Annotated in this window: 50 protein-coding genes, 2 tRNA genes, 1 pseudogene and 1 riboswitch (2 of these 54 only partly in view); of the genes and pseudogenes, 36 read left to right on the top strand and 17 right to left on the bottom strand. The window is 59.2% G+C overall.

Features of this window, described 5'->3' with window-relative positions; translation table 11 throughout:
* Positions 1-843 carry the 5' end (the start) of an acetate--CoA ligase gene (gene acs, locus ACTG1K_RS20160; protein WP_101531275.1) on the bottom strand. The gene continues 1,104 nt to the left of window position 1, outside the view, so the window shows 843 of its 1,947 coding nt (coding positions 1-843); its start codon is at positions 841-843; its stop codon lies off the left edge, out of view.
* Positions 844-1,013: 170 nt separating this feature from the next.
* Here acs and ACTG1K_RS20155 point away from each other — a divergent pair, with 170 nt between their 5' ends.
* On the top strand, positions 1,014-1,292 hold the full coding sequence (locus ACTG1K_RS20155; protein WP_101531274.1) for a hypothetical protein: 279 nt from the start codon (positions 1,014-1,016) through the stop codon (positions 1,290-1,292).
* A gap of 57 nt (positions 1,293-1,349) precedes the next feature.
* On the opposite strand, the gene ACTG1K_RS20150 is transcribed toward ACTG1K_RS20155, so the two are convergent.
* The 5 genes and pseudogenes from ACTG1K_RS20150 to torC all read right to left on the bottom strand — a co-directional run bounded on the left by ACTG1K_RS20150 (position 1,350) and on the right by torC (position 8,778).
* Complete coding sequence (locus ACTG1K_RS20150; protein ID WP_440006513.1) at positions 1,350-3,794, bottom strand: sensor domain-containing protein; 2,445 nt, start codon at positions 3,792-3,794, stop codon at positions 1,350-1,352.
* Positions 3,795-3,947: 153 nt separating this feature from the next.
* Positions 3,948-4,316, bottom strand: coding sequence for a hypothetical protein (locus ACTG1K_RS20145; protein WP_005349490.1), 369 nt, complete (start codon positions 4,314-4,316; stop codon positions 3,948-3,950).
* Positions 4,317-4,323: 7 nt separating this feature from the next.
* Positions 4,324-4,992, bottom strand: coding sequence for a molecular chaperone TorD (gene torD / locus ACTG1K_RS20140; protein WP_440006511.1), 669 nt, complete (start codon positions 4,990-4,992; stop codon positions 4,324-4,326).
* Between the two features lie 100 nt (positions 4,993-5,092).
* Positions 5,093-7,584, bottom strand: a pseudogene (gene torA / locus ACTG1K_RS20135) (trimethylamine-N-oxide reductase TorA).
* A 27-nt stretch (positions 7,585-7,611) separates the two neighbouring features.
* Positions 7,612-8,778 carry a pentaheme c-type cytochrome TorC gene (gene torC / locus ACTG1K_RS20130; protein ID WP_081990720.1) on the bottom strand — a complete coding sequence of 389 codons (1,167 nt, stop codon included), beginning with the start codon at positions 8,776-8,778 and terminating at the stop codon, positions 7,612-7,614.
* 145 nt (positions 8,779-8,923) lie between these two features.
* Between torC and torR the strand changes: the two genes are divergently transcribed.
* Positions 8,924-9,637, top strand: coding sequence for a two-component system response regulator TorR (gene torR, locus ACTG1K_RS20125; RefSeq protein ID WP_440006508.1), 714 nt, complete (start codon positions 8,924-8,926; stop codon positions 9,635-9,637).
* Positions 9,638-9,673: 36 nt separating this feature from the next.
* On the opposite strand, the gene ACTG1K_RS20120 is transcribed toward torR, so the two are convergent.
* Both ACTG1K_RS20120 and torT read right to left on the bottom strand, forming a co-directional pair.
* Positions 9,674-10,078 carry a GFA family protein gene (locus ACTG1K_RS20120; RefSeq protein ID WP_005338893.1) on the bottom strand — a complete coding sequence of 135 codons (405 nt, stop codon included), beginning with the start codon at positions 10,076-10,078 and terminating at the stop codon, positions 9,674-9,676.
* A gap of 37 nt (positions 10,079-10,115) precedes the next feature.
* A complete protein-coding gene (gene torT, locus ACTG1K_RS20115) occupies positions 10,116-11,162 on the bottom strand; it encodes a TMAO reductase system periplasmic protein TorT (protein WP_429150540.1) in 1,047 nt (348 codons plus the stop codon).
* 70 nt (positions 11,163-11,232) lie between these two features.
* On the opposite strand from torT, the gene torS reads away from it, so the two are divergent.
* Positions 11,233-14,070 (top strand): TMAO reductase system sensor histidine kinase/response regulator TorS, encoded by a 2,838-nt coding sequence (gene torS / locus ACTG1K_RS20110; protein WP_440006506.1) that lies wholly within the window; start codon positions 11,233-11,235, stop codon positions 14,068-14,070.
* A gap of 50 nt (positions 14,071-14,120) precedes the next feature.
* On the opposite strand, the gene ACTG1K_RS20105 is transcribed toward torS, so the two are convergent.
* The gene (locus ACTG1K_RS20105) at positions 14,121-14,405 is read right to left on the bottom strand and encodes a hypothetical protein (RefSeq protein WP_429150536.1); all 285 of its coding nucleotides are present in this window, start codon (positions 14,403-14,405) and stop codon (positions 14,121-14,123) included.
* Between the two features lie 324 nt (positions 14,406-14,729).
* Here ACTG1K_RS20105 and glyA point away from each other — a divergent pair, with 324 nt between their 5' ends.
* The 4 genes from glyA to ACTG1K_RS20085 all read left to right on the top strand — a co-directional run bounded on the left by glyA (position 14,730) and on the right by ACTG1K_RS20085 (position 18,499).
* Positions 14,730-15,983 (top strand): serine hydroxymethyltransferase, encoded by a 1,254-nt coding sequence (gene glyA, locus ACTG1K_RS20100; protein ID WP_005338884.1) that lies wholly within the window; start codon positions 14,730-14,732, stop codon positions 15,981-15,983.
* A gap of 150 nt (positions 15,984-16,133) precedes the next feature.
* Positions 16,134-16,583 (top strand): transcriptional regulator NrdR, encoded by a 450-nt coding sequence (nrdR, locus tag ACTG1K_RS20095; RefSeq protein WP_005338880.1) that lies wholly within the window; start codon positions 16,134-16,136, stop codon positions 16,581-16,583.
* Positions 16,584-16,680: 97 nt separating this feature from the next.
* Positions 16,681-17,790: a bifunctional diaminohydroxyphosphoribosylaminopyrimidine deaminase/5-amino-6-(5-phosphoribosylamino)uracil reductase RibD gene (gene ribD, locus ACTG1K_RS20090; RefSeq protein ID WP_100654432.1), complete on the top strand. Its 1,110-nt coding sequence runs from the start codon at positions 16,681-16,683 to the stop codon at positions 17,788-17,790.
* Positions 17,791-17,845: 55 nt separating this feature from the next.
* Positions 17,846-18,499 (top strand): riboflavin synthase, encoded by a 654-nt coding sequence (locus ACTG1K_RS20085; RefSeq protein ID WP_069554374.1) that lies wholly within the window; start codon positions 17,846-17,848, stop codon positions 18,497-18,499.
* A gap of 66 nt (positions 18,500-18,565) precedes the next feature.
* Here ACTG1K_RS20085 and ACTG1K_RS20080 read toward each other — a convergent pair whose 3' ends face one another.
* The gene (locus tag ACTG1K_RS20080; protein ID WP_440004735.1) at positions 18,566-19,513 is read right to left on the bottom strand and encodes an IS481 family transposase; all 948 of its coding nucleotides are present in this window, start codon (positions 19,511-19,513) and stop codon (positions 18,566-18,568) included.
* Between the two features lie 167 nt (positions 19,514-19,680).
* On the opposite strand from ACTG1K_RS20080, the gene ribBA reads away from it, so the two are divergent.
* The 9 genes from ribBA (at position 19,681) to ACTG1K_RS20035 (ending at position 29,258) form a co-directional block, all read left to right on the top strand.
* Positions 19,681-20,790: a bifunctional 3,4-dihydroxy-2-butanone-4-phosphate synthase/GTP cyclohydrolase II gene (gene ribBA / locus ACTG1K_RS20075; RefSeq protein ID WP_005338875.1), complete on the top strand. Its 1,110-nt coding sequence runs from the start codon at positions 19,681-19,683 to the stop codon at positions 20,788-20,790.
* A gap of 203 nt (positions 20,791-20,993) precedes the next feature.
* On the top strand, positions 20,994-21,464 hold the full coding sequence (gene ribH / locus ACTG1K_RS20070) for a 6,7-dimethyl-8-ribityllumazine synthase (RefSeq protein ID WP_005338866.1): 471 nt from the start codon (positions 20,994-20,996) through the stop codon (positions 21,462-21,464).
* A 14-nt stretch (positions 21,465-21,478) separates the two neighbouring features.
* Entirely contained in the window at positions 21,479-21,892 is a 414-nt protein-coding gene (gene nusB, locus ACTG1K_RS20065; RefSeq protein WP_005343514.1) for a transcription antitermination factor NusB, read from the top strand.
* A 57-nt stretch (positions 21,893-21,949) separates the two neighbouring features.
* Entirely contained in the window at positions 21,950-22,909 is a 960-nt protein-coding gene (gene thiL, locus ACTG1K_RS20060; protein ID WP_026034998.1) for a thiamine-phosphate kinase, read from the top strand.
* Positions 22,906-23,400, top strand: coding sequence for a phosphatidylglycerophosphatase A family protein (locus ACTG1K_RS20055; RefSeq protein ID WP_047438136.1), 495 nt, complete (start codon positions 22,906-22,908; stop codon positions 23,398-23,400). The genes thiL and ACTG1K_RS20055 overlap by 4 nt, the downstream gene beginning before the upstream one ends.
* Before the next feature lie 487 nt (positions 23,401-23,887).
* Positions 23,888-25,612 carry a dipeptide ABC transporter ATP-binding protein gene (locus ACTG1K_RS20050; RefSeq protein WP_440006503.1) on the top strand — a complete coding sequence of 575 codons (1,725 nt, stop codon included), beginning with the start codon at positions 23,888-23,890 and terminating at the stop codon, positions 25,610-25,612.
* 70 nt (positions 25,613-25,682) lie between these two features.
* Complete coding sequence (locus ACTG1K_RS20045; RefSeq protein WP_440006501.1) at positions 25,683-27,239, top strand: ABC transporter substrate-binding protein; 1,557 nt, start codon at positions 25,683-25,685, stop codon at positions 27,237-27,239.
* Positions 27,240-27,337: 98 nt separating this feature from the next.
* A complete protein-coding gene (locus ACTG1K_RS20040) occupies positions 27,338-28,312 on the top strand; it encodes an ABC transporter permease (protein ID WP_005349514.1) in 975 nt (324 codons plus the stop codon).
* Positions 28,313-28,316: 4 nt separating this feature from the next.
* Entirely contained in the window at positions 28,317-29,258 is a 942-nt protein-coding gene (locus ACTG1K_RS20035) for an ABC transporter permease (RefSeq protein ID WP_019445927.1), read from the top strand.
* Positions 29,259-29,331: 73 nt separating this feature from the next.
* Here ACTG1K_RS20035 and dxs read toward each other — a convergent pair whose 3' ends face one another.
* Genes dxs through xseB form a run of 3 tightly spaced genes read right to left on the bottom strand, consistent with a single transcriptional unit; the run spans position 29,332 to position 32,364 of the window.
* Positions 29,332-31,200: a 1-deoxy-D-xylulose-5-phosphate synthase gene (gene dxs / locus ACTG1K_RS20030; RefSeq protein ID WP_425854791.1), complete on the bottom strand. Its 1,869-nt coding sequence runs from the start codon at positions 31,198-31,200 to the stop codon at positions 29,332-29,334.
* Between the two features lie 21 nt (positions 31,201-31,221).
* On the bottom strand, positions 31,222-32,112 hold the full coding sequence (ispA, locus tag ACTG1K_RS20025; protein ID WP_425854794.1) for a (2E,6E)-farnesyl diphosphate synthase: 891 nt from the start codon (positions 32,110-32,112) through the stop codon (positions 31,222-31,224).
* Positions 32,113-32,364 carry an exodeoxyribonuclease VII small subunit gene (xseB, locus tag ACTG1K_RS20020; protein WP_040068599.1) on the bottom strand — a complete coding sequence of 84 codons (252 nt, stop codon included), beginning with the start codon at positions 32,362-32,364 and terminating at the stop codon, positions 32,113-32,115.
* A gap of 211 nt (positions 32,365-32,575) precedes the next feature.
* On the opposite strand from xseB, the gene pomA reads away from it, so the two are divergent.
* From pomA to greA, 3 genes are all read left to right on the top strand, one after another.
* On the top strand, positions 32,576-33,334 hold the full coding sequence (gene pomA / locus ACTG1K_RS20015; RefSeq protein WP_236321226.1) for a flagellar motor protein PomA: 759 nt from the start codon (positions 32,576-32,578) through the stop codon (positions 33,332-33,334).
* Positions 33,335-33,342: 8 nt separating this feature from the next.
* On the top strand, positions 33,343-34,236 hold the full coding sequence (locus ACTG1K_RS20010; protein ID WP_103250974.1) for a flagellar motor protein MotB: 894 nt from the start codon (positions 33,343-33,345) through the stop codon (positions 34,234-34,236).
* Positions 34,237-34,392: 156 nt separating this feature from the next.
* A complete protein-coding gene (gene greA / locus ACTG1K_RS20005) occupies positions 34,393-34,869 on the top strand; it encodes a transcription elongation factor GreA (RefSeq protein ID WP_005343528.1) in 477 nt (158 codons plus the stop codon).
* A gap of 76 nt (positions 34,870-34,945) precedes the next feature.
* Here the strand turns inward: greA and ACTG1K_RS20000 are convergent, their stop codons facing one another.
* Positions 34,946-35,527: a PilZ domain-containing protein gene (locus ACTG1K_RS20000; protein WP_425854797.1), complete on the bottom strand. Its 582-nt coding sequence runs from the start codon at positions 35,525-35,527 to the stop codon at positions 34,946-34,948.
* A gap of 103 nt (positions 35,528-35,630) precedes the next feature.
* Positions 35,631-35,927, bottom strand: a complete 297-nt coding sequence (gene yhbY / locus ACTG1K_RS19995) for a ribosome assembly RNA-binding protein YhbY (RefSeq protein WP_005338829.1) — start codon at positions 35,925-35,927, stop codon at positions 35,631-35,633.
* A 97-nt stretch (positions 35,928-36,024) separates the two neighbouring features.
* Here yhbY and rlmE point away from each other — a divergent pair, with 97 nt between their 5' ends.
* The 15 genes from rlmE (at position 36,025) to pnp (ending at position 51,406) form a co-directional block, all read left to right on the top strand.
* The gene (rlmE, locus tag ACTG1K_RS19990; protein WP_005338828.1) at positions 36,025-36,654 is read left to right on the top strand and encodes a 23S rRNA (uridine(2552)-2'-O)-methyltransferase RlmE; all 630 of its coding nucleotides are present in this window, start codon (positions 36,025-36,027) and stop codon (positions 36,652-36,654) included.
* 45 nt (positions 36,655-36,699) lie between these two features.
* Positions 36,700-38,646 carry an ATP-dependent zinc metalloprotease FtsH gene (gene ftsH / locus ACTG1K_RS19985; RefSeq protein ID WP_005343537.1) on the top strand — a complete coding sequence of 649 codons (1,947 nt, stop codon included), beginning with the start codon at positions 36,700-36,702 and terminating at the stop codon, positions 38,644-38,646.
* Between the two features lie 59 nt (positions 38,647-38,705).
* A complete protein-coding gene (folP, locus tag ACTG1K_RS19980) occupies positions 38,706-39,551 on the top strand; it encodes a dihydropteroate synthase (RefSeq protein WP_279486011.1) in 846 nt (281 codons plus the stop codon).
* Positions 39,552-39,566: 15 nt separating this feature from the next.
* Positions 39,567-40,901 (top strand): phosphoglucosamine mutase, encoded by a 1,335-nt coding sequence (glmM, locus tag ACTG1K_RS19975; RefSeq protein WP_440006498.1) that lies wholly within the window; start codon positions 39,567-39,569, stop codon positions 40,899-40,901.
* A gap of 131 nt (positions 40,902-41,032) precedes the next feature.
* The gene (tpiA, locus tag ACTG1K_RS19970; RefSeq protein ID WP_440006496.1) at positions 41,033-41,797 is read left to right on the top strand and encodes a triose-phosphate isomerase; all 765 of its coding nucleotides are present in this window, start codon (positions 41,033-41,035) and stop codon (positions 41,795-41,797) included.
* A complete protein-coding gene (secG, locus tag ACTG1K_RS19965; protein WP_005338811.1) occupies positions 41,798-42,124 on the top strand; it encodes a preprotein translocase subunit SecG in 327 nt (108 codons plus the stop codon). It abuts the gene before it with no gap.
* Positions 42,125-42,131: 7 nt separating this feature from the next.
* Positions 42,132-42,216 (top strand) — tRNA-Leu (locus ACTG1K_RS19960).
* Positions 42,217-42,308: 92 nt separating this feature from the next.
* Positions 42,309-42,385 (top strand) — tRNA-Met (locus ACTG1K_RS19955).
* Positions 42,386-42,551: 166 nt separating this feature from the next.
* The gene (gene rimP / locus ACTG1K_RS19950) at positions 42,552-43,010 is read left to right on the top strand and encodes a ribosome maturation factor RimP (RefSeq protein WP_005338809.1); all 459 of its coding nucleotides are present in this window, start codon (positions 42,552-42,554) and stop codon (positions 43,008-43,010) included.
* Positions 43,011-43,024: 14 nt separating this feature from the next.
* Complete coding sequence (gene nusA / locus ACTG1K_RS19945) at positions 43,025-44,527, top strand: transcription termination factor NusA (RefSeq protein WP_440006494.1); 1,503 nt, start codon at positions 43,025-43,027, stop codon at positions 44,525-44,527.
* 20 nt (positions 44,528-44,547) lie between these two features.
* The gene (gene infB, locus ACTG1K_RS19940) at positions 44,548-47,241 is read left to right on the top strand and encodes a translation initiation factor IF-2 (RefSeq protein WP_005338806.1); all 2,694 of its coding nucleotides are present in this window, start codon (positions 44,548-44,550) and stop codon (positions 47,239-47,241) included.
* Between the two features lie 55 nt (positions 47,242-47,296).
* A complete protein-coding gene (gene rbfA / locus ACTG1K_RS19935; RefSeq protein WP_005338799.1) occupies positions 47,297-47,734 on the top strand; it encodes a 30S ribosome-binding factor RbfA in 438 nt (145 codons plus the stop codon).
* A gap of 1 nt (position 47,735) precedes the next feature.
* Positions 47,736-48,686, top strand: coding sequence for a tRNA pseudouridine(55) synthase TruB (gene truB, locus ACTG1K_RS19930; protein WP_005338798.1), 951 nt, complete (start codon positions 47,736-47,738; stop codon positions 48,684-48,686).
* A 144-nt stretch (positions 48,687-48,830) separates the two neighbouring features.
* The gene (gene rpsO, locus ACTG1K_RS19925) at positions 48,831-49,100 is read left to right on the top strand and encodes a 30S ribosomal protein S15 (RefSeq protein ID WP_005338797.1); all 270 of its coding nucleotides are present in this window, start codon (positions 48,831-48,833) and stop codon (positions 49,098-49,100) included.
* Between the two features lie 167 nt (positions 49,101-49,267).
* Positions 49,268-51,406: a polyribonucleotide nucleotidyltransferase gene (gene pnp, locus ACTG1K_RS19920; RefSeq protein WP_440006492.1), complete on the top strand. Its 2,139-nt coding sequence runs from the start codon at positions 49,268-49,270 to the stop codon at positions 51,404-51,406.
* A gap of 282 nt (positions 51,407-51,688) precedes the next feature.
* On the opposite strand, the gene ACTG1K_RS19915 is transcribed toward pnp, so the two are convergent.
* Positions 51,689-51,898, bottom strand: a complete 210-nt coding sequence (locus ACTG1K_RS19915) for a helix-turn-helix domain-containing protein (RefSeq protein ID WP_005335250.1) — start codon at positions 51,896-51,898, stop codon at positions 51,689-51,691.
* Positions 51,899-51,905: 7 nt separating this feature from the next.
* A complete protein-coding gene (locus ACTG1K_RS19910; RefSeq protein ID WP_076495674.1) occupies positions 51,906-52,454 on the bottom strand; it encodes a DUF2975 domain-containing protein in 549 nt (182 codons plus the stop codon).
* Between the two features lie 214 nt (positions 52,455-52,668).
* Between ACTG1K_RS19910 and ACTG1K_RS19905 the strand changes: the two genes are divergently transcribed.
* Together ACTG1K_RS19905 and ACTG1K_RS19900 are read left to right on the top strand one after the other, a co-directional pair.
* Entirely contained in the window at positions 52,669-56,124 is a 3,456-nt protein-coding gene (locus tag ACTG1K_RS19905; RefSeq protein ID WP_440006490.1) for a hybrid sensor histidine kinase/response regulator, read from the top strand.
* 234 nt (positions 56,125-56,358) lie between these two features.
* Positions 56,359-56,446: riboswitch (cyclic di-GMP riboswitch) on the top strand.
* Positions 56,447-56,549: 103 nt separating this feature from the next.
* A protein-coding gene (locus tag ACTG1K_RS19900) for a glycosyl hydrolase family 18 protein (RefSeq protein ID WP_440006488.1) crosses the window boundary here: on the top strand, positions 56,550-57,671 show its 5' end (the start). It continues 1,473 nt past the right edge of the window; the window shows 1,122 of its 2,595 coding nt (coding positions 1-1,122); its start codon is at positions 56,550-56,552; its stop codon lies off the right edge, out of view.

The raw sequence follows: 57,671 nt of genomic DNA, 5'->3' as shown, positions 1-57,671 counted from the left end.
CAGATAGCCGCCTGTGGTGTGCAGCACTCCCTTGGGTTTGCCAGTAGAGCCGGAGGTATAGAGGATAAAGAGCGGATCTTCGGCGTTCATCGCCTCGGGCGGGCAGTCGCTGCTGACGGTGGCGGTCGCTTCGTGCCACCAGATGTCGCGGTGGTTGTGCCAGGCGACATTGCCGCCGGTGCGCTTGAGCACGATCACCTTGTTGACCTGGGTTTCCGGGTTGGTGAGCGCTTCATCCACATTCTTCTTGAGCGGCACCGGACGGCCACCACGCAGCCCCTCGTCGGCGGTGATCACGATGCGCGAGCCCGAGTCGATGATGCGGCCGGCCAGCGCTTCTGGCGAGAAGCCGCCGAATACGATGCTGTGTACCGCGCCGATGCGGGTACAGGCCAGCATGGCGATGGCGGCTTCGGGCACCATGGGCATATAGAGGCAGACCACGTCGCCGCGGTGAACCCCTTGTGCTTTCAAGACGTTGGCAAACTTGCACACTTCGCTGTGCAACTCGCGGTAGGTGAGTTTGCGATCTTCGGCAGGGTTGTCCCCTTCCCAGATGATGGCGACCTTGTCACCTCGTTCGGCGAGATGGCGATCGAGACAGTTGGCCGAGACGTTGAGCTGGCCATCTTCAAACCATTTGATGGAGACATGGCCCGGATCGTAGGAGGTGTTCTTGACCTTGGTATAGGGTTTCATCCAGTCGAGAATTTTTCCCTGCTCTCCCCAGAAGGTATCGGGATCCTCGACGGAAGCCTGATACATGGCGGCATAGTCGCCCTTGTCGAGCAGTGCATTGCTGCTGATGTGGGGTTTGACCGGGTAGACCTTGCTCTCGCTCATCACTCACTCCTTTGAATAGATCTTTTAATGGTTTCTTAACAACTTATACCTTTGGTTGCGGGGGGCAATTAGACTTTTGGATAGGCGGCAACAGTTGGTTACAGGACAAAGAGTGACAATTAATCGGTGGTTGAGTAAAAGGGGGCCGTGTCGATTAATTGGAGGTCATGATGTTTTCTCTGTTGCTCTGTGCATCCCTCTGGCAGTTTGATGCGCCAGTGCCCGCTGGCGAACCTCCGAAAGAGTTTGCGATCACCCATCAGGAGGCTTCACCTGCGCTGCGGGATCGGGTGGCCGATCAGCTTGGTCATGCATGGCAGGCCAAGGAGCCCGGTACCAGACTCACCTTCAGCGATCCAGCTCCCCGTTATGCTGGCGAATCACCGTTGACGCGCATGCTCAATGATCGTGATGATGGTAGGGAATCCCGCTTGCAGATCGAGTGGTAATCCGGTCGGCAGCCAGGAGGCGGATGCCGACCGGCTGGTGATGATGATTGCCTGCCGCTATGAGACGTAGCGTTGATGCAGGCGATCTCCCATATGTTCGACATGCAGTGGTTTGCTGAACAGATAACCCTGTCCTTCGCCGCAGTTGAGTGACTGCAAGAAGGCGTGTTGTGCCTTGGTTTCAATCCCTTCGGCGGTGACCTCCATATCCAGACTGTCGGCCAGATTGATGATGGTGCGGCAGAGCTCCCGACTGTTCTTGTCTTCCGGTAATGCCTGCACAAACGCCCGGTCGATCTTGATGCGATCGATCGGCAGGGTCTTGAGCAGACTCAATGACGAGAAGCCGGTACCAAAGTCATCGATGGCAATCTGAACGCCGAGATTTTTCAGGCGGGTAAAGAGATCCAGACTCTGTTCGACCCGCTGGATGATGCTCTCAGTCACCTCGATCTCGAGCCGTTCTGGCGGAAACCCTGTCTCGGCCAGGATGGCGGCGACCCGTTCAACATAGCCTGGGGAGCGCATCTCCCGCACCGACACATTGACCGACAAGCGAGGCACCGGCAGTCCGGCGGCCAGCCAGTTTTGTCCCTGCTCGCAGGCGTTGCGCATCACCCACTCCCCAATTTTCTCGATCAGGCCGCACTCCTCCGCCACCGGAATAAAACGGGTCGGCGCTATCATTCCCTCATTCGGATGCTGCCAGCGCAGCAGGGCCTCCAGTCCACTCAGGTGGCCGTTGGCCAGATTGGTCATGGGTTGATAGAAAATGCAGAGCTGTTCGAGCTCCAGAGCCTTGAGCAGACCCTGCTCAATCTGCATCCGCTCGCGGGCTCGAGCCGCCATGCAGGGGGTATAGAACTGGAATCCATTGCGCCCCTGACTTTTCGCCTCGTACATGGCGCTGTCGGCGGCGCTGACCAGGGTTTCCGGGCTGTCTGCATGATCGGGATAGATGGCGATACCGATACTTGCCGAGATCGCCACCAGCTCATGGGCCAGCTCAACCGGTTCACGCAACACGGTCAGCAGGGTATTGGCGAGGGTTGCTAGCTCGTCAGGCTCCTCCAGATAGGGGATCAGCACCAGAAACTCGTCTCCCCCTAGGCGGGTCGCCAGATCGTTGTGCTGCAGGCAGCCGCGGATCCGCTCTGCCAGCCGCTTGAGTAGCTCATCGCCAACTCCGTGGCCCAGGCTGTCGTTGATCAGCTTGAAGCCATCCAGATCGATAAAGAGCAGCCCCAACCGTTTGCGATTGAGCTGCGCGGTTTTCAGCTCAAGGGCTAGCCGCTCCTGCAACAGATGACGATTGCCCAGCTCGGTCAGGGGATCGTGATAGGCAAGGTGATTCAGCTCGGCCTCCACCTTGCGAATGGCGCTGATGTCGGAGAGGGCGATCACATAGTGAGTGGTGTTGTTGAAGTTGTCATAGACAGCGCTGATCTGCTGCCAGGAGGAGAAGTAGCTGCCATCCTTGCGCAGACAAACCATCTCGCCATGCCAGGCGTTGTTGCCGGGGCGCAGGTGATACCAGGGATAGTCGAGGTCGGTGTAGCGCCTGGGATGCATGATGATATCCGGGGTGCGGCCTATCACCTCCTCGGCATTGTATTGGGTCAGCATGGTGAAGGCCGGGTTGACCGACAGAATATGGTGCTCGCTGTCGAGGATGATGATCCCCTCGGCCGTGGTATCGAATACCACGTTGGCCTGATGGAGCCGCTCCTCCTGACGGCGGCGGGCGGTGGCATTGTGAATGACTCCCATGACCCGGTGGCCGACCGATTCGGTGGCGGGGACATGGTCGGCATGAATATCGACCCAGTGGCGCTCGTTGAGAGTGGTGAGGTAGCTCAGGGTGAGATGGATGGGGTCATGACTTTGCAGGGCAGCCTTGAGCTGGCTGCCGGATTCCGGTTCAAAACAGTCGACGAACGCTTGCAGCCCGCCGTGGAACTGGTTGGCCTCGATGCCCAGCAGCGGCTCAATCTGGCCGTCGAACAGCAGTCTGTCTTCCGCAACGTGCCACTCCCACACCCCGATTTGGGCTGCTCGCATTGCCAGCTGCAGCCGTTGTTCGGTTTCGTACTGCTCGGTGATGTCACGCACGATGGCGAGGATGCCGTTCAGCTCCCCTTTCTCATCACGCATCGGGCTGTAGGTGGCCTGAAAGCGGCGTGAGCTGCTGTCGTACGCCGCGGTTTGGCCCGTGATGGCGATATCCACGTAGGGCATGCCGCTTCGCATCATCTGCTGAAACATGGGCTCCAGGGTCGGGGCCAGCTTGGGAACCACCTCTCTGAGGTGCTTGCCCTGATGCTCCTCGATGCTTTTGCCATTGATGTCGGCCAGCACCTGATTGACTTTACGGTAGCGAAATTCGCAGTCAAAGACGCCGATGCCCAGAGGGGCATTATCCATCAGCTGTTCCAGGACGGTGTGATCTGACAGCTGGGTCAACATTGCCTCGGTATCGGCGTTGAAAAGCTTCCCATCCATGATGACCTCGGCATTGATTGTTTTATCACTTGCATCAGTTGTCAGTATGGCACGAACTGTTTGGCCGGGAGTCAAGCGGAGTTATCTGGTTGTTTTGACGGCAAGAATAGGCAGAAAAACCTGATAAAAAGGATGGGAAAAGGGGGCGAGTGGTTATCCCTTCTGGCGACCAAACGCCTGAATGCCGCGCACCAGTACCAGCCAGCCGAGCAGATGGAACGGGAGGGCAAGCAGATAGAGCAGCAGGAAGTGCGACTCGCTGCCGCTGCTGTTGATGAAGTCGATCCAGGCGGCCAGCAGCGCCAGCATGCCGGCGATCTGGAAGCGGCGGCGCAACACCACCTCGACGCCGAGATTGGCAAGGTAGAGGGTGAGCAGGATGCCGGCAAATCCGGTGAGCTGGGCGGTGCCGTAGAGCTCGCGATCCGGGTTGAACAGCAGCGCGATCAGGGGAGTAATGCCCTGATCCAGCGGGATCAGGGCCAGCAGCCAGCATGCAATCAGAAGCAGGGCTGTCTTCATCGCGGCCTCAGTCGGCGGACGGTGCCGGTTTGACCAGAGAGAGGTAGTTGGCATCCATCTTGAGGAAGACCCCCAGCAGACGGGCACTGGCGCCGTAGAAGCCAAACCGGTCGGCGGCGCGACAGGCGCTTTCGAACTTTTCAAACCAGCCCAGCAGATGGCCGTGCAGCAGTGCTTCCTGCTCGTCGAGCCAGCGTTCCCGCTCGGCTGCGCTCTTGGCTTCCGCCGCGCGGATGATGAGATTGCCCATCAGATCCAGCTCGATGGCCAGATGGTCGGCAGGCTCTTTGTATTTGTCGCTGACATTGATGCCGAGGCGATCGAGGCGGGCCTGCATCTCGGCCATCGGGGCCTGCATCAGCAGCTTGGCCTCGCCGCGGTAGAGCGATTCGTAGGGCAGGGCGCCCTGTTTGGGATCCACCAGAAACAGGCCAGCGAAGTCGGCGGCCAGTTCCAGCTGGCGATCCGGGCGCACCAGCAGGCGAGCGATGGCATCGTTGAGCTCGGCCACGGCGTCGCGCATCGGATCCAGGGTGGAGAGGCTTTTCAGGAAGCTTCGCACATCATAGGTGTCATATTCGGCGATCTGCTCATCACTGAGTTCGGCGGCGAACAGGGTGGAGAACCACCAGTAGAGTTCGGCCCGGCGTTCGCTGGTAGCCATAAATTCCTGCATTTTTCCTCCGTGGATGGCAATCGGGAGCCTTGATGGCTCCCGATTCTAACGACTTTAAAAATAAAGGAAACTCAAGGGGGCGCTTTCGTCCCCCCCGGGGTCAGAGTGCCGGGAACATGGGGTCGATGCCCTTTGCCGATTCCGGCGCGCCGAAGGCAGTGACGGCAGGTGCCTGCCCGCGGAACTTCTGATCTCCACCAGCGCGGTATGAGCAGTGGTGGCCTGCGCCAGGCTGGAGGAGCCGATGTCGGCGGTCAGCACGTTGGGATCGCCGTAGGTACAGAGAGTCCCCACCTTGCCGCCCTCTTGCGGGCCATACCAGGCTCCTTCCTGAATGCGCACCACCCCAGGGGCGTAGTCATCGCTCACCACCAGCCCGGCCAATACCTGACCGCGGCCGTTGAACACCCGCACCAGATCGCCGTCCTTGAGGCCGCGGGATTTGGCATCCTGCGGATTCATGTAGACAGGCTCGCGACCCTGCACCGTGTAGGTGGCGCGGTAGTTGTCGGAGGAGCAGAGCTGGCTGTGCAGCCGTTTGTCCGGGTGGCAGGATTGCAGGTGCAGCGGGTACTGTTTGCTGCCCGGCCCGCCGTGGGAGCGCTCGTAGGGTTCAATCCATACCGGGTGGCCCGGGCAATCCCCATAGCCGTAGTCGGCGATGGTCTTGGAGTAGATCTCGATAAGGCCGGACGGGGTACCGAGCGGTTCCAGATCCGGCTCCTGACGGAACGACTCGTGGCGCACCCAGGGTTGGCCCGCCGGGAAGGTGACGAAGCCCTCGCCGTGCCAGAACTGGCTGAAACGGGGCAGACGAATGCCGATGCCGCGACCCTGCAGGCGGGCGTCGTCATAGATGCTCTGGATCCACTCCAGCTTGCTCTTGCCACCGGTGAACTCGGCCTCGCGACCGAAGCGACGGCAGAGATCGGCGAAGATGTCGTAGTCATCGCGCGCCTCGAAAAGCGGCTCTACCACCTTGTACATGGCCAGAATGCCCGCGTTGGAGTGGGAGCCCCACTGCTCGATGTCATCGCGCTCATAAGTGGTGGTGGCGGGCAGCACGATATCGGCGAAGCGGCAGCTGGCGGTCCACTGGTGATCGATGCTGACCACGGTTTCCAGCTTGCGCCAGGCGGCGACCATCTTGTTGCGATCCTGCTGGTGGTGGAACGGGTTGTTGCCGCAGAACACCGCCATCTTCATGTGGGGGTAGGTGATGGTCTGGCCGTTGAAGGCGATCTGCTTGCCCGGATTGAGGATGCAGTCGACGAAACGGGCCACCGGAATGAATTTGGAGTAGCCCTTCCAGTCGCCGTCATGGAGCGGCTTGACCCCGGGAATGACCGAGCTGAAACCGGACATGATGGGGCCGCTGGAGGTGATGGTGCCCGCTCCGTTGTAGTGCCAGCCAAAGCCGTAACCGCCCCCCGGCAGGCCGATCTGGCCAATCATCGAGGCCAGTACCACCAGCATCCAGGCGTACTGCTCGCCGTGGTGCATGCGCTGTACACACCAGCCGCCGATAAGCTGGGTGCGGCCGCTGCTCATGGCGCGGGCCAGCTCGCGGATGGTCTCGGCTGGTACGCCACAGATGGCGGCGGCCCACTCGGCATCCTTCACCTGACCATCGCTGGTGCCCAGCAGGTAGGGCAGGAACTTGTCAAAGCCGGTGGTGTAGTTCTTCAGAAACGCCTCGTCGTGGCGCTTCTCGCAGTAGAGGGTGTGGGCGATGCCCAGCATCAGCGGTACGTCGGTTTGCGGATTCAGGGTCACCTGATCGCAATTGAGGTACTTCTGGGTCTTGGATTTGACCGGATCGACACTGATCACCCGGATCTCGCCCTTGGCCACCTTCTCTTTCAACTGCGCCCAGTAGTCGTAGACGCTGTGATCCGGCACCAGCCAGCCCACCTGCAGGTTCTTGATGGGATCGGAGCCCCAGATGACGATGGTCTTGCTGTGTTCCAGCACCAGCGGCCAGGAGGTCTGCTGCTCATACACCTCCATGGCGCCCGCCACGTGGGGCAGGATCACCTGGGCGGCACCGGTGGAGTAGTCACCGGCCTTGGCCAGATAGGTGCCGTGCAGGTTCATGGCACGCCCCAGCATGGCACCAGCGGAGTGCAGCTTGCCCACCGACTGCCAGCCGGAGTGACCTGCATAGAGGGCGCTCGGGCCATAGGTTTTCTGCACCCGCTCCAGCTCGTGATAGAAGAAGTCCAGCGCCTGAGACCAGGTGACCCGCACGAAGCGGTTCTGGCCGCGTTCGCTGGTGTCGGACTGGTGGCCCTTGCGCAGCCAGTCCAGCCGCACCATGGGGTAGCGGATGCGGGAGGGGTTGTAGACCACCTCACTCAAGGCCTTGAGCATGTCGGTGGGGTGCTTGTCATGCTCGAACGGCAGGGTCTCGACCCAGCGGCCATCGACCACCCGGGCACGGAAGGCGCCCCAGTGGGAGCCGGACTGCACCAGTTTTTCGCCGGACTCGGCGGCCATCACGGCGCGACCGAGCAGGGAGGGACCGATCAGGGCAGAGGCACCGCTGGCCAGCAAGCCACCCAGAAAACCACGACGGGAAATATTGATCATCTTGTTATTCCTCTTTCGAATCCGGACTTAGTGGCTGCCCTGACCACCGGTATCGGCGGCGTGGTTTTGCAGGTATTTGAGCAGGGTGCGCTCCTCTTCCTTGCTCAGGCGATAGTAGGCAGACATCGCCTTGAGCCCCGAGATCCAGCCGTTGGCAGTGAAGTGAGCGGGATCCGGCGCGCCGTGGCAGGAGTTGCAGGTGGATTTGTACATCTCGCCGGCGTAATCCCAGATCGGCTTGAGCGAGGACTCAAAGCCCTTTCCATCGACCCAGGCCTGCACCTGAACCTGCTCCCACTTGATATGGGTGGCGTTGTCGGTCTCCTGCTTGAGCACTTTCTCGCTCGCTTTCAGTTCATCACGGATGGTGGCGACGAAGACCCGCTTGCCCATGTATTCGCTCAGCACCCGGCCCTTGCCATCGCTCTCGCGCCACCCTTCGATGGTCACCTTGAGGCGATCGCCGCTGCGGTCCACCACGTCGATGCGGGAGGCGGGCAGCAGTTTGCCGACCGGGTCGCTGCTCTGTTCGCTGGCATAGAGATCTTTTTCACCCAGGTTGTAGAGGGTCTCGGCGGCTGGCGCCTCTTGCGCGTCGTTGACCAGAGTGGCGTAAGTGGCCCGGAAGCCCCCCGCCATGTTGGGCAGTTCGTGGGCGATGCCCTTGTGGCACTCGATGCAGTTCATGTTCTTCGCCGCCGCATCTTTCATCGCCAGCGCGGCCGCCGGGGACTGCTTGGCGTGATCCATGTTGTCGTAGCTGTGGCAGGACTTGCAGGTCTTGGAGTTCTGGCTGCTCATCCGTGCCCACACCTTCTCGGCCAGATGCAGGCGCCGGTCCTCGAACTTCTCCTGGGTGTCGATGCTGTGGCCTATGTACTCCTGATAGAGGTCGTTGGCCGCCTCCATCTTGCGGGCCACCTTGCCGACAAAATCCTTTGGCTGATGACAATCGGTACAGACCGCCTGTACCCCGGAGGCATTCTTGAAGTGGATGGACTCCTTGTACTCCGGATAGACGGTGTCTTTCATGGAGTGGCAGGAGATACAGAATTCGAGGCTGCTGGTTTTCTCAAAGCCGTAGTGCAGGCCGACGGTGCCCGCGAGGGTGACGCCGACGCCCACCAGAAGCAGCGCCAGTACCGACCAGCGACGGCTGGGGGTGCGCAGGAAGTGCCACAGTTTTTTCATCATGCTCTCTCACATCACTTTTTTGATGGGAGCCATGATAGGGAGGCGTTGTGAACAGGGCTGCCGCCACAAATTAATGAAATAGGGGTATTTATGACAAAATGTGAATAGAATAATCCTCCCTTGTCGACCATCGTGAATCCTGCCCATGAGCTACCACATTCTGGTTGTTGAAGATGATGCGGTTACCCGCGAGAAGCTGACCGGCTATTTCGAGCGGGAGGGCTATCGGGTGACGGCGGTCGAAAACGGCCAGGAGATGCGCGCCGTGCTGGCGGAGCTGAGGGTCGATCTGGTGATGCTGGATATCAACCTGCCGGGGGAAGATGGTCTGCTGCTGACCCGTGAACTGCGGGCGCGCAGCACCGTGGGGATCATTCTGGTCACCGGCCGCAGCGATGCGGTGGACCGGATTGTCGGCCTCGAGATGGGGGCCGACGACTATGTCACCAAGCCGTTCGAGCTGCGGGAGTTGCTGGTGCGGGTCAAGAATCTGCTGTGGCGGATCTCGCTGGCGGCCGCCGCGCCGAGCGAGCCTGCGGTGGCTGACGATGCGGTGCGCTTCGGCCCTTGGCGTTTTGACATCCCCCGCCGCCAGCTCAGCAAGGACGGAGTGCCGGTGCGCCTGACCAAGGCCGAATATGAAGTGCTGGTGGCCTTTGTCGCCCATGCCGGGCGGGTGCTCAGTCGGGAGCGGATCCTGACCCTCATCAGCCATCGCGGCGATGGCCCGAGCGATCGCACCATAGACGTGTTGATCCGGCGGCTGCGCGGCAAGATGGAAACGGATCCGCGGGATCCCCAGCTGTTTGTCACCGTCCATGGTGAAGGCTATCTGTTTGCCGGCGAGATAGCCTCCTGACCCCGTTGCGGTGGCTTTGACCTGTTTGACCGGGTATCAGACCGGCGGGCGGGTATCAAATTGCGGGCAGTCGTCGCCAATCTGGTGCCAGGGCGCCTTGGAGCCGACAAAGATGTGAAACGCGGGCCGCTGGCTCGGCACATCGTCCAGTACCCCGAGGCGAAGGTTGATCTTGCCGCTGCTGCTCTTCTGGCTGAACAGGCTGGAGCCGCAGTGACGACAGAATGCCAGGGTAGTCTCTGCCGATTTCCGGTAGCGGCCAATGGCCTCTTCCCCCTTCACTATGGTGACCTTGTTGCCATCCAGTCCGCCGACCGAGGCGTAATCTCCCCCCGAAAACTTGCGGCATTCGCTGCAGTGGCAGTTCCCCATATAGTCGAACTGATCCGGCAGGGTCAGGGCGACGGCGCCGCACAGGCAGCTGGCATGTAACTCTTTCATCTCTTCTCCTTGAGTGTGCTAATCGGATTTGGAACGGCTATTCGACCCGATAGACGGGGCGAAAAGCGCCCTCCGAGAGGGAATCGGCGGGGTCGGCCAGCGGTGCAGACAGCGTCAGAATGGGTGGCCCCATCACCCGCGGACACTGTTCGGCACTGGCATCAGGGTGTTGCAGCAGGCAGACCGCCTGAGCGACCGCAAGGCGCCCCTGCAGCCGCATCTGATCGCTGTTGGCGGCGAGGATCTTCCCCCGGCGGAGGCCTCGCTGTACCCCGTGGCTGAAGTAGGTGCTCAGCACCTGAGGCCTGTCGAGATGGCGCTGCGCCAGCTCGTTGACCGCCACTTCGGCGGCGATGGCGCCTCCCACCAGATAGTCGAGGTCGGGATAGCGGGCCAGCGTCTGCTGCACCAGCGTGCGCTGGATTTCCCGGCTGTTGTCGCCGCGCTCGGTGGTGACCAGCTTGATGGCGCTCCCCTTGATGGCATCGGCAAAGCCCGGCTCGACGAAGTTGTTGCCGCCGCTTGCCTGCGGGCCGGGGAAGAGGGCGACCGAGACCGGCTTGCTGCCGGCGGGGTGACGCTGCGCCAGCCAGTGGCCAATCTGCCAGCCCATCTGGTACCAGGAGACCCCCACCTTCGCCTGCACCAGACCGCTGGGCAGATCGTTGACCAGCCCAAAGAGCGGCAACGGCGTGACCTTGATGGCCTCGCGCAAGCCCTGATAGCTCACCGCGCCGAGCAAGATGGCGTCGCTCTCTTCCTGCACGCAGCGCTGCAACTGCTGGCGCTGCTCGGCGAGGGCGCCATAGCCCCCCGCTTCATGGATCTGCAACTTGACTCCCAGCCGCTTCGCCTCGTCCACCATGCCCTGATTGACCGAAAGCCAGTAGGCGTCGCGCAGATGGGGGTAGAGGGCACAGAGGGTCAGCGGTTTGGTTGCGGCGGCGGGTTCCTGCCACTGCTGGCGCAGCGGCTGGCCGCTGAATTCGCCGCCGGGCCAGATATCGACCGCAAAGGCGAGGGCGGCTCGGGGAAGCATTAGCAACCAGATCAGCAACAACGGGGAGAGATAGACGCTTCGCATGGTCAGGGGTTTTGTTAAAGTGTTGGGCCATATTATCCGGTCAAAGCCGACCACAACCAAGGGACTTCCCGTGAGAATCTTTTCCGGCCTGGGTGGCAAGTTGCTGCTGGCCTTCTCCTTGATGGCATTACTCACACTGAGTGCCTCCCTACTGGGCTGGGTGGGGCTTAGCCATCTGCGCCAGCTGGAACAAGGGGTGCAGCAGACCCTGGCCGATCAGGAGCTGGCGCGCACGCTCTCTCGTCTCAGCGGCGAGATCCAGAGCGCGTCGCGGCTATTGGCCACCGCAACCAGCGAGCAGGAGCGGGAGCATCAGGGGCGCTTGCTCACTCTGCAGGGACAACAGCTGCAGCAGGTGCTGGCGCAACTCGGCCGTGGGCAGGGTTCAACAAGCCTCGATCAGCTCAGTCAGAGCATCATCGGCAATCTGGGTCAACAGGGTTGGCTGGTGGGGGAACGGTTGACCCTGATGGCGCAGGGGGAGGCGCAGCGGGCCCGTCTGGTGGCGGCAGCCGGGCAGATTGCCGAGCTGGCGCGTAGCCAGATGGAGAACGCCGAAACCGTGATGGTGGCGGGGTTGGGTTCCCTCTACCAACAGCAAGGTGAGCAGGCGACCCGGACGCTGGACCGCCTGCTGGAGCAGGATCTCGACTGGCTGGAGCAGATGACCGAGCTGCGCCATCGCACCCTGATGCAGCAGCAGCGCATCGAAGAGATGTGGCGCAGCGAACAGCAGGGGCAATTGCAGGCCCTGTTGCAGGAGGGGCAGCGGGAGCTGGCTATCTTGCAATTGCGAGCCGGGGCGGTGACCGATCCGGCCCGCCGTCAGGCGGTGGAGCAGGCGCTGACCGTGCTGGCGCAGAGCGACAAGCTGGTGCAACTGCGCAGCGACTGGCTCGGCAAGGGGGAGGCGCTGCGGGTGCTCGCCAGTGCCAACGAAGCCCTGATGAGCAGCCTCAACCAGCAGGTCGGTGAGCTGGTCAGCCGTGCCCGCGATTCGCTGGGGCAGAGCCAGCAGGCGCTAAGCCAGCGCCTAAGGCTGCTGGAGCAGGCGTTGATGGCCATTGGCCTGCTCACCCTGCTACTGCTGATGCTGCTGATGTGGCGCATGGTCTATGGCCGGATCGTCTGGCCGCTGCAACGGGCGGTGGCGGGGATGAGCCGGTTGGCGCGCGGGGATCTGGCCCCCCTTGAGCCGATCGCCGGGGCGGGCCGTGATGAGCTGGCGGAGCTGGGCCGGGCCTTGCAGGTGTTTCGTGACAATGCGGTGGAGCTGGGCCGCTATCAGCGCGAGCTGGAGTCGCGGGTCGAGGAGCGCACCGGCCAGCTCAGCCACGCCAACGAGCGGCTCAATGAGGAGGTGGAGAAGCAGCGGCAGGCCCGCGCCGAGGCAGAACAGGCCAACCGCGCCAAGTCGGTGTTTCTCGCCACCATGAGCCACGAGATCCGCACCCCCATGAACGGCATTCTCGGGGGGCTGACGCTGCTGGAAGATACCCACCTCAGCGATACCCACCTCAGCGATACCCAGCAGCGCTATCTGGCCGCCATCGAGCACAGTGGCGAATCCCTGCTGGAGATCCTCAACGACATTCTCGACTACTCCAAGATAGAGGCGGGCCATGTGGAGGCGCGCCGCGAACCCTTCCCCCTGTTCCTGCTGGTGGATGAGCTCTGCGCGCTTTTCCGGCCAAAGGCAGAGGCCAAGGGGGTCACTCTGGCGCTGGAATATGCGCCCGGGCTGGCGCCTGTGGTCGAGGGGGATCTGGGCAAACTGCGGCAGGTGCTCGGCAACTTGCTCGGCAATGCAGTCAAGTTTACCGCCCGTGGCCAGATTACCCTGACGGTGGCGCCCCTTGTCTGTCACGGCCCTTGCGCCGAGCCCTGCATCCGGTTTGTGGTGCGCGATACCGGCCCCGGCATTCCGGCCGATGAGCAGGAGGCGGTGTTCGAGGCGTTTCGCCAGCGCAAGCGTGATATAGGCCATCAGGGCGGCACCGGGCTGGGACTGGCGATCAGCCGCAAGCTGGTGACTGCCATGGGGGGCGATCTGAACCTTGCCAGCGAACCGGGCAAGGGGTGTGAATTCAGCTTCAGCCTGCCCTTGCAACGCTCGAGTGCTCAATTGCCCGCCGAGGCGCAACCGCTACATCTTGGCCAGTCCCGCAACATCCTGCTGGTGGAGGATAACGAGATCAACCGGCTGGTGGCGCACGGCATGCTGACCCGCCTCGGCCATCGCGTCACCCTGGCGGAGGATGGTCGCAGCGCGCTGGCGCTGGTGACCGAGCGCCCCTTCGAGCTGGCGCTGCTCGATATCAATCTGCCCGATATGGACGGCATGACCCTGCGCGAGGATCTGGCCGCCATCAGCGAGGAGATGCATGAGCGGTCGCTGCCCGCCATCGCCATCTCGGCCCAGATGTATCCGGAGGATATCCGCCACTGCCTTGCCGCCGGCTTTGTCGATTTTGTCGGCAAGCCGGTACGGCTGGCGGTGCTGGCGAACGCCATCGATCAGCTGTTTCGGCAAGAGGGCGCCTCTATCGAGCAGCCAGCGCAGCTAGCGGCCGTGCCCCCAACTAACCAGCCCGAGTGGGCCAATCCGGTGCTGGATGCCGATCTGCCCCTGCTCGGTATGGCGCGGATCCGCCAGCTGGTCGCGCTGTTTGAGTCGCAAGGGCGGGTGTTGGTAGATAAGTTGGCTCAGGGTGAGGGGAGTGAGCAACGTCAGCTGGCGCACAAGCTCAAGGGGAGTGCGCTGGCGCTGGGGTTGACCGAATTTGCCAGCCACTGTGCAGCTCTTGAGGCGGGAGGTGGGGAGTCTGCGGCAATCGGGGCGCAATTTGACGCGGCGGTGAGCGGGTTACAGCAGTGGCTGGTGGCCAACAGGGATTCGCCGTTCTGATCACTGCTGGCGATGCACAACGTTTAGGGAGGGGGCCAGTTCCTGCGCCGTTATTCTCTTTCGCGAAACAGCACCTGCTTGCACTTGGCACAGACCCATTCCCGGCGAAAATCGGTCAGGTGCACCATGCCCACCTCCAGCAACTCGTGGTGGCCGCAGTGATAACAGAAGATGATGTCGCCATCGACTGATTCAGGGTGGGCCGCCAGATAGTCGGCTTTGGTTGGGAGCTGCTCCCACGAGGTGGTGGGGAGATGTTTGCGTTGGCTGGTGTAGTAGACCCAGTAGAACAGAAAAAAGACCGCCAGGATCACGAATGTCAGCAGATGGTCCATCTTGAACTCCTCCGGTTAGGTGCAGCCCCTCGGATGCATGGCTGCAATCAGCTCCATCATCATTAAATTTGTTTCGAATGAATATGTTACAGGATGGATAAAGAGGGCGTTGTGATCCCCTTCGGGTTTTGCCCGCCCGCCGCGGGATGAAAAATGTGCCGTTTGGCGGAGCGGCCAGGGTATTGAACGGGGAGGGAATCTTGTTTTTTACAACATAAATTCAACATTTTTTTAGGTGGTTGGACTGTCTCTTTGATCCAGCTCACGTTACAATGCCCGCGCCCACTTCACCTAACGCGCAAACGATTTTCAGGAGAGAAACGGATGTTGAAACGTGACATGACCATCGCCAATTATGATCCGCAATTGTGGCAGGCCATCACAGACGAAACCCGTCGTCAGGAAGAGCATATCGAGCTGATTGCGTCTGAGAACTACACCAGCCCCCGTGTCATGGAAGCCCAGGGCTCCCAGCTGACCAACAAGTACGCTGAAGGTTACCCCTCCAAGCGTTACTACGGTGGTTGCGAGTATGTGGATGTGGTCGAAACTCTGGCTATCGAGCGCGCCAAAGAGCTGTTCGGTGCCACTTACGCCAACGTGCAGCCGCACTCCGGCTCCCAGGCCAACAGCGCCGTTTACATGGCTCTGCTGCAGCCGGGCGACACCGTACTGGGCATGAACCTGGCCCACGGCGGTCACCTGACCCACGGCTCTCCGGTCAACTTCTCCGGCAAGCTTTACAACATCGTGCCTTACGGTATCGATGAGTCCGGCAAGATCGACTACGACGACATGGAACGTCAGGCTGTCGAGCACAAGCCAAAGATGATGATCGGTGGCTTCTCTGCCTACTCCGGTATCGTTGACTGGGCCCGCATGCGTGAAATCGCCGACAAGGTCGGTGCCTACCTGTTCGTCGACATGGCCCACGTGGCTGGTCTGATTGCCGCTGGCGTCTACCCGAACCCGGTTCCCCACGCTCACGTGGTCACCTCCACCACTCACAAGACCCTGGCCGGTCCGCGCGGTGGTCTGATCCTCTCCGCTGCTGACGACGAGGAGCTCTACAAGAAGCTCAACTCCGCCGTCTTCCCGGGTGGTCAGGGTGGCCCGCTGATGCACGTCATCGCCGGTAAAGCCGTTGCCTTCAAAGAGGCGCTGGAGCCGGAGTTCAAGACCTATCAGGCTCAGGTCGTGAAAAACGCCAAGGCGATGGCCGCCACCTTTATCGAGCGTGGTTACAAGATCGTCTCCGGCGGTACTGACAACCATCTGATGCTGGTTGACCTGATCGGCCGCGAGCTGACCGGTAAGGATGCTGACGCTGCGCTGGGTAAAGCCAACATCACCGTCAACAAGAACTCCGTGCCCAACGATCCGCGTTCCCCGTTCGTCACCTCCGGTGTGCGTATCGGTACCCCGGCCATCACCCGCCGTGGTTTCAAGGAAGCCGAGTCCATCGAGCTGACCCACTGGATCTGCGACGTACTGGACAACCACGATAACGATGCCGTGCTGGCCACCGTGCGTGAGAAGGTGCTGGATATCTGCCGCCGCTTCCCGGTTTATGGCTGATAAACCAGACCGTTCGGTTTGAGACCAATGCCACCTGCGGGTGGCATTGTTTTTTCTGGCTTTTACCGGTTTTGGATGGCCGTGCTACACTGGCCGACCTAGATCCTGGCCCGCCGGGCCGGTCCCTGTTTCATTAACGCCGGAGGTCCGATGCATTGCCCATTCTGTAGTGCGGTTGATACCAAGGTGATCGATTCCCGCTTGGTGGCAGAAGGCCATCAGGTGCGCCGCCGTCGTGAGTGTCTGCTCTGTCACGAGCGTTTTACCACCTTCGAGATGGCCGAACTGGTGATGCCCCGCGTCATCAAGTCCAACGGCTCCCGCGAGCCGTTCAACGAAGACAAGCTGCGCGCCGGCATCCTGCGGGCGCTGGAGAAGCGGCCGGTGAGCATGGAGGCCATCGAAAAGGCGGTCAACCATATCAAATCCCGTCTGCGTGCCACCGGCGAGCGTGAAGTCGCCTCCGAGTTGGTGGGCAATCTGGTGATGGATGAGCTCAAGAGTCTGGACAAGGTGGCCTATATCCGCTTTGCCTCCGTCTATCGCAGCTTCGAAGATATTCGCGAGTTCGGCGAAGAGATCGCCAAGCTGGAGAAGTAAACCGCCATTCTCACCCATGTTGCCGCGTCCGATTACGCTGCGCTAATCGAACCTACGATACTGCGTAAAGTCGAGATGTGTTGTCAAAGGAGCCCGAATGTTTAGTCAAGATGATTACCAATGGATGAGTCGGGCCCTCGAACTGGCCCGCCGCGGCCGCTACACCACGGCCCCCAACCCCTGCGTCGGCGCCGTGCTGGTCAAGGATGGCGTGGTGGTTGGCGAAGGGTGGCATCAGAAGGCGGGCGAGCCCCATGCCGAGGTCTACGCCCTGCGCGCCGCCGGTGACAACGCCCGTGGCGCCACCGCCTATGTGACTCTCGAACCCTGCTCCCACCACGGTCGTACTCCCCCCTGCGCCGAGGCGCTGATCAACGCTGGCGTGGCCCGGGTGGTGGCGGCCATGGTTGACCCCAATCCCCAGGTGGGTGGGCGTGGCCTGCGCATGCTCTCCGAAGCGGGGATCAAGACCGATTTCGGCCTGCTGGCGAGTGAAGCCGAGGCGCTCAACCCGGGCTTTTTCAAGCGGATGCGTACCGCCTTCCCGCGAGTGACCGTCAAGCTGGGGGCCAGCCTCGATGGCCGCACCGCCATGGCGAGCGGCGAGAGCCAGTGGATCACCTCCCCGGATGCGCGCCGCGATGTGCAGCGGCTGCGGGCCCGCCACGATGCGGTGCTCTCCAGCGCCGAAACCGTGCTGGCCGATGGCGCTTCCCTGACCGTGCGCTGGGACGAGCTGCCATCCTCGGTCAAGGCGAGTTATCCCAAAGAGACCCTGCGCCAGCCGCTGCGGGTCATTGTCGATTCGCAAAACCGCCTCACACCCGACTTGCCGCTGTTCCAGAGCGAGAGCCCGGTGCTGCTGGCCCGTCACAAGGCGTCCGGCGAGTGGCCCGAGTGGGTGCAACAGCTGGAGCTGCCGCTGCTGGATGGCAAGCTGGATCTGGTCAGCCTCTTCATGCTGCTGGCCAAACAGAACGTCAACTCGGTGCTGGTCGAGGCGGGCCCGCGGCTCTGCGGCGCTCTGCTGGAAAAAGGGCTGGTCGATGAGCTGGTGCTCTATCAGGCACCCAAACTGATGGGTGACGAAGGGCGCGGCCTGTTCCATCTGCCGGGTCTGACCCGGCTGTTCCAGGCCCCCAAGCTCGCCATCAAGGATGTGCGCATGGTGGGGCCGGATATTCGCATTACCGCCAAAATAGCCTGATTTATCAATGTTCAAGGGGGCAGCCTATGCCCCCGTCATCAGCAAGGTGATCTGCATGTTTACCGGAATTATCGAAGCGGTGGGAACCCTGGCCGAACTGCGCCGTCAGGGCGACGACATGGCCCTCATCGTCCATGCACCGCATCTCGACTTCAGTGACGTCAAACTGGGCGACTCCATCGCCACCAACGGCGTCTGCCTCACCGTCGTGGCGCTGGGCGACAAGAGCTATACCGCCGATGTGTCGCTGGAAACCCTCTCCCGTACCGGCTTTGCCGCCGCCAGAGTGGGCGATCGGGTCAACCTCGAGAAGGCGCTGATGCCCACCTCCCGTCTTGGCGGCCATCTGGTCTCCGGCCATGTGGACGGGGTGGGGGAGGTGAAAAGCGTCTCCAGCAGCGGCCGCGCCATCGAGTACTGGATCAAGGCGCCGGGCGAGCTCTCCCGCTATATCGCCGAGAAGGGCTCCATTGCGGTGGATGGCATCAGCCTCACCGTCAACGCGGTGCAGGGCGACCTTTTTCGCTTGACGATCGTGCCCCACACCGCCCAGGAGACCACCATCGCCAGCTGGAAGCCGGGCCACAAGGTCAACCTCGAGGTGGATCAGATCGCTCGCTATCTGGAGCGGCTGATGATGGGGAAAAGTCAGGAGAGCAGCGCCTCGACCCTGACCATGGAGACGCTGGCCAAGGCCGGTTTTCTCTGACGGTGTGCGCTAAATCTGGCCACCAAAACGATTTTCTGTGATCCCGCTCTGATTGAAATGGAGCCGCTAGCTGTGTAAACCCACCAGGTTGTTCACAGATTGAAGACGACTGATGGGGGGCTGGTAGCCCAGACTGGCATGAGGACGATGCCAGTTGTACTCATGCAACCACGGTTGCAAGTGCTCTGCCCGTTGCTCTGACGAGTCATAGCTCCGTGCATAAGCCCACTCACGCAGGGCGGTCTGAATGAAGCGCTCTGCTTTGCCATTGGTTTGTGGTGTGTAAGGCTTGGTGCGCAGATGCTTGAGCCCCAGCCGACGACACAGCTTCTGGAAGCGTTTCGACCGGTAACAGGCTCCATTGTCCGTGAGTAGCCGACTGAAACAAATGCCGAGCCCGGCGTAGTAGCGAAGTGCCTGTAACAGCGCCAGGCAGGCACTGCGTCCCGTTTCATCAGGATGCAGAGCGCTGAACGCCACACGGGAGTGGTCATCAATCGCCACATGAACACACTCCCACCCTGCGCCGCGTGAGTCCTTGCTGCGGTCGCCGGTGATACGATGGCCGGGACGGTGGAAACGCCCCAACTTTTTGATGTCCAGATGCAGCAAGTCACCCGGTTTCTCATGTTCATAGCGTTGTACTGGAACAGCTGGGGCCAGATTGGCCAATCGATGAAGTCCCATGCGCTGCAAGATGCGGGCGACAGTACTGTGCCCTATGCCCAGATATTGGCTGATGTGCCGATAGGTCCGTCGCTGCTTGCGCAGTTCGATAATCCTCTGCTGGCGCTGGTCATCAATGGCATGAGGGCAAGATGCGGGTCGAGAAGAGCGATTGTACAAACCATCAGGTCCCTCCTGGCGATATCGAGTGAGCCACTTGTAAGCGGTGCGGATACTGACCCCGGCAGCGTGAGCGGCCTCTTCAACGCGCAGGCCCTGCTCAAGGATACGCTGGACAAGAAGCTGTCGACCAAAGACGGTTAATCGGGCATTTTTATGATTGTTCACTCGGGCACCTCGGATGATTGGTTTGGTTGGTGCCTCCAATTCTCCGGGAATGCCCCGAGTGAACAACCTACAGAGAGATCACAGCTAGCCCCAATCTAGAGCAACATACACACGCATTTGCGTTGAGCCTGCGGGCTCAACCCCCAAGCACACTGATGGAGTAGCCCATGGCGCTGAGCACAACCCAGGAAATCATTGCCGATATCAAGGCTGGCAAGATGGTGATCCTGATGGATGACGAAGACAGGGAGAACGAAGGGGACCTCATCATGGCCGCCTCCTGCGTCCGTCCGGAGGATATCAACTTCATGGCCCGCTACGGCCGTGGCCTCATCTGCCTGACTCTGACCCGGGATCGCTGCAAGCAATTGGCGCTGCCGCTGATGGTGGATCGCAACAATGCCCAGTTCTCCACCGCCTTTACCGTCTCCATCGAGGCGGCAGAAGGGGTGACCACGGGTATCTCCGCTGCCGATCGCGCGGTGACCGTGCAGGCGGCTGTGGCGCCCAATGCCAAGGCGGCCGATCTGGTGCAGCCGGGCCACATCTTCCCGCTGATGGCGCAGGATGGCGGCGTGCTGACCCGTGCCGGTCACACCGAAGCGGGCTGCGATCTGGCCCGTCTGGCCGGTTTCGAGGCGGCCGCCGTCATCGTCGAGATCCTCAACGAAGATGGCACCATGGCGCGCCGTCCTGACTTGGAGATCTTCGCCGAGGAGCATGGCATCAAGCTTGGCACCATCGCCGATCTTATCGAGTACCGCAACCAGCACGAGACCACTGTCGAAAAGGTGGCCGAGTGCAAGCTGCCCACCGAGTTTGGCGAGTTCGACCTCATCACCTTCCGCGACACCATCGACAATCAGGTTCACTTCGCCCTGAAAAAGGGTGAGGTGCAGGCCGACCAGCCGACCCTGGTGCGCGTCCATCTGCACGATGTGCTGAGCGATCTGCTGCTGACCGACCGCCACGCCGCCCGCAGCTGGCCGCTGCCTAAATCCATGGCCCGCATCGCTGACGAAGGCGGGGTGCTGGTGATTTTGGGGGCGGAATCCCACGGCGCCGAGCTGCTGGCCCGGGTCAAGGGTTTTGAAGCCGCCGACAAGGGGTTGGCGCCGGAAGGAGCCAAGTGGCAGGGCACCTCGCGCCGGGTTGGTGTGGGTTCCCAGATCCTCAAGGCCCTTGGTGTAAGCAAGATGCGCCTGCTGAGCTCGCCGAAGAAGTACCATGCCCTCGGCGGTTTCGGTCTGGAAGTGGTTGAGTACGTCGGCGAGTAACGTACTACCAGAGAAGTACCATCCCCTTCCGGGCGGTTTCGGTCTGGAAGTCGTGGAATTTACCGGCGAGCAAGTGCGCCGGACTGGTTAAATCGCGATCATGGCCGTCTATTGCGGCCATGGTTTTTGTCGTGGGTCTGTTGTGCTAGAATGTGCGCACTTTTGACTCCGGCCCTTTTGATTGCACAGATACAGGATTTCCAATGAAGGTTATCGAAGGAAATATCGCCGCTCCTGAGGCGCGCGTTGCTATTGTTGTTGCCCGTTTCAACAGCTTCATCAACGACAGTCTGGTGAACGGTGCGGTGGACGTACTGAAGCGTCAAGGTCAAGTGCAGGACAGCAACCTGACACTGGTAAAAGTGCCGGGCGCGGTTGAAATGCCATTGGTCATCAAGAAGCTGGCCAAGAGTGGTCAATACGACGCCATCGTGGCGGTCGGTACTGTCATCCGTGGCGGCACCTACCACTTCGACCTGGTGGCAAACGAGAACAGCAAGGGCATGGCCCAGGTAATGATGGAATATGAAATTCCCGTTGCCTTCGGTGTGCTGACCACTGAAAACATTGAACAAGCCATCGAGCGTGCAGGTACCAAGGCGGGTAACAAGGGTGCAGAGGCTGCACTGGCAGCGCTCGAAATGATCAACGTCCTGAAAGAACTGGACGTGTAACGAGGAGAAGTACATTGAAACCGTCTGAGCGCCGTAAAGCCCGCCATTGCGCCACCCAGGCCATCTACCAGTGGCAGATGACCAAGGCTAACGTGGGTGACATCGAAGAGCAGTTCAAGATCGATCAGGACACCAAGGGTGTAGACCTGAACTATTTCCGCGATCTGCTGTTCGGGGTAGCCCTCCACTGCAGCGAGCTGGACAAGGTGTTTGCACCTTTCCTCTCCCGTCCGCTGGAAGAAGTGGACATGGTGGACAAGGCGATCCTGCGTCTGGCGACCTACGAGCTGACCCGTCGTGATGATGTACCGCCGCGCGTGGTCATCAACGAAGCGATCGAGCTGGCCAAAGCTTTTGCTGCCGATGACAGCCACAAGTTTGTCAACGGTGTACTGGACAAGGTGATCAAATCGCTGAACAAGCGTTGATCCTGCTGTCCGTCAGCATCTAAGAGAGGAGCCAGCTTATTGCTGGCTTTTTACTGTATGGGTGAATTTGAGCTGATTGATAAGTACTTCAAGGTCCCCCACGCCCGCAAGGACGTGGTGATGGGCCCTGGAGATGACTGTGCCCTGCTGACCCTGCCCCCCGATACCCAGCTGGCGGTGAGCACCGACACTCTGGTGAGCGGCGTACACTTCTTTCCCGACATGGATCCGGTGGATCTCGGCTACAAGGCGCTTGCGGTCAATCTCTCCGATCTCGCCGCCATGGGTGCCGAGCCACGCTGGGTGTCGCTGGCGCTGACCCTGCCTGCCATCAACGAAGGTTGGGTTGCCGGTTTTGCCGAAGGGTTTCTGGAGCTGGCCGAGTACTACAACGTGGCGCTGGTGGGCGGAGACATGACCCGCGGGCCGCTCTCCATCACCATCTCGGTGAAGGGGTCGGTGCCTGCCGGTCGCGCCCTGATGCGCAGCGGTGCCAAAGCCGGTGACGGCATCTATGTGACCGGTACCCTGGGGGATGCCGCGTTGGCACTCTCCCATCTGCTGGGCAAACGCACCCTCAACGAGAACCAGCTGGCTGCGGTGCTGCCACGGCTCGACCATCCCCATCCCCGCATTCTGGCCGGTCAGGCGCTGCGCGGGCTGGCGGGGAGTGCGCTGGACCTCTCCGATGGTCTGGCATCGGATCTCGGCCATATTCTCAAGGCCTCCGGCGTGCGGGCCCAGATCGATCTCGATCTGCTGCCGCTCTCGCCGGTGTTGCAGGATGCGGTGAGCGAGCAGGAGGCGTGGCAACTGGCGCTGGCCGGTGGCGATGACTACGAGCTCTGCTTCACCGTACCGGAGGAGCACCGCGGCGCGCTCGATACGGCGTTAGCCCACAGCGGGGTCAAGTTCAGCCGCATCGGCCGCATCGTGGCGGGCGAGCCGGGCATCGACTACCTGCGTGGCGACCAGGCGGTCGAGCTGCAACTGAAAGGGTGGGATCACTTCGCATGAGTTTGTTCAGGATAAAGCCCGAGCTGACACGACTGGATCTGAAAAATCCGCTTCATTTTTTGGCGGTGGGGTTTGGTTCCGGTCTCAGCCCCAAGGCGCCGGGCACCATGGGCACCCTGGCGGCCATTCCGCTCTACCTGCTGGTGAGCGGGCTGCCGACCCACTGGTTCATCGCCTTGCTGGTGGTGGGTTTTGTGGTCGGTATTCGTATCTGCCAGAGCGCCACCGATGCCATCGGTATGCCGGATCACGGCGCCATCGTCTGGGACGAGGTGATCGGCTTTGGCGTCACCATGATCGCCGCGCCAGCCGGCTGGGAGTGGGTGGTGGCGGGCTTCGCGCTGTTCCGGTTGTTTGATGTGCTCAAGCCCTGGCCCATCTCCTGGTTTGATCGCCGGATCCACGGTGGTCTGGGCATCATGCTGGACGATCTGATCGCCGGCCTGTTCGCCCTGTTTTGTATGCAATTACTGGCATTCTGGCTCGGTTGAGAGCCACCTTCCGGGGGATGACCGTTCTGGCATCCCCCGATTTATATCTGCTTAATTTTCATTCATCGGCATATGCTGCCGTTTATCATCCATTTCACATAAATATTCACTACTCATTCGGGGCTGGTGATTGTTTTGGAAATAGTGATAAATGCTGCTTGTTGCGTTGTTGTTGAAATTAAAGTAATGATACCAATAGATGTACGGACGCACCGGCCATTTGTGTGATGAAAATCATAATTTATCTCTGCCGAATTGGTGGTTATCTGCACAAAATATTGCGGAATTGTATAACTCAATCATTTACACCCGTGGTCAAACCGTCTAAGTTACTCGCGGGTTATTCCAAAAAAATGCAAAAAACCCGCCCGGATCGCTGGTTTCGCTGCCTCATGGATTGAGCAAATATTGCCCAAGGTAACAACCGGCATCTGCGGCTGATTTACGGACGAATTATTTGGGACGGATGTCCCCCGCAGAGGTAAACATGTCCTTGCTCGAAGTAAAGAACTTGCGGATCGAGTACCCCTCCCGCTACGGGGTGCTGGCCGCGGTGAAGGATCTCTCTTTCTCTATCGAAAAGGGTGAGATTGTCGGGGTGGTCGGTGAATCCGGCGCCGGCAAGTCCACCATCGGCAACGCCGTTATCGATCTCCTGAGCCCGCCGGGTCGCATCGCCCGCGGTGATATCTATCTCAATGGCGAGCTCATCTCCGGCAAGAGCCAGAACGAGATGCGGGCCATCCGTGGCTCCCGTATCGGGTTCATATTCCAGGACCCCATGACCTCCCTCAACCCGCTGTTCACCGTTGAGCATCAGCTGGTGGAGACCATTCTGGCCAATACCGACCTCTCTCGCGAGGCCGCTTTTGCCAAGGCGCTGGAGCTGATGGGGGCTGTGGGTATTCCGCAGCCGGAGCTGCGCATCAAACAGTATCCACACCAGTTTTCCGGTGGCATGCGTCAGCGGGTGGTTATCGCCATTGCGCTCTCCTGCGATCCGGAGCTGATCATCGCCGATGAGCCGACCACGGCGCTGGACGTCTCCATTCAGGATCAGATCCTCCAGCTTATCCGCGCCCTCTGCAAAGAGCGTCAGGTGGGCTGCATGCTGGTGACCCACGACATGGGCGTGGTCTCCAACGTTACCGACAAGGTGGCGGTGATGTATCGCGGCGATCTGGTGGAGTTCGGCCTGACCGAACAGGTGCTGGGCAGCCCCAATCACCCCTATACCCGCAGCCTCATCTCGGCGGTACCCCGCTCCGATGTGAAGCTGGTGCGTTTCCCGCTGGTCTCCTATATCGAGGATGCCAGTGCGCCGGATACCAATATCGACCTCAAGACCCACTGGCTCGGCCAGAGTCAGGACGAGCGTGCCTATGAAGGGGCGCTGCTGCGGGTGGAGAACGTCGATCTGAAGTTCGTCACCAAGGACTCCATCTTCCCGAGCCGCCGCCAGTATGTGCGCGCCTGCAACAACATCAGCTTCGAGATCTTCGAAGGGGAGACCTTCGGTCTGGTGGGGGAATCGGGCTCCGGCAAATCGACTATTGCCCGCGCCATCACCGGTCTCTATCCGCCTGATAGCGGCAAAATCTTCTTTGAGGGAATCGACCTGACAGCTCTCAAGAGCGAGCGCGAGCGTCGCCCGCTGCGTCGCCAGATGCAGATGGTGTTCCAGAACCCCTATTCGTCGATGAACCCGCGGATGAAGGTGCGCGACATCATTGCCGAGCCGATCCGCTTCCATCAGCTGGCGAGCAGCGAGAGCCAGATTGAGGGGATTGTCGGCGATCTGCTGGATCATGTGGGTCTCGGTCGTGGTGCCGGGGTCAAGTATCCCCACGAGTTCTCCGGCGGTCAGCGCCAGCGTATCTCCATTGCCCGCGCTCTGGCCACTCGCCCGCGCTTCCTTATCTGCGACGAGCCGACCTCGGCACTGGATGTGTCGGTGCAGGCCCAGATCCTCAACCTGCTCAAGGATCTGCAGCAGGAGCTCAAGCTCACCATGCTGTTTATCAGCCACGATCTGCCGGTGATCCGCCAGATGTGCGACCGCATCGGGGTGATGCAGCACGGTCATCTGGTGGAAGTGGCCGAGACCGAGAAACTCTTTACCAATGCCGAGCATGAGTACAGCCGCAAGCTGATCTCCCTCATGCCGGAGTTCAAGGGAATGTCCCGCGAGGGGCTGGAAATCGCAAGCTAGGAGAGCGCCGGTGCGCCGGTCTGCTTGTCAAAAAAAGTGTCATAAGAAAGCCAAAAGCATGGAGAACAAGATGAAGAAAGGATTGTCCAAGATTGCCCTGGCGCTGTTTGCCGCCGGTTTCGCCTTCAGTGTCTCAGCCGCTGATATCAAGGTGGGTGTCGCTTCTGACGCCACTTCGCTGGATCCGCAGGAGCAGCTTTCCGGTCAGACTCTGGAGATGTCGCACCTGGTATTCGATCCCCTGATGCGTTACACCCAGGACTTGCAGTTCGAGCCCCGTCTGGCCGAGAAGTATGAGCGTATTGACGACAAGACCGTCCGCTTCCACCTGCGCAAGGGGGTCAAGTTCCATTCCGGTAACGATTTTACCGCCGATGATGTGGTGTGGACCGTTAACCGCCTGAAATCCTCCGTCGACTTCAAGGCGATCTTCGATCCCATCAGCGAAGTGAAGAAGGTCGATGACTACACCGTCGATCTGATCACCGCCAAGCCCTTCCCGCTGGTGCTGCAGACCGTCACCTACATCTTCCCGATGGACTCCAAGTTCTATACCGGCAAGACCGAAGCGGGCAAAGACAAGGCCGAGATCGTCAAGAATGGCGACTCCTTTGCCTCGACCAATGTCTCCGGTACTGGCCCGTTCACCGTCAAGTTCCGCGAGCAGGGTGTGAAGCTCGATTATGCCCGCAACGCCAACTATTGGGACAAGGCCTCCAAGGGTAACGTCGAGAACCTGACCGTGGTGCCCATCAAGGAAGATGCGACCCGTGTTGCAGCCCTGCTGGGTGGCGACGTGGACATGATCTATCCGGTTGCGCCGAACGATCTGGAGCGCGTGAAGAATGGCAAGGACTCCCAGCTGGTCACCCTGTCCGGTACCCGCGCCATCATCATCGAGCTGAACCAGAACACCAACCCGGCACTGAAAGACAAGCGCGTGCGTCAGGCGATCAACTACGCCATCAACCAGGTGGGCATTGTCGAGAAGATCAACAAGGGCTTCGGTACCCCTGCTGGTCAGCTGAGCCCGAAAGGCTATGCCGGTCACAACGAGGCGCTGGTGCCCCAGTATGATCTGGCCAAGGCCAAGGAGCTGATAAAAGAGGCCGGTTACGAGAAAGGCTTCAAGATGACCTTCATCTCCCCGGCTGCCCGCTACGTCAACGACGTCAAGATTGCCCAGGCTGTCTCCGCCATGCTGGCCAAGATCAACATCAAGGTGGATCTGAAGACCATGCCGGTGGCCCAGTACTGGCCCGAGTTTGACAAGTGCGCCGCGGACATGCAGCTGATTGGCTGGCACTCCGACACCGAAGATACCGCGAACTTCTTCGAGTTCCTGACCTTCACCAAGGATGCCAAGACCGGTATGGGTCAGTACAACTGCGCCGGTTACGCCAACGCCGAAGCTGACAAGCTGGTGATGGATGCCAACGCCGAGACCGATCCGGCCAAGCGTGCCGAGATGCTGAAGAAGGTCGAAGCCATGCTGATCGAAGATGCTGCCTACGTGCCGTTGCACTGGGAAGATCTGGCCTATGGCGCCAAGAAGAACGTCGACATCAAGCCGGTGGTCAACGTGATGAACTTCCCTTACCTGGGTGACCTGGTGGTCAGCAAGTAAGAGAAGCGCTAAGGAAGGACGGGGCGGGGTGGTCAGCTGGTCACTCCGCCCACTAACAGAAGCCTGTGCCACGACACAGGCCACGTAGAAGGACAAGCATGTTTACATTCCTGCTGAAACGGTTCTATCAGGCCGTGATAGTGATGTTCGTCATCAGCCTGGTCGCCTTCTCCATCCAGGACAACCTGGGTGACCCGTTGCGTGAGCTGGTGGGACAATCCGTCTCCGAAGCCCAGCGTCACGAGTTGCGCGAGAAGATGGGCCTTAACGATCCCTTCCTCATCAAATACAGCCGCTTTCTGAAAAATGCGGTGCATGGGGATTTGGGCACCTCCTATTTCTTCAAGCGACCCGCTCTCGAGGTGATCCTCGACAAGCTGGTGGCTACCCTTGAGCTGGTTTTTGCTGCCGCGCTCATCATCGTGGTGGTTTCCATTCCACTCGGTGTCTATTCGGCGATCCGCCCGCGCAGCATTCCCACCAAGATCATCATGGCGGGGAGCAGCATCGGCATTTCGATCCCGGTATTTTTGACCGCCATCATGCTGATGTACCTCTTCTCCATCCAGCTGGGCTGGCTGCCGGCCTATGGCCGCGGCGAGACCCGTAACCTGCTGGGCTGGGAGTCGGGCTTCTTTACCTGGGATGGCATCCTGCACCTGATCCTGCCGGCGGTGTCGCTCTCTTCCATCATGCTACCGCTGTTTATCCGGCTGGTGCGCTCCGAGATGCTGGAGCAGCTCTCCTCCGAGTACGTCAAATTCGCCCGCGCCAAGGGGCTGGACAACAACAAGGTCTACTATCAGCACGCTCTGAAGAACACCATGCTGCCAGTCATTACCGTCGGTGGGGTGCAGATCGGCACCATGGTGGCCTACACCATCCTGACCGAGAGCGTGTTCCAGTGGCCGGGCACCGGCTTCCTGTTCCTCGAGGCGATCCACCGGGTCGATACGCCCCTCATCACCGCCTACGTCATCTTCGTGGGACTGATCTTCGTGGTGACCAATACTCTGGTCGACCTGCTCTACGGGTTGATTAACCCGACCGTTAACCTGACTGCCAAGGGGTAAGCGCATGACTAATGCTGTAACTGCAAGCCCAAGCCGTTGGGCACGTTTCAAGAACTCTGACATCGTCTACTACTTCCTGCGGGACAAGGTAGCCATGTTCAGCTTTGCGGTGTTTGTGGTGTTCGTGCTGGCGGCGCTGCTGGCGCCCTGGCTCGCTCCGCACAACGTCTATGACCAGACCAGTTTTGATCTGATGGATGCCGAGTTGCCCCCCTCCTGGCTCGAAGGCGGCGAGGAGCGCTTCTGGCTCGGTACCGACAACCAGGGGCGGGATATCTGGAGCACCATCCTCTATGGCGCCCGTATCTCCCTCACTATCGGTCTGTTTGCGGTGGCGCTGCAGCTGGTGCTCGGTATCGTCATCGGTCTGATTGCCGGTTACTTCGGTGGCCGCATCGACAACCTGCTGATGCGCTTTGCCGATGTGCAGTTGTCGTTCTCCACCATGATGGTGGCGATCATCATCTCCGCCATATTTCAGGCAACCTTTGGCTCCGAGTTCTACTCGAAGTTCGCCATCATGATGCTGGTGGTGATCATCGGTATCGCCGAGTGGCCGCAGTATGCCCGTACCGTGCGCGCCTCTGTGCTGGCGGAGAAGAAGAAGGAGTATGTGGAAGCAGCCAAGGTGATGGGATTCCGCGCCCCGCGCATCATGTTCCGCCACATTCTGCCCAACTGTTTGTCGCCCATTCTGGTGATCTCCACCGTGCAGGTGGCCAACGCCATCATGAGCGAGGCGGCACTCTCCTTCCTCGGTCTGGGAATGCCGGTTGATCAGCCCTCGCTCGGTTCGCTTATCAGCGTCGGCTTCAACTACATCTTCTCCGGCTCCTGGTGGATCACCGCCTTCCCGGGTATCTGTCTGGTGGTGCTGGTGCTGGTCATCAACCTGCTGGGCGACTGGCTGCGGGATGTATTTAACCCCAAGATCTACAAAGGGTAATCCAAGTCAGAAACGCAAAATAAGAAGGGCGCCAGTGAGGCGCCCTTCTTTTGTTTGATAGCTTTAAGCGTTATCAGGCTTGCAGCCAGCTTTCGATGCTGCGCTGGATGCCTGCATCGTCCAGACCGAGCAGGGCATAGATCTCCTGCTGGGTGCCCTGTTCGACGAAGCGATCCGGCAGGCCGAGGTTGAGCACCGACTTGCACTGCTTGCTGCGCATCAGCAGTTCGTTCACCGCCGAACCGGCGCCGCCCATGATAGCGTTGTCTTCGATGGTGACGAACTGATCGTGGCTGGCCGCCAGCGACAGCACCAGCGCCTCATCCATCGGTTTGACAAAGCGCATGTCCACCAGAGTGGCATCCAGTGCCTCTGCGGCCGTTTTGGCGTGGTGCAGCAGAGTACCAAAGGCCAGAATAGCAGTGCCCTTGCCCTCTCGCAGGATTCGTCCCTTGCCAAGCTCCAGTGCCTGCATCTCTGACGAGATGGGGGCGTCGCTCAGGCTGCTGCCGCGCGGATAGCGCACTGCGACAGGGCCCTGATGGAGATAGCCGGTATAGAGCATCTGGCGGCATTCGTTCTCGTCGGAGGGCGTCATCACCACCATGTTGGGCACGGTGCGTAGGAAGCTGATGTCGAACGCCCCCTGATGGGTCGGGCCATCGGCGCCCACCAGACCGGCCCGGTCGATGGCGAACAGCACCGGCAGATCTTGCAGCGCCACGTCGTGGATCACCTGATCGTAGGCGCGCTGCAGGAAGCTCGAATAGATGGCCACCACCGGCTTCTTGTCGGCGATGGCAAGACCCGCAGCGAACGTGACTGCATGTTGCTCGGCAATGGCCACATCGAAGTAGCGATCCGGATATTGCTGGCTGAATTTCACCAGCCCAGAGCCTTCGCGCATGGCAGGGGTGATACCGACCAGCTTCTCGTCTTTGGCCGCCATGTCGCACAGCCACTGGCCAAAGATGGCGGAGAAGGTGGGTTTGGCGCTGCTCGCCTTGGGCAGGGAGCAATCGTCAGGATTGAACTTGGGCACGGCGTGATAGCCGATGGGGTCTTTCTCCGCCGGCTCGTAACCCTTGCCCTTCTTGGTTTTGACGTGCAGCAGTTGCGGGCCCTTGAGGTTGCGCATGTTGCGCAGGGTCTCGACCAGTGCCTCGATATCGTGACCGTCGATGGGGCCGATATAGTTGAAGCCGAACTCCTCGAACAGGGTGCCGGGCACAACCATCCCCTTGAGGTGCTCTTCGGCCCGCTTGGCCAGCTCCTTGACCGGTGGCAGGCCCGCCAGCACCTTCTTGCCACCTTCGCGGATGGTGGTGTAGAGCTTGCCGGACATGACCCGGGCCAGATGGTTGTTGAGCGCGCCGACATTCTCTGAGATGGACATCTCGTTGTCGTTGAGGATCACCAGCATGTCTTTATGGACATCGCCGGCGTGGTTGAGCGCTTCAAAGGCCATCCCGGCGGTAATGGCACCGTCACCGATCACTGCAACGACCTTGCGACCCAGCCCTTCACTCTCGGCGGCGACCGCCATACCGAGCGCCGCACCGATGGAGGTGCTGGAGTGGCCGACGGAGAGCACGTCGTACTCGCTCTCGCCGCGCCAGGGGAAGGGGTGCAGGCCATCCTTCTGCCGGATGGTGTGGATCTGGTCACGGCGCCCGGTCAGGATCTTGTGGGGATAGGCTTGATGGCCCACATCCCAGATCAGCCGATCGAACGGGGTGTTGTAGACGTAGTGCAGGGCCACGGTCAGTTCGACCGTGCCGAGACCGGAGGCAAAGTGTCCGCTGGAGCGGCTGACAGAGCGCAACAGATATTCGCGCAGCTCGTTGCACAGCACCGGCAGCCGATCTTTGGGCAAGGAACGCAGCTCGACCGGAGTGTCCGCGAGGGCCAGGTTGGGGAAATTGCTAATATCAACGCTCATATTGTTACTGTTATCCAGCGTTTAGTGGGTTCGCTCGATGATGTAATCGGCAAACGCTTCCAGAATGTCGGTATTGTAGGGCAAGGATTGCAGGGCTGTTAAGGCTTTCCCATGCAGTTCGCGAGCCAGCTCACGGGCATTTTCGAGTCCGAGCAGGGCCGGATAGGTACTTTTCTCCAGCGCCAGGTCAGAACCTTGCGGCTTGCCCAAGGTGGCGGTATCACCTGTGATGTCGAGGATGTCATCCTGCACCTGAAAGGCGAGGCCAATCGCGGCGGCGTAGGTTTGCAGGGCAGCAAGCGTGTCGTCATCGACATCGGCTTTGCACAGGGCGCCGAGCGCCACGGCGCATTCAATCAGCGCACCGGTCTTGTGGCGGTGTACCTGCTCCAGTTCGGTAAGCGTGATCTGGCGCCCTTCGGCCTGCAGATCCAGCGCCTGGCCGCCACACATACCCAGATAGCCGGAGGCGCGGGCGAGGGTACTCAGCATCCGCACCCGGTTGGCCATCAAGGAGTCGGGCATGGGGTGATCGGCCAGAATGGAGAACGCCAGGGTCTGCAGAGCATCACCGGCCAGAATGGCGGTTCCTTCGTCAAACGCCTTGTGAACGGTTGGCTGACCACGACGCAGGTCGTCGTTATCCATGGCGGGCAGGTCATCGTGCAGCAGGGAGTAGGCGTGGATGCACTCCACGGCAGCCGCAGGGCCATCCAGCAGTTCGCTCTTGACGCCCAGCATCTCGCCGACCGCGTAGACCAGAAACGGGCGAACCCGTTTGCCGCCCAGCAGCAGGCCATAACTCATGGCATCGCGCAGACGCGGCGCCATGGCGGGCAAGGATTCAAGTTGTGCTGACAGACAGTCGTCAATACGCTGACGATGCAGACGGGAAAAATGGTCCAGCGCCACTCACTCCTCTCCTTGTTCTGGCTGGAAGGTGGCGAGCTGGTCACTGCCATCGGCTTGACTGAGCAGGATCTGGATCTTCTGTTCGGCCAGTTCCAGCTTCTGCTGACCGGCCCGAACCAGATGAACGCCCTGCTCGAACTGCTTGAGTGCCTCTTCCAGGGGTAGGGAACCTTGTTCCAGCTGATGAACGATGGTTTCCAGCTCTTCCAGAGTGGCATCAAAACTCAGACGGTCGATTTTTTTACTGGCCATGTCCATCCTCGGGGATTGAAAAAAACGGCTTATATTAACATCGACCGTCCACAGGGGGGAGGCAGAAAAGCATTGCCCCCTCAAACTCTCGCTAAACTGGCCGATAATGAGCCATCATTCTCAGTGGATGCATGCTTGCCGCATGGGTCGCAATAGCAGAAAATTCAACAGACTATAAATAGACATAAGAACCGGTGACAGGAGTAGGGACGTGGATCTAGGCAGTCTGATAGGGATAGTGCTGGGTTTCGGGGTGGTGGTGTACGGCATGCTGCTGGGTGGCCCCATGAGCATGTATGTTGATATGCCATCGGTCTACATCACTGTATTGGGATCAATCTTCATCGCCATGATGAAGTTCAACCTTGGCCAGTTCCTGATGGCATTCAAGGTGGCGGGTAAAGCCTTTATGTACAAGGGCGACAAGCTTGAAGACCTGATTACCAAAGCCGTTGAACTGGCTGACGCGGCTCGCAAAGGGGGCTTTCTGGCGCTGGAGGCCGCAGAGATCCCCAATGCATTTATGAAAAAAGGGATCGACATGCTGGTGGATGGTCACGATGCCGAAGTGGTGCGTGCCGTGATGGAAAAGGATATCGACCTGACAGCCGAGCGTCATGTCATTGCCATCAAGGTCTTCCGTACCCTTGGGGATCTGGGCCCTGCTATGGGGATGATAGGTACGTTGGTGGGTCTGGTGGCCATGCTGGCCAACATGAGTGACCCCAAGTCGATCGGGCCGGCGATGGCGGTGGCCTTGCTTACCACCCTGTACGGTGCGATAGAGGCCAATATGTTGGCTATCCCGATTGCCGACAAGCTGGAGCTGCGCAGCGGAGAGGAGAAGCTCTGTCGTACCCTGATCCTTGATGCCATTATGGGGATTCAGGATGGCCAGAACCCGCGGGTGATCCAGTCCATGCTGCAAAACTATCTGAACCAGTCCAAACGTAATACCGGCACCGAATAGGGGGCGTTATGTCTGATTGCAAGTGCCCGCCACCAGGGCTCCCTGGTTACATGGGAACCTTTGCCGACCTGATGTCGCTGCTGATGTGCTTCTTCGTGCTATTGCTCTCCTTTGCCGAGATGGATGTGCAGAAGTTCAAGCAGATAGCCGGTTCCATGGACAAGGCATTCGGGGTACAGAACATCCTTGAGGTGAAAGATATTCCCAAGGGGACCTCGGTGATTGCCCAGGAGTTCAGGCCCGGTCGCCCGGAACCCACGCCAATTGATACCGTGATGCAGCAGACCATCGATCTGACCCAGACCGAACTGGAGTTTCTGCCCGGCGAGTCGGATCAGGCAGGTGGTCAGGACAAGAGTGATGGCAAACAGACGGGGGGCGATACCGCGCAGGATGCGAAGAAGGCGCAAGAACAGTCCAATACCCTGGCCAAAGCCCTCGCCGAGCAGATGAAAGATCAGATCCAGGATGGCGCCATCGAAATTGAGGCGCTGGGCCAGCAGATCATCATCCGGATCAGGGAAAAAGCGTCTTTCCCGGCCGGTTCGGCGTTTCTGCAGCCCCAGTTCTGGCCGGTCATTCGCAAGGTAGCGACCCTGCTCAAGGATGTGCCGGGTGAAATCACCATCTCTGGTCACACCGACAACGTGGCGACCGAAGATGAGCTGTTCCAGTCCAACTGGGAGCTGTCGTCGCAACGGGCGGTGGCGGTGGCGCACCAGATGCTGAAGGTCCCCGGTTTTGATCAGGGGCGACTGGTGGTGCAGGGGATGGCGGATTCCCAGCCACTGGTGCCCAATACCACCCCGGAAAATCGTCGGATGAACCGGCGGGTGGAGATCGCCATCATGCAGGGCAAGCCGACTGTTTCGTCCCCAATTTCCGTACCGGAAGGGAAGTAAGCGAGGGGAATGCCGATGACGCAAGTGGGATCTGCATCAGGGGGCTGACGTGGATTTTGTGTTGGCTTCATATTAAGATGCCTCATCCGAACCGATTGCTGCGGCCTCCTTGCAGATGGCCGCAGTTTCTATTTTCAAGCAACCCAGGTTTCGACTATGAATCATACTCCGATGACTGTTCGCGGCGCTGAGAAGCTGCGCGAAGAGCTCGATTATCTCAAGACCGAGCTTCGTCCCCAGATTATCGAAGCGATTGCCGATGCCCGTGAGCACGGCGACCTGAAGGAAAACGCCGAATACCATGCCGCTCGCGAGCAGCAGGGGTTCTGTGAAGGCCGCATTCAGGAGATTGAAGCCAAGCTCTCCAATGCGCAGGTGATCGATGTCACCAAGATGACCAACAACGGCCGCGTTATTTTTGGCGCGACGGTGACACTGCTCAAGAGCGAGACAGAGGAAGAGGTGGTTTACCGCATCGTGGGTGATGATGAGGCTGATATCAAACAGAACCTCATCTCTGTCAATTCCCCCATTGCCCGCGCCCTGATTGGCAAGGAAGTGGACGATGTTGCAATCGTCAAGACACCTGCTGGCGATGTGGAATACGAAGTACTGGAAGTCGCTTATATCTAAGCGAATGCTACAGACAATGAAACAGGGGGGCTTGCGCTCCCCTGTTTGTCTTTATCTATGTGATTATTGATAAAAATCAGGACAGATACGCCTCGGTAAAGGCGTCCTGATGACGCTGAAACAACCAGTGGCGCAGCCGTTCGATGTTGTTTTCGCTCATCTGAAAGCTCAGTGCCCAGGTGGCATGGTCGGCATTGACTTTGATGCGCCTTACCAGTCGTCCCTGCAGTGGAAGAGGGTCCTCTTGCTCGATGCAGAGCTCGCCGTTGATGGGGGTATCGGCCACCATGTCGATTGGCAAATTTTCCACGATGAGGCCGTTGAGGGAGAGGCTGAGTACCTGAAACAGGCCCCGCTCGCTGCATAGCTTGGCTTTTTGGGTGAGACGCCAGGCGCGTGGTTGGGCAAACCCCAGCTCCCTGATGACCGGTGCAGATAAGCGGGGCTCGACGAAGCCATCTTCCCCTTGGGTAAAGCTCAGGGGAAAACGCAGCTGATGGCCTGCGAAGCGGGCTTCGAGTACAAGGTGTTCGGCTTTTTGCAGCAAGCCAAGCATGGGGGCATCGAGGTGACCACTCAGAACATGGGTGTCCTGATTGCTCCCCAAGTCCCGCAGCATGGCCAGCTCATCGTCGGTCAGAATAGGATGGTGAGCCATAATGCGTGTCCGGAAGTATTCATCGCAGGTTAAGGGCTTTGCGACTACTTTGGCAAGCGACTCGGGAAGAAGTGGAATAAGGAAAGAGCGATGCTCTTTCCTTTTACTTGCGGGGCAGCTGGATTTTGGGTTCGTTGGCTTGACGATAAATGGTCAGCACATGGCCCATGCTTTGCACCTTGATTGAACCGGTTTCACGGACGATAGCATCCATAACCAGTTGTTTCATTTCGCGATCTTCAGAGGCAACCTTAACCTTGATCAGCTCGTGATGGTTCAGTGCCAGATCGATCTCGGCCAGTACACCTTCGGTCAGACCATGCTGACCCAGCAGGACGACAGGCTTGAGGCTATGGGCAAGGCCCTTGAGGTACTGTTTCTGTTTATTGTTGAGAATCATCGCAATTTCTTCATAAGTCAGGGTTGAAAGGGGCGTATTCTACCCCCACTTAGCCCTTAATACTAATAACCCTTGTGGTTTTTTAAAGTCGATTATCATGACCCAGAAAAAACGTTCCCCCAGTTCAACTCGCTGGTTAAAAGAACATTTCGACGATCAATACGTCAAAAAAGCCCAGAAAATGGGCCTGCGTTCTCGTGCTGTTTTCAAGATTGACGAGATCCAGGGCAAGGATCGCTTGCTGAAACATGGCATGACCGTAGTGGATTTGGGAGCTGCCCCCGGTGGTTGGTCCCAGTTCGCGGTTGAACAGGTTGGTGATTCGGGTCGCGTCATCGCATGTGACATTTTGCCGATGGATCCCATTGCTGGTGTCGATTTCCTGCAAGGGGACTTTCGGGAGGAAACTGTACTCGGCGCTTTGCTGGAGCGAGTGGGTCCCGACAAGGTCGATGTCGTGATGTCTGATATGGCGCCCAACATGAGCGGTACCCAGCAGGTGGATCAGGCTCGCGCCATGTATCTGGTCGAGCTGGCGCTGGACATGTGCAATCAGGTATTGCGTAGTGACGGCAGTTTCGTAGTGAAGGTGTTTCAGGGAGAGGGCTTTGATGCCTATCTCAATGAAATTCGTAAACTTTTCTCCGCTGTCAAAATTCGTAAACCAGACTCATCCCGCGCCAGATCACGGGAAGTCTACATTGTGGCTACCGGTTTTAAACTGTAGTACCCTAACCTTCATCGTTAACTGTCAGTCTGCGAGGTTACTGATTTGAGTGACATGGCGAAAAACTTAATCCTGTGGCTGGTCATCGCCGTCGTTTTGATGTCGGTGTTCAATAGCTTCAGCCCCAGCGATACCACCAGTCGCCAGCTGGACTATTCCAGCTTCGTTAAAGAGGTGACCCAAGAGCAGATCCGTGAAGTGCGGATGGACGGTAAGGTCATTAATGGCGTCAAGCGTACTGGTGAACGATTCACCACCATCATCCCTGCGCCGGATCCCCAGCTGCTCAACGACATGCTCAATCACAATGTCAAAGTGATGGGCGAGAAGCCGGAAGAGCCGTCTCTGTTGACCTCTATCTTCATCTCCTGGTTCCCGATGCTGCTGCTGATCGGTGTCTGGGTCTTCTTCATGCGTCAGATGCAGGGCGGCGGTGGCAAAGGTGCCATGTCGTTCGGCAAGAGCAAGGCTCGCCTGATGAGTGAAGATCAGATCAAGACCACTTTTGCCGATGTAGCTGGTTGCGATGAAGCCAAGGAAGAGGTGAAGGAGCTGGTCGACTATCTGCGCGACCCGAGCAAATTCCAGAAACTGGGCGGCAAGATCCCGACCGGTGTGCTGCTGGTTGGTCCTCCCGGTACCGGTAAGACCTTGCTGGCCAAGGCCATTGCGGGCGAGGCCAAGGTGCCGTTCTTCACCATCTCAGGTTCCGATTTCGTGGAGATGTTCGTCGGTGTCGGTGCCTCCCGGGTGCGTGACATGTTCGAACAGGCCAAGAAATCTTCCCCCTGCATCATCTTCATCGATGAAATTGATGCGGTCGGTCGCCAGCGTGGCGCCGGTCTGGGTGGTGGTCACGATGAACGTGAGCAGACTCTTAACCAGATGCTGGTCGAGATGGATGGTTTTGAAGGCAATGAAGGCATCATCGTCATCGCAGCCACCAACCGTCCTGACGTACTGGATCCGGCACTGCTGCGTCCGGGCCGTTTCGACCGTCAGGTTGTGGTCGGTCTGCCGGATGTCCGTGGTCGCGAGCAAATCCTGAAAGTGCACATGCGCAAAGTTCCGTTGGCGGATGATGTTAATCCGGCGCTGATTGCCCGTGGTACCCCCGGTTTCTCCGGTGCGGATTTGGCCAACCTGGTCAACGAAGCAGCCCTCTTCTCTGCCCGCGAGAGCCGCCGAGTGGTCTCCATGGCCGAGTTCGAGAAGGCCAAGGACAAGATCATGATGGGTGCGGAACGCCGCTCCATGGTGATGAAAGAGTCCGAAAAAGAGATGACTGCATATCATGAAGCCGGTCACGCCATCATTGGTCGTCTGGTTCCGGATCATGACCCGGTTTACAAGGTCTCCATCATTCCGCGTGGTCGTGCGCTGGGTGTGACCATGTATCTGCCGGAGCAGGATCGCTGGAGCCACTCCAAGCAGCATCTGGAGTCGATGATCTCCAGCCTGTATGGCGGTCGCCTGGCAGAAGAGCTGATCTATGGTGCCGAGAAGGTTTCTACTGGCGCTTCCAACGACATCGAGCGAGCGACCGACATTGCACGCAAGATGGTGACCCAGTGGGGTATGTCCGAGCGTCTCGGCCCAATGCTCTACGCGGAAGAAGATGGTGAGGTGTTCCTCGGTCGCAGCATGGCCAAGGCCAAGCACATGTCCGACGATACCGCTCGTGTCATCGATGCCGAGGTCAAGCAGGTCATCGACCGCAACTACGCCCGTTCCAAGCAGATCCTGCTGGATAACATGGACGTGTTGCACAGCATGAAAGATGCGCTGATGAAGTACGAGACCATCGACGCCAAACAGATCGATGATCTGATGGCGCGTCGCGAGGTACGTGCTCCGAGCAACTGGCATGACGAGCACGGTGATACCCCGCAAGGCGGTTCCACTGTGGCTGCCGAGGCCAAGCCTGCCGATGAGGCTGCACCGGTGGCGGATGTCACTATCGACAAAGCCAACGACGCTCCGGCCAAATAATTGTGACTCTCCAAACCCCGGGCTTGCCCGGGGTTTTTCTTTATCAGATGGACGTGAAAATGCAGTTAACCAGCAAGGGGCTCAGCCTCTCCCTCGATCGTCCCCATGTGATGGGGATCCTCAATGTGACGCCCGACTCCTTCTCTGATGGCGGTAATTTCAACCAGTTTGAACGGGCAATGGCCCATGCGCGTCAGATGGTCTCTGACGGTGCGACCCTCATCGACATCGGTGGCGAGTCAACCCGCCCTGGTGCGCCCGAAGTGAGCGAGCAGGAGGAGCTGGACAGGGTCATTCCTGTCGTGGAACAGATGGTCCGTGAGCTGGATGTGATGATCTCCCTCGATACCTCCAAAGCGGCGGTGATGCGGGAGGGTTGCAAGGCGGGAGCCCATCTGATTAACGATGTGCGGGCACTGCAAGAACCTGGAGCACTGCAAGCCGCGGCCGAAGCTCGGGTTCCGGTCTGTCTGATGCATATGCAGGGGCAGCCGAGAACCATGCAGGTCGAGCCGCACTATGACGACCTGATCGGGGAGGTACGCGCCTTCTTTGATGAGCGTATTGCGGCTTGTCTGGCGGTCGGGATCCGTCGTGAAGAGCTGTTGCTGGATCCGGGATATGGCTTTGGCAAAACCCTTGCACACAACTATCAGCTGTTGGCGGCTCAAAAGGAACTGCTTGATTATGGCTTGCCGCTATTGGTGGGGATGTCGCGAAAGTCTATGATAGGCAACCTGCTGGGCCGTCCGGTGGATGAGCGTCTGGCGGGCAGTCTGGCATGCGCCCTTATCGGTATGCAGCATGGGGCTCGCATCATCAGGGTACACGATGTAAGGGAGACCATGGACGCATTGCGCGTCGGTTGGCTGGCAATGACGGGACAAGATTTTATTTCCAGATAATAAAGAGAACAGACAATGGCAAGAAAGTATTTCGGTACCGATGGTGTACGCGGCAAGGTTGGCGAATACCCGATCACCCCTGATTTTGTAATGAAATTGGGTTGGGCTGCCGGCAAGGTGCTCTCCAAGAAGGGCACCAAAAAGGTGCTGATTGGCAAAGATACCCGCATCTCCGGTTACATGCTGGAATCCGCGCTGGAAGCGGGGCTCTCCGCGGCAGGCCTCAAGGCCATTCTGATGGGGCCGATGCCCACGCCGGCGGTTGCCTACCTGACTCGCACATTCCGTGCCGAAGCTGGCATCGTCATCAGCGCCTCCCACAACCCCTTCTATGACAACGGCATCAAGTTCTTCTCCGCCGACGGCACCAAGCTGCCTGATGATGTCGAGCTGGCTATCGAAGCCGAGCTGGATCACGAGCTCAAGTGTGTCGAGTCGGCCGAACTTGGCAAAGCGGTGCGCATTGATGATGCCGCCGGTCGCTATATCGAATTCTGCAAGAGCACCTTCCCCTCCCACATGAATCTGGATGGGGTGAAAATGGTGGTCGACTGTGGCCACGGCGCCACTTACCACATTGCACCGTCTGTATTTCGCGAGCTGGGTGCCGACGTGATCACCATGGGCTGTGCCCCGGATGGTCTCAACATCAATGATGGTGTCGGTTCTACCGCGCCTGACGCGCTGGTTGCCAAGGTGCTGGAGTGCAAGGCCGATCTCGGGGTGGCATTCGACGGTGACGGCGATCGTCTGATCATGGTGGATCACACCGGTTATCTAATCGATGGCGACGAGATCCTCTATATCATTGCCCGCGATGCCCTGCGCAATGGTCGCCTCAAGGGGGGGGTCGTCGGCACCCTGATGGCCAACATGGGTCTGGAGCTGGCGCTGCAAACCCTGGGCATTCCGTTTGCCCGTGCCAAGGTGGGTGACCGCTATGTGCTGGAGATGATGGAAGAGAAGGGCTGGCGCATCGGTGGCGAGAACTCCGGCCACATTATCTGTCTGGATCAGACCACTACGGGTGATGGCATCGTAGCCGCCTTGCAGGTGCTTACCGCCATGCGCAGTGCCGAGATGCCGCTGGCCAAGCTGCGCTCCGGCATGAGCAAGTTCCCGCAGGTGCTGGTGAATGTTCGTTTTGCCGAAGGCAAGGATCCGCTGGCCGCTGATGCTGTCATGGCTGAGGTTGCCAAGGTGGAACAGGAGCTGGCTGGCCGTGGTCGCGTACTGTTGCGCAAATCAGGTACCGAACCGCTGATTCGGGTCATGGTCGAAGGGGAGCATGAGCAGCAGGTGCGTGACATGGCTCAGCGCATCGCCAAGCAGGTTGAATCGGCGTTTTAATGAACAGATAGGGCGGCTTTTTAGCCGCTCTGGTTGTATCTTGTTCAAACGATTCAAAAATTTAAAAATAGCACTTGTCAGCTGAGCATCCTATGGATATTATCAGCCCCGCTTTCGCAAGGGAGTTGCCGATGGGACATCGCAAGCCGTTTGTAGCAGCCAACTGGAAGTTGCACGGTAGTAGGTCGCAGTTAGAGCAGTTTACGAGTCAGTGTCTGAAGGGCGTTGACGGAAAAGTAGACGTGGTTCTCTGTCCTTCCCATGTGCATCTCGACTTTAGCGCTTCACTGCTCAATGAGCAGAAGGTAATAAGGTTGGGGGCTCAGAATGTGAGTCAGCACGCGGCTGGCGCTTACACCGGAGAAATCTCGTGTCAGATGCTGGTTGAGGCAGGGTGTCGTTACGTATTGGTAGGGCACTCCGAGCGCAGGCGTCTCTTTGGTGAGACCAGTTTTATCGTCGCAGAGAAGTTTGCGGCAGCCAGAGCGGCAGGCTTGATTCCCATCCTCTGTTTAGGTGAATCAGGCGCGGCAAGGCAGGCGAGAAGAGCCTTCGAGGTGATCGCTGAAGAGCTGGATATCGTCATAGAGAAAAATGGCGCGATGGCTTTCGATAATGCTATCATCGCCTACGAGCCGATTTGGGCTGTAGGTACAGGTAAATGCGCCACACCCGAGCAGGCACAAGAGGTTCATTCCTTTATACGTGGTCGCTTGGCGGAGGATACTCCGGTAATAGGTGAGAAAGTTAGAATCATCTATGGTGGGAGCGTAACGCCGAGCAACGCCAGAGATTTGTTTGCCCAGCCCGACATTGATGGCGGACTGATTGGCGGAGCAAGTCTTGATAGCGATGCGTTTTTAGGAATTGTTGAAGCGGCAAAGGGTGCAAGTTAAATGTACGAGATTCTTTTAGTCGTTTATCTGCTGGTTTCACTGGCTCTGATTGGTCTGGTGATGATTCAGCAAGGTAAAGGGGCTGATATGGGCGCCTCCTTCGGCGCAGGGGCATCGAACACAGTATTCGGCTCCGGTGGTTCAGGCAGTTTCCTGACCCGAACAACAGCAATTTTGGCTACTCTGTTTTTCGTTATCAGCCTGGTGCTCGGATCTATGTCCAGCAACAAGGTAAAGCAGGGTAGTGAATGGGAAAATCTGCAACAAACCCAACAGGTTGAGCAGACCAAAGCGCCAGTGAAGAAAGATACTGACGTTCCCGAGTAAGAGTTTTGCCGTGGTGGTGGAATTGGTAGACACGCTATCTTGAGGGGGTAGTGCTCTAGGGTGTGCGGGTTCGAGTCCCGCCCACGGCACCAATTAAGTAGTGAGCTCGGGAAACCGAGTGTATTATAGCCAGTCAGTCTTGTATCGAGAGAGTGAAGTGGCTATAATCTCGCACGATTTCGGACGCGGGGTGGAGCAGCATGGTAGCTCGTCGGGCTCATAACCCGAAGGTCGTCGGTTCAAATCCGGCCCCCGCAACCAAATTTCACGCATTTCCTACGCTCAGGAAGGCGGTCGCTGCGAGGCGACAATCAGGGTAAAGCGCCAAGCCCCGATTTGACATCGGGGCTTTTTGTTATGTGCGATTTACTCTGAATCGATCTCTATCTGGGCTTTATGCCCTTTTTTTGTTTTTCGGAGGGTGACTTTGGCTACGTTGGAACAACGTTTGACCGATCTGCTCGAGGCTCCGGTCGTTGCCTTGGGTTTTGAACTTTGGGGTATTGAGTTTATCCGTGCGGGTAAACACTCCACCTTGCGTGTCTATATCGACGGCGAGCAGGGTGTGACTGTCGAGAACTGTGCTGAGGTCAGCCATCAGGTTGGCGCCATCATGGACGTCGAAGATCCCATCACCGAGGAGTATTACCTCGAGGTATCCTCCCCCGGCCTGGATCGTCCCCTGTTCAAGGTTGCCCATTTCGAAAAATACGTTGGCCAAGAGGCGGCGGTAACGCTTCGGATGGCAACAAACAACCGCCGCAAGTTCAAAGGCGTAATCAAAGCTGTGCAAGGCGACATGATCACCCTGACAGTAGATGGTAAGGACGACGTGTTGGCTTTCACCAATATCCAAAAAGCGAACATAGTGCCGAACTTTGGTTAACGAGGCTATCGGATATGAATAAAGAGATTTTGCTGGTCGTTGACGCAGTATCCAACGAGAAGGCGGTACCCCGCGAGAAGATTTTCCAGGCTCTGGAAACCGCGCTGGCGACTGCGACCAAGAAGAAATATGAAGGCGAGATTGAAGTTCGGGTCGAGATCGATCGCAAGACCGGTGACTACGATACCTATCGTCGTTGGGTGGTCGTTGCTGATCAAGCCGCGATGGAGAACCCTTACGCTGAAATCACCCTGGAAGCGGCGCAGATTGATCAGCCGGAAATCCAGATCGGTGAGTATGTTGAAGACCAGATCGACTCTGTGACTTTCGACCGTATCACTACCCAGACCGCCAAGCAGGTTATCGTGCAGAAAGTGCGTGAAGCCGAGCGTTCACAAGTAGTTGATCAGTTTAAAGATAAAGAAGGCACCATCATCAGTGGTGTGGTCAAGAAGAGCAACCGCGACAACGTCATCCTGGATCTGGGCAGCAATGCTGAAGCCGTGATCTTCCGTGATGACATGCTGCCGCGTGAAACCTTCCGTCCGGGCGACCGTGTCCGCGGCCTGCTCTACGCAGTTCGTCCGGAAGCCCGTGGTTCCCAGCTGTTTGTCAGCCGTTCCAGCCCGGACTTCCTGAAAGAGCTGTTCCGTATCGAAGTACCGGAAATCGGTGAAGAGATGATCGAAATCATGGGCGCTGCCCGTGATCCGGGTTCCCGCGCCAAGATCGCGGTGAAGACCAACGATCGTCGTATCGACCCGATCGGTGCCTGTATCGGTATGCGTGGTGCCCGTGTGCAAGCTGTCTCCGCCGAGCTGAGCGGTGAGCGTGCCGACATCGTGCTGTACGATGACAACCCGGCCCAGTACGTGATCAATGCCATGGCGCCTGCCGATGTGGCCTCCATCATCGTTGATGAAGACAACCACACCATGGATATCGCCGTGGAAGCTGCCAACCTGGCTCAGGCCATCGGTCGCAATGGTCAGAACGTGCGTCTGGCATCCCAGCTGACCGGTTGGGAGCTGAACGTGATGACCGTTGAGGACATGCGTGCCAAGCACCAGGCCGAAAACGACCGCATCATGAACCTGTTCACCAGCACTCTGGATATCGACGACGATTTCGCCGGGCTGCTGATGGAAGAGGGCTTCTCTACCCTGGAAGAGATCGCCTTTGTACCGGTCAACGAGCTGCTGGCTATCGACGGTCTGGATGAAGACATGGTCGAAGAGCTGCGCAAGCGCGCCAAAGATGCCCTGACTACCAAGGCACTGGCCAAAGAAGAGTCTTTCGATGGCGTTGAGCCGTCCGAAGAGCTGCTCAATCTGAACGGTCTGAGCCGCGAACTGGCTTACGCTCTGGCGGGCCGTGGCGTGGGCACTCTGGAAGATTTGGCTGAGCAAGGTATCGATGACCTTGCTGATATTGAAGGGCTGACTGCCGAGAAGGCAGGTGAGCTCATTATGGCTGCTCGCAATATCTGTTGGTTCGGAGAAGAGCAGTCCGAGTAAGATCAAACGGAGGAAAATGAATGGCAGAAGTATCAGTCAAACAACTTGCCACTGACATCGACACACCGGTTGATCGTCTTCTCCAGCAGTTTGTCGATGCCGGTATCAGCAAGAGCAAGGCCGACGACATGGTCAGCGAGTCTGAGAAACAGGCTCTGCTGGCACACCTGAAGAAACAGCATGGAGGTGACGAGGTCGCCGCTCCTGCCCGCATGACCTTGCAGCGCAAGACCAAGAGCACCATCAGTGTTCAGGGGACTGGCGGCAAGAACAAGGAAGTGCAGGTAGAAGTGCGCAAGTCTCGCACCTATGTAAGACGCTCGGCGCTGGAAGATGAACAGCGTCAGGCGGAAGCCGAGGAAACAGCGCGTTTGGAAGCAGAAGAAAAAGCTCGTCGCGAGGCCGAAGAGAAGGCTCGCCTCGAAGCTGAAGAGAAGGCTCGCCGTGAGGCTGAGCAAGCTCGTCGTGAAGCTGAGGAAAAGGCGCGGATCGAGGCACAATCAAAGGCTCGACAGGCTTCACAGCCCGCCAAAGCAGCCAGTAGCACAGCTCAGCAAGAGGCAGAAAAGATGGCCAAGCGCGAAGCAGAAGAACTGAAGCGCCAACAGGAACAAACAGCTTTGAAAAAAGCTGAAGAACTCGCCGCGAAGAAAGCCGAAGAGGCTCGTCTCATGGCGGAACAGAACGCAGCCCGCTGGGCTGAAGAAGAGGCCGCTCGCGCCAAAGAGAGCAGCGACTACCATCTGACCACCAACAAGCATGCGCAAGCCGCAGAAGACGAGTTGGATCGGAAAGAAGAGACCAGCCGCCGCACTGCCGCAGCTGCCAAGGCACCGAAGAAAGCCGGTCGTCGTGAAGATGATCGCGACTCTCGTAACCCGCGTGCCCGTAAAGGCAAGCGCGGCAAGGTTGCCATGCCGAACGCCATGAAGCACGGTTTCAACAAGCCGGCTGCCGTGGTGAACCGCGATGTCGTCATCGGCGAGACCATCACTGTGGCCGAGCTGGCCAACAAGATGGCTGTCAAGGGCGTTGAAGTCATCAAGGTGATGATGAAGATGGGTGCCATGGCCACCATCAACCAGGTGATCGACCAGGAGACCGCTCAGCTGGTCGCCGAGGAGATGGGTCACAAGGTTGTGCTGCGTCGTGAGAACGAGCTGGAAGAGGCGGTACTGTCCGATCGTGACGAGACCTCCGAAGCCAAGCCGCGCGCACCGGTCGTGACCATCATGGGTCACGTTGACCACGGTAAGACCTCGCTGCTCGACTACATTCGTAAAGCCAAGGTTGCTGCTGGCGAAGCCGGTGGTATTACCCAGCATATCGGTGCTTACCACGTCCAGACTGACAGTGGCATGATCACCTTCCTGGATACTCCGGGTCACGCGGCGTTTACCTCCATGCGTGCTCGTGGTGCCAAGGCGACCGATATCGTTGTTCTGGTTGTTGCAGCTGACGACGGCGTGATGCCGCAAACCATCGAAGCTATCCAGCACGCCAAGGCTGCCGGTGTACCGCTGGTTGTTGCGGTCAACAAGATCGACAAGCCGGAAGCGGATCCGGATCGCGTCAAGACCGAACTGGCCCGTTACAACGTCATGTCCGAAGATTGGGGTGGAGACTGCCAGTTCGTGCACGTATCCGCCAAGTCTGGCGAAGGCATCGACGACCTGCTGGAAGCCATCCTGATCCAGGCTGAAGTACTGGAGCTGAAAGCGGTGGTTGACGGCATGGCCAACGGCGTCGTGATCGAATCCTTCCTGGATAAAGGTCGTGGTCCGGTTGCTACCGTACTGGTACAAGAAGGTACTCTGCGTCAGGGCGATATCGTGCTGTGTGGTCTCGAGTACGGCCGTGTTCGCGCCATGCGTGACGAACTGGGTCGCGAGATCAAGGAAGCGGGTCCGTCCCTGCCGGTGGAAATCCTGGGTCTGTCCGGCGTTCCCTCTGCCGGTGACGAAGCCACCGTTGTCCGTGACGAGAAGAAAGCCCGTGAAGTGGCGCTCTACCGTCAGGGCAAGTTCCGCGAAGTCAAGCTGGCTCGCCAGCAGAAGGCCAAGCTGGAAAACATGTTCGCCAACATGACCGAGGGCGAAGTGTCCGAAGTGAACGTGGTGATCAAGGCCGACGTACAAGGTTCTGTGGAAGCGATCTGCGATGCGCTGGTCAAACTCTCCACCGACGAAGTGAAGGTGAAGATCGTGGGTTCCGGCGTAGGTGGTATCACCGAAACCGACGCGACCCTGGCTGCTGCTTCCAGCGCCATCCTGGTTGGTTTCAACGTCCGTGCCGACGCATCTGCGCGCAAGGTCATCGAATCCGAGAGCCTGGATCTGCGTTACTACTCCGTCATCTATGACCTGATCGACGAAGTGAAGCAGGCCATGAGCGGCAAGCTGGCCCCTGAGTATCGTCAGGAAATCATCGGTCTGGCTGAAGTGCGTAGCGTCTTCAAGTCTCCGAAGTTCGGCGCCGTTGCCGGCTGTATGGTTACCGAAGGTGTGGTCAAGCGTTCCAACCGTATCCGCGTTCTGCGTGACAACGTGGTTATCTATGAAGGCGAGCTGGAATCCCTGCGCCGCTTCAAGGATGACGTCAACGAAGTTCGCAACGGCTACGAGTGTGGTATCGCGGTCAAGAACTACAACGACGTGCGCGAAGGCGACCAGATCGAAGTTTACGAGACTGTTGAAATCCAACGGACTCTGTAAGCCGAGAGTTAGACAAAATAGGGGGCCGCGGCCCCCTTTTATCGCAGGATAGAATATGGCCAGAGAATTCAGCCGGACCCGTCGGGTCGGACAGCAGATCCAGCGTGAAATTGCGCTGATCCTGCAGCGCGAGGTGAAAGACCCGCGCATCGGCATGGTGACCGTTTCCGATGTGGAAGTGTCCCGTGACCTCAACTATGCCAAGATTTACGTCACCTTCTTGCAGCTGGAAAATGATGCCGAGCGTATCAAGGAAGGCTTGCAGGGTCTGACCGAAGCAGCCGGATATATCCGTAGTCTGCTGGGCAGTGCCATGCGTCTGCGCGTGGTGCCCGAGCTGCGTTTCTACTACGATCAGACCCTGGTCGAGGGGATGCGTCTCTCCAACCTGGTGACCAACACTGTGCGTGAAGACAAGCGTCGCATGGCCGAATCCGGCCGTGACGAAGAAGCTGAATCCGCACCGGATGACACGACTGAGGATAAAGCCTGAGATGACCCGAAGACGTCGTTTCAAGGGCCGTGATGTGCACGGCATTCTGCTGCTGGACAAGCCGACCGGCCTGACCTCCAACGATGTGTTGCAGAAGGTCAAGCGCATCTACAACGCCGCCAAGGCCGGTCACACCGGCGCACTGGATCCGCTGGCGACCGGCATGCTGCCGATCTGCCTCGGCGAGGCCACCAAGTTCTCCCAGTATCTGCTGGAAGCGGACAAACGCTATGAGGTGACCGCCAAACTGGGCGAGCGCACCAACACCAGCGACTCCGATGGTGAGGTGGTCTCCACCCGTCCGGTGAACGTGGCTGTCGGAACCCTGATCGAGGCGCTGGACCAGTTCCGCGGCCCCATCATGCAGGTGCCCTCCATGTACTCCGCGCTCAAGCACAACGGCCGTCCGCTCTACGAATATGCCCGCGAAGGCATCGAAATCGAGCGTGAAGCCCGTCCCATCACCGTATTCGAGCTCAAACTGCTGAGCTTTGAAGGTGATGAGGTGCGCCTTGAAGTGCACTGCAGCAAGGGCACCTACATCCGCTCTCTGGTGGATGATCTGGGTGAAGTGCTGGGCTGTGGCGCCCACGTGACCCAGTTGCGCCGTACCCAGGTGGCCAGTTATCCGTACGAGCGGATGCTGACTCTGGAGCAACTCGAGTGCATCTTCGAGCAGGCCAAGGCCGAGAGCATCCCGCCGCGCGAGCAGCTGGATCCGCTGTTGCTGCCGATGGACACCGCCGTAGCAAGCTTGCCCGAGGTGAACATGCTGGCGGTTGTGGCTGCCTATGTGAATCAGGGCCAGGCCGTGCAGGTGGCAGGTGCGCCGCAAAGCGGTCAGGTTCGCATGACGGTCGGCCCGGAGCGCGAGTTCATCGGGGTTGGCGAGATTGATGATGATGGCCGCGTCGCTCCCAAGCGACTGGTGCGTTATCACGACGAGGAGTGATCCTCAGGCGGTATCAGCGCGTCTTTCCCGTTTCGCCTCTTTATCGTTGCGAAAAGGGGCGGGGACGATTATGATACCGCCCTCATTTCACGGCTGAATTAGAGATTGGCTGTGAACCTTTAAACACTCTACTGGAGTATTACCATGTCTCTAAATGCTGAGATCAAAGCTCAAATCGTTGCTGACAACGCTCGTTGCGCCAACGACACCGGTTCCCCCGAAGTGCAAGTTGCCCTGCTGACTGCCCAGATCAACCATCTGCAAGGTCACTTCAAAGAGCACTCCAAGGACCACCACGGTCGTCGCGGTCTGTTGCGCATGGTTTCCCAGCGTCGTAAGCTGCTGGACTACCTGAAGCGTAAAGATTCCGAGCGTTATGCTGCTCTAATCGCCAAGCTGGGTCTGCGTCGTTAATCGACCATCAGATTTCGCGAAAAAGGGGAACCGTCAGGTTCCCCTTTTTTATTGCTCTTCAAGCCGTTGCCTGCCTCACAGAATTCGCGTCGCCGCTTACCTTTTGCATCGAATCAAGTATACTTGTGCGCGAATTTAAAGAGCCAAATTGTAAAAAGGAAATTCACGTGAATCCTATTGTAAAGTCATTCCAGTACGGTCAACACACCGTCACTCTGGAAACCGGTGTGATGGCCCGTCAAGCCACTGCGGCCGTTATGGTCAGCATGGACGATACCTGCGTATTTGTGACCGTAGTCGGCAAGAAAGAGGCCGATCACGGCCGTGATTTCTTCCCGCTGACCGTCAACTACCAGGAGCGTACCTATGCTGCTGGTCGTATCCCGGGTGGTTTCTTCCGTCGTGAAGGCCGTCCGAGCGAAGGCGAGACCCTCATCTCCCGTCTGATCGACCGTCCTATTCGTCCGCTGTTCCCGGAAGGCTTCCTCAATGAGGTTCAGGTCGTTGCGACCGTAATGTCCGTGAATCCGGCCGTATCCCCCGACATCGTTGCCATGATCGGTGCCTCTGCTGCACTGGCCATCTCCGGTATCCCGTTTGGCGGCCCGATCGGTGCTGCTCGCGTGGGTTACATGAACGGTCAGTATGTGCTGAACCCGACCACTACCGAACTGCCGCAGAGCGATCTGGATCTGGTGGTTGCCGGTACTGCCAATGCCGTGCTGATGGTTGAGTCCGAAGCGGCCATCCTTTCCGAAGAAGTGATGCTGGGCGCCGTGGTATACGGTCACGAGCAGATGCAGACCGTGATCAATGCGATCAACGAGTTTGCCGCTGCCGTCGGCACCAAGCCGTGGGACTGGACTCCGCCTGCCGTCAACGAAGCGCTGAAAGCCAAGGTTGCCGAGCTGGCGAGCGCCGAACTGGGTGAAGCCTATCGCATCACCGAGAAGGCTGTCCGTTACGAAACCATCGCAGCCATCAAGGGTCGTGTGGTTGAGCAAGTTATCGCTTCCGGTGTGGAAGAAGATGCCAAGAAGATCGGCGAAGAGTTCCACAGCCTGGAAAGCCGCATCGTTCGTGGTCGCGTAGTACGTGGTGAGCCGCGTATCGATGGTCGCGATCCGGAAATGATCCGCGCCCTGAGCGTAGGTACCGGTATTCTGCCCCGTGCTCACGGCTCTGCCCTGTTCACCCGTGGTGAAACTCAGGCCATCGTGGTCGCCACTCTGGGTACCGAGCGTGACGCCCAGAACATCGACGAGCTGACCGGCAACCGTGCCGATCGCTTCATGCTGCACTACAACTTCCCGCCATACTGCGTCGGTGAGACCGGCATGATGGGTAGCCCGAAGCGTCGTGAAATCGGTCACGGCCGTCTGGCCAAGCGCGGCGTTGCTGCCGTGATGCCGAGCGCCGCCGAGTTCCCGTACGTGGTGCGCGTGGTCTCTGAAATCACCGAATCCAACGGTTCCTCCTCCATGGCGTCTGTCTGTGGTTCCTCTCTGGCGCTGATGGATGCCGGTGTGCCGATCAAGGCCTCCGTTGCCGGTATCGCCATGGGTCTGGTGAAGGAAAAAGAAGGTTTCGTCGTGCTGTCCGACATTCTGGGTGACGAAGATCACCTGGGCGACATGGACTTCAAAGTAGCCGGTACCACCGAAGGTGTGACCGCGCTGCAGATGGACATCAAGATCGAAGGCATCACCAAAGAGATCATGGAGATTGCGCTGAAGCAAGCTCGTGGCGCTCGTCTGCACATCCTGAAAGTGATGGATGAAGCTATCCAGGCTCCGCGTGCCCAGATTTCCGATTTCGCACCGCGTATCCACACCATCAAGATCAATCCTGAGAAGATCAAGGATGTGATCGGTAAGGGTGGTTCCGTGATCCGTGCGCTGACCGAAGAGACCGGCACCAACATCGAGCTGGACGATGACGGTACTGTACGTATCTCCGCCGTGGCCAACGAAGCCGCCATGGAAGCGATCCGTCGCATCGAGGCCATCACCGCCGAGATCGAAGTGAACCGCATCTATGAAGGTAAAGTTGTCCGTCTGGCCGATTTCGGTGCATTCGTCAACATTCTGCCGGGCAAAGATGGTCTGGTACACATCTCCCAGATCACCGACGCTCGCGTGCAGAACGTGGCTGACCACCTGACCATCGGTGACGTAGTCAAGGTGAAGGTACTGGAAGTGGATCGTCAGGGCCGCGTACGTCTCTCCATTAAGGAAGCGAACGCCCCGACCGAAGCAGCTGCACCTGCTGCTGACGCCGCTGAAGAAGCGCCTGCTGCAGAGTAATCTGCTCGCCTGATACCGGATCGGTTCCGGTTGATGTAAAAAGTCCGGCTCCCCAATGGGAGCCGGACTTTTTTTATGGCAAGATCAGCTGCGGCTGGTTGACATCTGGCAACTGTTGGCAACTGCTATCCGGCAGATAGATCTCCCCTGGCTCCCAAGCTGGCGCACCAGATTGCCCCATTCGGTCAATAGCCACTGATTGGTAGCGAACAAAAACGACTGTTGGGCCGAGGCATCTGCAGCCACAGGGCAAACAGGGTGATATGACGACTCATAAGGGGGTTAGCGCTCCTGCTCGTAGCCCAGCAGATCGCCGGGCTGGCATTTGAGTTCACGGCAGATGGCCTCCAGAGTGGAGAAGCGCACCGCCTTGGCGTGGCCATTCTTGAGGATCGAGAGGTTGGCCTCGGTGATGTCGATACGCTGGGCCAGTTCGCGGGCGGTCATTTTGCGCTCGGCCAGCAGTGCATCGAGGCGGATGATAATGGGCATAGGATCCTCACACCGTCAGTTGCTGTTCATCGGCCAGCAGTTTTGCCTCGCGCATGACCAGTGCCAGCGCCAGTACGATCAGTCCCGCCAGCAGTACCCGGAAATCTGAGGTACTCAGCGCTATGGTACCTAGTACTTCCGGGCCTCTCATGGTGAGCACCGTATCCAGCAAGGGGGTCAGGATCAACTCGACCAGGAAGGTTGCACAGAGCAGCAGTCCGATCTGCCGGTAGCGGCGGATCTGCTCGAAGGTGAAGAGCAGACCGGCGCGGTAGCCGCGAAACAGCTGACGCAGTTGCCAGAGCATCATCATAAAGACCAGATCCGGCAACAACTGTACCAGGGTGCCGAGCAGCCGGGTGGAGAAGTGAAGGGGATAGTCGGCAGGATTGATGCCGGGGCGGCTCAAGATGGTGTTGAGCTTCTCCTGCAGAAAATCGGCGCCACCGAAGGGGGTCCACACCTCCAGCAAGGTGATCAAAGGGGTAGCCAGCAGTGCCAGCAGCAGCAGCCATTCGATCAGCATGCTCGAGCGTTCTAGTTTGTTGGAGATCATCTCATTCCTCACTGTGATGGTTTTATCTGAAAGGTAAAGTTTATCGTTTATCAATATTCACACCGTAGTGTTTATTGTTTTACGATATACAGTCAAGATGAAACTTATTGAAAAACGATAATTTCAATCTGTCCGAAGGGGATGACTTTTGGCTGCAGCCTCTCTAGACTGGCGAGGTTGTATACAAAAACTCAACATGGACAAGGAGTTATCGATGCACCAGGGATGGCTGCTGATCGGATTGTCGCTCACCTATCTGGGGCTGCTGTTTCTGATCGCCTTCGTGGCAGACAAGCACAAACGGCACCGTCTCAAGGGACAACCGCTGCTCTACAGCCTGTCGCTGGCGGTCTACTGCACCTCCTGGACCTTCTTCGGCACCGTGGGGCAGGCGAGTGAATCCCCCTGGTCGCCGGTGCCCATCTACCTTGGCCCCATGCTGGTCTTTCTGTTTGGCTGGCGGCTGCTGGCCCGCCTTATTCTGGTGGCCAAGCGCGAGCACATCACCTCCATCGCTGACTTTATCGCCGCCCGTTACGGCAAATCCCAGCGGCTTGCCATGGTGATCGCCCTCATCGCCATCATGGGGATCCTCCCCTATCTGGTGTTGCAGCTCAAAGCCATCGTCACCGGGCTGGATCTGCTGATGGTCAACAGCGGCGGCATCAGCCCGACCAGCAATACCAGCGAGCTGGCGCTCGGGGTTACTCTGCTGCTGGCGCTGTTCAGCATCCTGTTCGGCACCCGCCATCTCGATGCCACCGAGCACCACAGGGGGATGGTGGTGGCCATTGCTTTCGAGTCGGTGGTCAAATTGCTGGCCTTTATCACGGTGGGGGGCTTCGCCCTCTGGCTGATCCTGAGCAAACCGAGCGAGACTCACGAGCAGGTGACCCGCGACTTCTTTGCACAGGTGGTGGCGGTGAGCCCCGGCAACCTGTTGGAGCTTGCCATCTATACGGTGTTGGCGATGTGCGCCGTCATCTGCCTGCCGCGCCAGTTTCATGTGACTGTGGTGGAGAACAATCAGGGGCAGGATCTGCACTGGGCGCGCTGGATCTTCCCGCTCTACCTGTTCGTGATGGGGCTCTTTATCTGGCCGTTGGCGCTGGCGGGCAAGCAGTGGGTGGGGGCCGACATGGCCTCCGACACCTATGTGATCAGTTTGCCGATGGCCCTCGGGTTCGATGGCATGGCGATGCTGGCGTTTCTCGGCGGCACCTCGGCGGCCACCGGCATGGTGATCGTCTGCACCATCGCACTGGCGATCATGGTGAGCAATGATCTGGTGCTGCCGGTGCTGCTGCGCCGCTTCTGGCGGCAGGGGCGCGACGAGCGGCTGGTGCGGCTGCTATTGCAGGTGCGTCGTGGCGCCATCCTGCTGATCTTGCTGGCGGCCTGGGGGCTCTACCTTTGGCTCGGCGACCTCACCAGCTTGTCGCGCATCGGTTATCTCTCCTTTGGCGCGGTGGCCCAGTTTGCGCCGGCCCTGCTGCTCGGTCTCTACTGGCGTCACGGCAATCGCAAGGGGGTATATCTTGGGTTGAGCCTCGGGGTGAGCCTCTGGTTCGTCACCCTGCTGGTGGAGAGCGGGCTGTTGGCCGGTTCACCGCTGGCCGAACTGCTGGCACCGCCGGACTGGCCCGCATTTCGCGAGCTGAGTCTCGGAGCTTGGTGCATCTTCCTGAGCCTGCTATTCAACCTGCTCGGTTATGTGGCGGGCTCGCTGCTGTCGCGCCCTGCGGTGAGCGAGCGGCTGCAGGCGGCCAACTTTGTCGGCAAGCCGAGCCGCGATACCGCTGCCCTCTATCAGGCGCGGGTCTCGGTCAAGGAGCTGGAGATGCTGGCGGCCCGCTTTGTCGGCTCAAGCCGGGTCAAGCGTGCCTTTGGTCGCTTCGCCGGTGAGCGGGGCGGCACCCTGGCGCCCCAGATGCAGGCTTCGGCCGAGCTGATTGCCCACACCGAGCGGCTGCTGGCGGGGGTGTTTGGTACCTCGTCGGCGCGGTTGGTGCTCGCCTCGGCCCTGCAGGGACGCAATATGCAGCTCGAGGAGATCGCCACCATAGTCGATGAGGCCTCCGACGTGTTTCGCTTCAACCGCGGCCTGCTGCAGGGGGCGATCGAGCATATCGGGCAGGGGATCTCGGTGGTGGACAGGGAGCTTCGGCTGGTGGCCTGGAACCGCCGCTACATCGAGCTGTTCCACTATCCGCCGGGGCTTATTCAGGCTGGGCGTCCCATCGAGGAGATCATCCGCTACAACGCCCAGCAGGGGCTCTGTGGCCCCGGCGATATCGAAGATCACGTGGCACGGCGGGTCGCCTTTATGAAACGCGGCAGCGCCCATATCTCGGCGAGGGAGCGCCCGGACGGGCGGGTGATTGAGATGCAGGGCAACCCCATGCCAGCCGGCGGTTTCGTCATGACCTTTACCGACATCACGCCGTTTCGCGACGCCGAGCGGGTGCTGCGCGAAGCGAACGAACATCTGGAGGCGCGGGTGGCCGAGCGCACCCGTGAGCTCTCCGAACTCAACCGCCAGCTGCTGTTGGTGAACCAGCAGGTGGAGCGGGCCAATCAATCCAAGAGCCGTTTTCTGGCGGCGGTCAGCCACGATCTGACCCAGCCCCTCAATGCCGCCAAGCTGTTTACCTCCTCCCTGCTGGAAATGCTGCCCGATGCTGGCGAGCAGGCCCGCATCGCCCGCCATATCGATGATGCGCTGGGGGCGACCGAGGATCTCATCACCGATCTGCTAGATATCTCGCGGCTCGAAGCGGGCAAGTTCAAGGCCAAGAAGCTCGACTTTGCCCTGCGCGATCTGCTCGACAACCTCAAGGCGGAGTTTGGCGTGCTGGCGCAGGCGGGAGGGATCCACTTCTCGGTGGTGGAGAGCAAGCATGCGGTACACAGCGATGTGCGGCTACTGCGCCGGGTGCTGCAGAACTTCCTGACCAATGCGTTTCGCTACAACCCGGGGGGCAGGGTGCTGCTTGGTTGCCGCCGGATGGGGGAGAAGATCCGCATCGAGGTGTGGGATAACGGCCCCGGCATCCCGCAAGACAAGCAGGAGGCGATCTTCGACGAGTTCTCCCGCCTCGATCACTCTCGCACCGCCAAGGAGCAGGGGCTGGGTCTGGGGCTTGCCATCGCCCGTGGCATCTCGCTGGTGCTCGGTCATCAGCTCACTTTGCAGAGTTGGCCGGGCAAGGGATCGGTCTTTGCGGTGACCCTCAATCTGGCGACCCGGCCGGTCACGGCCCATCAGCTGGCGGCGCCGGTGGCGCGCGACAGCCAGCTGGAAGGTGTAGCCGTGCTCTGTATCGACAACGAGCGGGACATTCTGACCGCCATGAGCACCCTGCTCGGCCGCTGGGGCTGCGAGGTGCGCTGCGCCGTCGATCTGGCCGAAGCCGAGGCGCTGATAGCAGAGGGGTTTGTGCCACGGCTGGTGCTCTCCGATTACCACCTCGACGATGGCAAGACCGGGTTGGAGGCGCTCGCTGCCCTGCAGCGGGTGTGTGGCGATGAACTGGGAGGCATCATCATCAGTGCCGATCGCAAGAGCGAGCTGCAGGCGCAGATCCGCGAGCGGGGGTATGGCTATATCAGCAAACCGGTCAAACCACTCAAACTGCGCGCCCTGATGAACAGCCTGCTGCTGCGCTAGCCGCAGCCGGGGCGGCAAGCCGTGAACCGGCTCACAAAACCGCGCAATGATCCTGTGGCCCGTGGTCATGGATGAATGCCGAAAACAGAGATTTATTGGCGAAGATCTCTTCATCTCCCTGCGCAATCGCCGCCAGTTACAGTATTGGCTTGCCACTGTCGGTGAACGCCGACAGTGGCAGACCGGATTGGCTCACTCTATAGTCGGGATGCGATTTTTTGCATCGCAAATGAAGTAACCGAAGGGCAAACCGATCGCAAGATCGGGACGCAAAGCTTCCGGTCCAGGGATGAGCCGTACTTGAGATAGCGGGGCCACCACAGGTTGTTGTGCACCTTTGCCAAGAGGCCGCACTGCCGTCTGCGTTACCTGTCAGGGCGTAGCCCTTTTCGTTGCCAACATAACGAAGTAGGGAAATATAAAAAATGCTAAGTCCAAAGCCTACCATGCTGGCCCTCGCGGTCGGTCTGTGCTGCGCCTCGTCCGCTTATGCTGCGGCGCCCGGCAAGCCGACCATCGGATGGGGCCCCACCAAGTTTTCCATCGTTGAAGTCGATCAGGCGGCTACTGCCTACAACAATCTGGTCAAGGTAAAGGATGCCGCCGATGTGGAGGTGAACTGGAACCTCTGGAGCGGCGATCTGGGCCAGAGTGCCAAGGTACTGCTCAATGGTCAGGAGGTGTGGTCCGGCCCCTCGGCCGCGGCGGGCAGCGCCAAATTCAAGGTGAAGAAAGGGGGGCGCTACCAGATGCAGGTGGCGCTGTGCAACGCCGATGGCTGTACCCTCTCTGATGCCAAGGAGATCGTGGTCGCCGATACCGACGGCAGCCATCTGGCGCCACTCAAGGCGCCGCTGCAGGAGAACAACAAGCCCTACGCCAACAAGTCCGGCAAGGTGGTGGGGACTTACTATGTGGAGTGGGGGGTCTATGGCCGCAAGTTTACGGTCGACAAGATCCCGGCCCAGAACCTGACCCATATCCTCTATGGTTTCACCCCCATCTGCGGCGGGGATGGCCTCAACGACAGCCTCAAGGAGATCGAAGGGAGCTTCCAGGCGCTGCAACGGGCGTGCGCCGGCCGCGCCGACTTCAAGGTGGCGATGCACGATCCCTGGGCCGCCATCCAGATGCCGCAAGGCAGCCTCACTGCCCATGACGAGCCCTACAAGGGCAACTTTGGCGCCCTGATGGCGCTCAAGCAGGCCTATCCGAACCTCAAGATCCTCCCCTCGGTCGGCGGCTGGACCCTCTCCGATCCCTTCTATTTCCTCGGTGACAAAACCAAGCGCGATGTGTTTGTCGGCTCGGTGAAAGAGTTCCTGCAGACCTGGAAGTTCTTCGACGGTGTGGATATCGACTGGGAGTACCCGGGCGGACAGGGCGCCAACCCGAAACTGGGCAGCCCGAGTGATGGCGCCACTTATGTGGCCCTGATGAAGGAGCTGCGTGCCATGCTCGACGAGCTGGAGGCCGAGACTGGTCGCCAGTATGAGCTCACCTCGGCCATTGGTGCGGGGGGGGACAAGATCCAGGATGTGGACTAC

Source organism: Aeromonas sp. 102P (genome assembly GCF_051920345.1).
GTDB lineage: Bacteria > Pseudomonadota > Gammaproteobacteria > Enterobacterales > Aeromonadaceae > Aeromonas > Aeromonas veronii.
This window is presented reverse-complemented; position numbering and strand designations above follow the sequence as displayed.

Bases quoted from the DNA above. Each gene is read 5' to 3' on its own strand.
- ACTG1K_RS20155 (WP_101531274.1), top strand. From the start codon at position 1,014: ATGTTTTCTCTGTTGCTCTGTGCATCCCTCTGGCAGTTTGATGCGCCA.
- ACTG1K_RS20150 (WP_440006513.1), bottom strand. From the start codon at position 3,794: ATGGATGGGAAGCTTTTCAACGCCGATACCGAGGCAATGTTGACCCAG.
- ACTG1K_RS20145 (WP_005349490.1), bottom strand. From the start codon at position 4,316: ATGAAGACAGCCCTGCTTCTGATTGCATGCTGGCTGCTGGCCCTGATC.
- torD (WP_440006511.1), bottom strand. From the start codon at position 4,992: ATGCAGGAATTTATGGCTACCAGCGAACGCCGGGCCGAACTCTACTGG.
- torC (WP_081990720.1), bottom strand. From the start codon at position 8,778: ATGATGAAAAAACTGTGGCACTTCCTGCGCACCCCCAGCCGTCGCTGG.
- torR (WP_440006508.1), top strand. From the start codon at position 8,924: ATGAGCTACCACATTCTGGTTGTTGAAGATGATGCGGTTACCCGCGAG.
- ACTG1K_RS20120 (WP_005338893.1), bottom strand. From the start codon at position 10,078: ATGAAAGAGTTACATGCCAGCTGCCTGTGCGGCGCCGTCGCCCTGACC.
- torT (WP_429150540.1), bottom strand. From the start codon at position 11,162: ATGCGAAGCGTCTATCTCTCCCCGTTGTTGCTGATCTGGTTGCTAATG.
- ACTG1K_RS20105 (WP_429150536.1), bottom strand. From the start codon at position 14,405: ATGGACCATCTGCTGACATTCGTGATCCTGGCGGTCTTTTTTCTGTTC.
- glyA (WP_005338884.1), top strand. From the start codon at position 14,730: ATGTTGAAACGTGACATGACCATCGCCAATTATGATCCGCAATTGTGG.
- nrdR (WP_005338880.1), top strand. From the start codon at position 16,134: ATGCATTGCCCATTCTGTAGTGCGGTTGATACCAAGGTGATCGATTCC.
- ribD (WP_100654432.1), top strand. From the start codon at position 16,681: ATGTTTAGTCAAGATGATTACCAATGGATGAGTCGGGCCCTCGAACTG.
- ACTG1K_RS20085 (WP_069554374.1), top strand. From the start codon at position 17,846: ATGTTTACCGGAATTATCGAAGCGGTGGGAACCCTGGCCGAACTGCGC.
- ribBA (WP_005338875.1), top strand. From the start codon at position 19,681: ATGGCGCTGAGCACAACCCAGGAAATCATTGCCGATATCAAGGCTGGC.
- ribH (WP_005338866.1), top strand. From the start codon at position 20,994: ATGAAGGTTATCGAAGGAAATATCGCCGCTCCTGAGGCGCGCGTTGCT.
- thiL (WP_026034998.1), top strand. From the start codon at position 21,950: ATGGGTGAATTTGAGCTGATTGATAAGTACTTCAAGGTCCCCCACGCC.
- ACTG1K_RS20055 (WP_047438136.1), top strand. From the start codon at position 22,906: ATGAGTTTGTTCAGGATAAAGCCCGAGCTGACACGACTGGATCTGAAA.
- ACTG1K_RS20050 (WP_440006503.1), top strand. From the start codon at position 23,888: ATGTCCTTGCTCGAAGTAAAGAACTTGCGGATCGAGTACCCCTCCCGC.
- ACTG1K_RS20045 (WP_440006501.1), top strand. From the start codon at position 25,683: ATGAAGAAAGGATTGTCCAAGATTGCCCTGGCGCTGTTTGCCGCCGGT.
- ACTG1K_RS20040 (WP_005349514.1), top strand. From the start codon at position 27,338: ATGTTTACATTCCTGCTGAAACGGTTCTATCAGGCCGTGATAGTGATG.
- ACTG1K_RS20035 (WP_019445927.1), top strand. From the start codon at position 28,317: ATGACTAATGCTGTAACTGCAAGCCCAAGCCGTTGGGCACGTTTCAAG.
- dxs (WP_425854791.1), bottom strand. From the start codon at position 31,200: ATGAGCGTTGATATTAGCAATTTCCCCAACCTGGCCCTCGCGGACACT.
- xseB (WP_040068599.1), bottom strand. From the start codon at position 32,364: ATGGCCAGTAAAAAAATCGACCGTCTGAGTTTTGATGCCACTCTGGAA.
- ACTG1K_RS20010 (WP_103250974.1), top strand. From the start codon at position 33,343: ATGTCTGATTGCAAGTGCCCGCCACCAGGGCTCCCTGGTTACATGGGA.
- greA (WP_005343528.1), top strand. From the start codon at position 34,393: ATGAATCATACTCCGATGACTGTTCGCGGCGCTGAGAAGCTGCGCGAA.
- ACTG1K_RS20000 (WP_425854797.1), bottom strand. From the start codon at position 35,527: ATGGCTCACCATCCTATTCTGACCGACGATGAGCTGGCCATGCTGCGG.
- yhbY (WP_005338829.1), bottom strand. From the start codon at position 35,927: ATGATTCTCAACAATAAACAGAAACAGTACCTCAAGGGCCTTGCCCAT.
- rlmE (WP_005338828.1), top strand. From the start codon at position 36,025: ATGACCCAGAAAAAACGTTCCCCCAGTTCAACTCGCTGGTTAAAAGAA.
- folP (WP_279486011.1), top strand. From the start codon at position 38,706: ATGCAGTTAACCAGCAAGGGGCTCAGCCTCTCCCTCGATCGTCCCCAT.
- glmM (WP_440006498.1), top strand. From the start codon at position 39,567: ATGGCAAGAAAGTATTTCGGTACCGATGGTGTACGCGGCAAGGTTGGC.
- tpiA (WP_440006496.1), top strand. From the start codon at position 41,033: ATGGGACATCGCAAGCCGTTTGTAGCAGCCAACTGGAAGTTGCACGGT.
- secG (WP_005338811.1), top strand. From the start codon at position 41,798: ATGTACGAGATTCTTTTAGTCGTTTATCTGCTGGTTTCACTGGCTCTG.
- nusA (WP_440006494.1), top strand. From the start codon at position 43,025: ATGAATAAAGAGATTTTGCTGGTCGTTGACGCAGTATCCAACGAGAAG.
- infB (WP_005338806.1), top strand. From the start codon at position 44,548: ATGGCAGAAGTATCAGTCAAACAACTTGCCACTGACATCGACACACCG.
- rbfA (WP_005338799.1), top strand. From the start codon at position 47,297: ATGGCCAGAGAATTCAGCCGGACCCGTCGGGTCGGACAGCAGATCCAG.
- truB (WP_005338798.1), top strand. From the start codon at position 47,736: ATGACCCGAAGACGTCGTTTCAAGGGCCGTGATGTGCACGGCATTCTG.
- rpsO (WP_005338797.1), top strand. From the start codon at position 48,831: ATGTCTCTAAATGCTGAGATCAAAGCTCAAATCGTTGCTGACAACGCT.
- ACTG1K_RS19915 (WP_005335250.1), bottom strand. From the start codon at position 51,898: ATGCCCATTATCATCCGCCTCGATGCACTGCTGGCCGAGCGCAAAATG.
- ACTG1K_RS19910 (WP_076495674.1), bottom strand. From the start codon at position 52,454: ATGATCTCCAACAAACTAGAACGCTCGAGCATGCTGATCGAATGGCTG.
- ACTG1K_RS19905 (WP_440006490.1), top strand. From the start codon at position 52,669: ATGCACCAGGGATGGCTGCTGATCGGATTGTCGCTCACCTATCTGGGG.